The sequence below is a fragment of the Parafilimonas sp. genome, from assembly GCF_047606085.1.
Classification (GTDB): domain Bacteria; phylum Bacteroidota; class Bacteroidia; order Chitinophagales; family Chitinophagaceae; genus Parafilimonas.
Window position 1 is genome coordinate 1 of sequence record NZ_JASGEX010000039.1, and the last position, 57,671, is coordinate 57,671.

Annotated in this window: 54 protein-coding genes and 2 tRNA genes (1 of these 56 running past the window's edge); 35 read left to right on the forward strand and 21 right to left on the reverse strand. The window is 42.1% G+C overall.

What is annotated here, in order from left to right:
* The first annotated feature begins 219 nt into the window (after window positions 1–219).
* Window positions 220–1,461 (forward strand): exo-beta-N-acetylmuramidase NamZ domain-containing protein, encoded by a 1,242-nt coding sequence (locus QM629_RS03200; protein WP_415157121.1) that lies wholly within the window; start codon window positions 220–222, stop codon window positions 1,459–1,461.
* 196 nt (window positions 1,462–1,657) lie between these two features.
* On the opposite strand, the gene QM629_RS03205 is transcribed toward QM629_RS03200, so the two are convergent.
* Window positions 1,658–3,571, reverse strand: a complete 1,914-nt coding sequence (locus QM629_RS03205; protein ID WP_415157123.1) for a lectin-like domain-containing protein — start codon at window positions 3,569–3,571, stop codon at window positions 1,658–1,660.
* 270 nt (window positions 3,572–3,841) lie between these two features.
* Here QM629_RS03205 and cmoA point away from each other — a divergent pair, with 270 nt between their 5' ends.
* The 3 genes from cmoA to QM629_RS03220 are packed head-to-tail and all read left to right on the forward strand — an operon-like array spanning window position 3,842 to window position 6,567.
* Window positions 3,842–4,600 carry a carboxy-S-adenosyl-L-methionine synthase CmoA gene (cmoA, locus tag QM629_RS03210; RefSeq protein WP_415157125.1) on the forward strand — a complete coding sequence of 253 codons (759 nt, stop codon included), beginning with the start codon at window positions 3,842–3,844 and terminating at the stop codon, window positions 4,598–4,600.
* Between the two features lies 1 nt (window position 4,601).
* Window positions 4,602–5,327 carry a methyltransferase family protein gene (locus QM629_RS03215; RefSeq protein ID WP_415157127.1) on the forward strand — a complete coding sequence of 242 codons (726 nt, stop codon included), beginning with the start codon at window positions 4,602–4,604 and terminating at the stop codon, window positions 5,325–5,327.
* A gap of 40 nt (window positions 5,328–5,367) precedes the next feature.
* The gene (locus tag QM629_RS03220; protein WP_415157129.1) at window positions 5,368–6,567 is read left to right on the forward strand and encodes a pyridoxal phosphate-dependent aminotransferase; all 1,200 of its coding nucleotides are present in this window, start codon (window positions 5,368–5,370) and stop codon (window positions 6,565–6,567) included.
* Between the two features lie 3 nt (window positions 6,568–6,570).
* Here QM629_RS03220 and QM629_RS03225 read toward each other — a convergent pair whose 3' ends face one another.
* Window positions 6,571–9,189, reverse strand: a complete 2,619-nt coding sequence (locus QM629_RS03225; RefSeq protein WP_415157131.1) for a PKD domain-containing protein — start codon at window positions 9,187–9,189, stop codon at window positions 6,571–6,573.
* A 118-nt stretch (window positions 9,190–9,307) separates the two neighbouring features.
* On the opposite strand from QM629_RS03225, the gene QM629_RS03230 reads away from it, so the two are divergent.
* Window positions 9,308–9,381 (forward strand) — tRNA-Met (locus QM629_RS03230).
* Between the two features lie 107 nt (window positions 9,382–9,488).
* Here the strand turns inward: QM629_RS03230 and QM629_RS03235 are convergent.
* From QM629_RS03235 to QM629_RS03250, 4 genes are all read right to left on the reverse strand, one after another.
* Window positions 9,489–10,418 (reverse strand): class I SAM-dependent methyltransferase, encoded by a 930-nt coding sequence (locus QM629_RS03235; protein WP_415157133.1) that lies wholly within the window; start codon window positions 10,416–10,418, stop codon window positions 9,489–9,491.
* Window positions 10,419–10,428: 10 nt separating this feature from the next.
* Window positions 10,429–10,836 carry a hypothetical protein gene (locus QM629_RS03240; RefSeq protein ID WP_415157135.1) on the reverse strand — a complete coding sequence of 136 codons (408 nt, stop codon included), beginning with the start codon at window positions 10,834–10,836 and terminating at the stop codon, window positions 10,429–10,431.
* 111 nt (window positions 10,837–10,947) lie between these two features.
* A complete protein-coding gene (locus QM629_RS03245) occupies window positions 10,948–12,138 on the reverse strand; it encodes a pyridoxal phosphate-dependent aminotransferase (protein WP_415157137.1) in 1,191 nt (396 codons plus the stop codon).
* A gap of 161 nt (window positions 12,139–12,299) precedes the next feature.
* Entirely contained in the window at window positions 12,300–12,956 is a 657-nt protein-coding gene (locus tag QM629_RS03250) for an ABC transporter ATP-binding protein (protein ID WP_415157139.1), read from the reverse strand.
* Window positions 12,957–13,332: 376 nt separating this feature from the next.
* Between QM629_RS03250 and QM629_RS03255 the strand changes: the two genes are divergently transcribed.
* Both QM629_RS03255 and QM629_RS03260 read left to right on the forward strand, forming a co-directional pair.
* Entirely contained in the window at window positions 13,333–13,554 is a 222-nt protein-coding gene (locus QM629_RS03255; protein ID WP_090660403.1) for a DUF2795 domain-containing protein, read from the forward strand.
* A 355-nt stretch (window positions 13,555–13,909) separates the two neighbouring features.
* A complete protein-coding gene (locus tag QM629_RS03260) occupies window positions 13,910–14,284 on the forward strand; it encodes a hypothetical protein (protein WP_415157142.1) in 375 nt (124 codons plus the stop codon).
* Between the two features lie 161 nt (window positions 14,285–14,445).
* Here the strand turns inward: QM629_RS03260 and QM629_RS03265 are convergent, their stop codons facing one another.
* The 5 genes from QM629_RS03265 to hemA form a co-directional block, all read right to left on the reverse strand.
* Window positions 14,446–16,581 carry an elongation factor G gene (locus QM629_RS03265; protein ID WP_415157144.1) on the reverse strand — a complete coding sequence of 712 codons (2,136 nt, stop codon included), beginning with the start codon at window positions 16,579–16,581 and terminating at the stop codon, window positions 14,446–14,448.
* A 110-nt stretch (window positions 16,582–16,691) separates the two neighbouring features.
* Window positions 16,692–17,069 carry a hypothetical protein gene (locus tag QM629_RS03270; RefSeq protein ID WP_415157146.1) on the reverse strand — a complete coding sequence of 126 codons (378 nt, stop codon included), beginning with the start codon at window positions 17,067–17,069 and terminating at the stop codon, window positions 16,692–16,694.
* A 173-nt stretch (window positions 17,070–17,242) separates the two neighbouring features.
* Window positions 17,243–17,941 (reverse strand): uroporphyrinogen-III synthase, encoded by a 699-nt coding sequence (locus QM629_RS03275; RefSeq protein ID WP_415157148.1) that lies wholly within the window; start codon window positions 17,939–17,941, stop codon window positions 17,243–17,245.
* A complete protein-coding gene (locus QM629_RS03280) occupies window positions 17,928–18,956 on the reverse strand; it encodes a hydroxymethylbilane synthase (RefSeq protein ID WP_415157150.1) in 1,029 nt (342 codons plus the stop codon). The genes QM629_RS03275 and QM629_RS03280 overlap by 14 nt, the downstream gene beginning before the upstream one ends.
* Window positions 18,957–18,960: 4 nt before the next feature.
* Entirely contained in the window at window positions 18,961–20,169 is a 1,209-nt protein-coding gene (gene hemA / locus QM629_RS03285) for a glutamyl-tRNA reductase (RefSeq protein WP_415157152.1), read from the reverse strand.
* 215 nt (window positions 20,170–20,384) lie between these two features.
* Between hemA and hemH the strand changes: the two genes are divergently transcribed.
* The 11 genes from hemH (at window position 20,385) to QM629_RS03340 (ending at window position 30,460) form a co-directional block, all read left to right on the forward strand.
* A complete protein-coding gene (hemH, locus tag QM629_RS03290) occupies window positions 20,385–21,437 on the forward strand; it encodes a ferrochelatase (protein WP_415157154.1) in 1,053 nt (350 codons plus the stop codon).
* An 8-nt stretch (window positions 21,438–21,445) separates the two neighbouring features.
* Window positions 21,446–22,006 (forward strand): CopD family protein, encoded by a 561-nt coding sequence (locus tag QM629_RS03295; protein WP_415157156.1) that lies wholly within the window; start codon window positions 21,446–21,448, stop codon window positions 22,004–22,006.
* A gap of 191 nt (window positions 22,007–22,197) precedes the next feature.
* Window positions 22,198–23,313 carry a type IX secretion system outer membrane channel protein PorV gene (porV, locus tag QM629_RS03300; protein ID WP_415157158.1) on the forward strand — a complete coding sequence of 372 codons (1,116 nt, stop codon included), beginning with the start codon at window positions 22,198–22,200 and terminating at the stop codon, window positions 23,311–23,313.
* A 163-nt stretch (window positions 23,314–23,476) separates the two neighbouring features.
* Window positions 23,477–23,965 carry a 2-C-methyl-D-erythritol 2,4-cyclodiphosphate synthase gene (ispF, locus tag QM629_RS03305; RefSeq protein WP_415157160.1) on the forward strand — a complete coding sequence of 163 codons (489 nt, stop codon included), beginning with the start codon at window positions 23,477–23,479 and terminating at the stop codon, window positions 23,963–23,965.
* A gap of 127 nt (window positions 23,966–24,092) precedes the next feature.
* Complete coding sequence (gene dut, locus QM629_RS03310) at window positions 24,093–24,533, forward strand: dUTP diphosphatase (RefSeq protein WP_415157162.1); 441 nt, start codon at window positions 24,093–24,095, stop codon at window positions 24,531–24,533.
* A gap of 4 nt (window positions 24,534–24,537) precedes the next feature.
* Entirely contained in the window at window positions 24,538–25,350 is an 813-nt protein-coding gene (locus QM629_RS03315; protein WP_415157164.1) for a DUF4292 domain-containing protein, read from the forward strand.
* 50 nt (window positions 25,351–25,400) lie between these two features.
* Window positions 25,401–26,765: a murein hydrolase activator EnvC family protein gene (locus tag QM629_RS03320; RefSeq protein ID WP_415157166.1), complete on the forward strand. Its 1,365-nt coding sequence runs from the start codon at window positions 25,401–25,403 to the stop codon at window positions 26,763–26,765.
* Between the two features lie 68 nt (window positions 26,766–26,833).
* A complete protein-coding gene (locus QM629_RS03325) occupies window positions 26,834–27,391 on the forward strand; it encodes a cob(I)yrinic acid a,c-diamide adenosyltransferase (RefSeq protein WP_415157168.1) in 558 nt (185 codons plus the stop codon).
* Between the two features lie 66 nt (window positions 27,392–27,457).
* Window positions 27,458–28,867, forward strand: a complete 1,410-nt coding sequence (locus QM629_RS03330; RefSeq protein WP_415157170.1) for a hypothetical protein — start codon at window positions 27,458–27,460, stop codon at window positions 28,865–28,867.
* A gap of 202 nt (window positions 28,868–29,069) precedes the next feature.
* The gene (locus QM629_RS03335; protein WP_415157172.1) at window positions 29,070–29,765 is read left to right on the forward strand and encodes a CoA transferase subunit A; all 696 of its coding nucleotides are present in this window, start codon (window positions 29,070–29,072) and stop codon (window positions 29,763–29,765) included.
* A gap of 38 nt (window positions 29,766–29,803) precedes the next feature.
* Window positions 29,804–30,460 (forward strand): 3-oxoacid CoA-transferase subunit B, encoded by a 657-nt coding sequence (locus tag QM629_RS03340; protein ID WP_415157174.1) that lies wholly within the window; start codon window positions 29,804–29,806, stop codon window positions 30,458–30,460.
* A 120-nt stretch (window positions 30,461–30,580) separates the two neighbouring features.
* On the opposite strand, the gene QM629_RS03345 is transcribed toward QM629_RS03340, so the two are convergent.
* Window positions 30,581–32,557, reverse strand: a complete 1,977-nt coding sequence (locus tag QM629_RS03345) for a KUP/HAK/KT family potassium transporter (RefSeq protein ID WP_415157176.1) — start codon at window positions 32,555–32,557, stop codon at window positions 30,581–30,583.
* Between the two features lie 37 nt (window positions 32,558–32,594).
* Window positions 32,595–34,592, reverse strand: coding sequence for a KUP/HAK/KT family potassium transporter (locus QM629_RS03350; protein ID WP_415157178.1), 1,998 nt, complete (start codon window positions 34,590–34,592; stop codon window positions 32,595–32,597).
* Window positions 34,593–34,744: 152 nt separating this feature from the next.
* Here QM629_RS03350 and QM629_RS03355 point away from each other — a divergent pair, with 152 nt between their 5' ends.
* From QM629_RS03355 to QM629_RS03395, 9 genes are all read left to right on the forward strand, one after another.
* Window positions 34,745–36,283 (forward strand): hypothetical protein, encoded by a 1,539-nt coding sequence (locus tag QM629_RS03355; RefSeq protein WP_415157180.1) that lies wholly within the window; start codon window positions 34,745–34,747, stop codon window positions 36,281–36,283.
* Window positions 36,284–36,292: 9 nt separating this feature from the next.
* Window positions 36,293–37,264, forward strand: coding sequence for a hypothetical protein (locus tag QM629_RS03360; RefSeq protein WP_415157182.1), 972 nt, complete (start codon window positions 36,293–36,295; stop codon window positions 37,262–37,264).
* Window positions 37,265–37,341: 77 nt separating this feature from the next.
* Complete coding sequence (purQ, locus tag QM629_RS03365) at window positions 37,342–38,001, forward strand: phosphoribosylformylglycinamidine synthase I (RefSeq protein WP_415157184.1); 660 nt, start codon at window positions 37,342–37,344, stop codon at window positions 37,999–38,001.
* Window positions 38,002–38,008: 7 nt separating this feature from the next.
* Entirely contained in the window at window positions 38,009–38,464 is a 456-nt protein-coding gene (locus QM629_RS03370) for a protein-disulfide reductase DsbD domain-containing protein (protein WP_415157186.1), read from the forward strand.
* A complete protein-coding gene (locus QM629_RS03375) occupies window positions 38,464–40,434 on the forward strand; it encodes a protein-disulfide reductase DsbD family protein (RefSeq protein WP_415157188.1) in 1,971 nt (656 codons plus the stop codon). Before QM629_RS03370 ends, QM629_RS03375 begins: the two co-directional genes overlap by 1 nt.
* 94 nt (window positions 40,435–40,528) lie before the next feature.
* Complete coding sequence (locus tag QM629_RS03380; RefSeq protein ID WP_415157190.1) at window positions 40,529–40,891, forward strand: BlaI/MecI/CopY family transcriptional regulator; 363 nt, start codon at window positions 40,529–40,531, stop codon at window positions 40,889–40,891.
* Window positions 40,892–40,895: 4 nt separating this feature from the next.
* Window positions 40,896–41,099 carry a hypothetical protein gene (locus QM629_RS03385; RefSeq protein WP_415157192.1) on the forward strand — a complete coding sequence of 68 codons (204 nt, stop codon included), beginning with the start codon at window positions 40,896–40,898 and terminating at the stop codon, window positions 41,097–41,099.
* A gap of 32 nt (window positions 41,100–41,131) precedes the next feature.
* Window positions 41,132–42,166, forward strand: coding sequence for a M56 family metallopeptidase (locus tag QM629_RS03390; RefSeq protein ID WP_415157194.1), 1,035 nt, complete (start codon window positions 41,132–41,134; stop codon window positions 42,164–42,166).
* Window positions 42,167–42,391: 225 nt separating this feature from the next.
* Window positions 42,392–45,790, forward strand: a complete 3,399-nt coding sequence (locus QM629_RS03395; RefSeq protein ID WP_415157196.1) for a DUF2723 domain-containing protein — start codon at window positions 42,392–42,394, stop codon at window positions 45,788–45,790.
* 81 nt (window positions 45,791–45,871) lie between these two features.
* Here the strand turns inward: QM629_RS03395 and QM629_RS03400 are convergent, their stop codons facing one another.
* Window positions 45,872–46,174 (reverse strand): hypothetical protein, encoded by a 303-nt coding sequence (locus QM629_RS03400; protein WP_415157198.1) that lies wholly within the window; start codon window positions 46,172–46,174, stop codon window positions 45,872–45,874.
* Between the two features lie 265 nt (window positions 46,175–46,439).
* On the opposite strand from QM629_RS03400, the gene QM629_RS03405 reads away from it, so the two are divergent.
* On the forward strand, window positions 46,440–48,527 hold the full coding sequence (locus QM629_RS03405; protein ID WP_415157200.1) for a S9 family peptidase: 2,088 nt from the start codon (window positions 46,440–46,442) through the stop codon (window positions 48,525–48,527).
* 31 nt (window positions 48,528–48,558) lie between these two features.
* On the opposite strand, the gene QM629_RS03410 is transcribed toward QM629_RS03405, so the two are convergent.
* The 4 genes from QM629_RS03410 to QM629_RS03425 all read right to left on the reverse strand — a co-directional run bounded on the left by QM629_RS03410 (window position 48,559) and on the right by QM629_RS03425 (window position 49,876).
* Complete coding sequence (locus QM629_RS03410) at window positions 48,559–48,708, reverse strand: hypothetical protein (protein WP_415157202.1); 150 nt, start codon at window positions 48,706–48,708, stop codon at window positions 48,559–48,561.
* On the reverse strand, window positions 48,689–49,012 hold the full coding sequence (locus tag QM629_RS03415; RefSeq protein WP_415157204.1) for a hypothetical protein: 324 nt from the start codon (window positions 49,010–49,012) through the stop codon (window positions 48,689–48,691). Before QM629_RS03415 ends, QM629_RS03410 begins: the two co-directional genes overlap by 20 nt.
* 81 nt (window positions 49,013–49,093) lie before the next feature.
* The gene (locus tag QM629_RS03420; RefSeq protein WP_415157206.1) at window positions 49,094–49,516 is read right to left on the reverse strand and encodes a hypothetical protein; all 423 of its coding nucleotides are present in this window, start codon (window positions 49,514–49,516) and stop codon (window positions 49,094–49,096) included.
* 15 nt (window positions 49,517–49,531) lie between these two features.
* The gene (locus QM629_RS03425; protein ID WP_415157208.1) at window positions 49,532–49,876 is read right to left on the reverse strand and encodes a response regulator; all 345 of its coding nucleotides are present in this window, start codon (window positions 49,874–49,876) and stop codon (window positions 49,532–49,534) included.
* Window positions 49,877–50,125: 249 nt separating this feature from the next.
* Here QM629_RS03425 and QM629_RS03430 point away from each other — a divergent pair, with 249 nt between their 5' ends.
* From QM629_RS03430 to QM629_RS03440, 3 genes are all read left to right on the forward strand, one after another.
* Window positions 50,126–51,604 carry a sigma-54-dependent transcriptional regulator gene (locus QM629_RS03430; protein ID WP_415157210.1) on the forward strand — a complete coding sequence of 493 codons (1,479 nt, stop codon included), beginning with the start codon at window positions 50,126–50,128 and terminating at the stop codon, window positions 51,602–51,604.
* A 70-nt stretch (window positions 51,605–51,674) separates the two neighbouring features.
* Window positions 51,675–53,120 carry an ATP-binding protein gene (locus QM629_RS03435; RefSeq protein WP_415157212.1) on the forward strand — a complete coding sequence of 482 codons (1,446 nt, stop codon included), beginning with the start codon at window positions 51,675–51,677 and terminating at the stop codon, window positions 53,118–53,120.
* A 111-nt stretch (window positions 53,121–53,231) separates the two neighbouring features.
* Window positions 53,232–53,384, forward strand: coding sequence for a lmo0937 family membrane protein (locus QM629_RS03440; protein WP_415157214.1), 153 nt, complete (start codon window positions 53,232–53,234; stop codon window positions 53,382–53,384).
* 429 nt (window positions 53,385–53,813) lie between these two features.
* Here QM629_RS03440 and QM629_RS03445 read toward each other — a convergent pair whose 3' ends face one another.
* Window positions 53,814–54,641 carry an alpha/beta hydrolase gene (locus tag QM629_RS03445; RefSeq protein WP_415157216.1) on the reverse strand — a complete coding sequence of 276 codons (828 nt, stop codon included), beginning with the start codon at window positions 54,639–54,641 and terminating at the stop codon, window positions 53,814–53,816.
* Between the two features lie 203 nt (window positions 54,642–54,844).
* On the opposite strand from QM629_RS03445, the gene QM629_RS03450 reads away from it, so the two are divergent.
* The 4 genes from QM629_RS03450 to QM629_RS03465 all read left to right on the forward strand — a co-directional run bounded on the left by QM629_RS03450 (window position 54,845) and on the right by QM629_RS03465 (window position 56,320).
* Window positions 54,845–54,918: transfer RNA gene (locus QM629_RS03450), tRNA-Gln, on the forward strand.
* Between the two features lie 33 nt (window positions 54,919–54,951).
* Window positions 54,952–55,656: a tRNA (guanosine(46)-N7)-methyltransferase TrmB gene (gene trmB / locus QM629_RS03455; RefSeq protein WP_415157218.1), complete on the forward strand. Its 705-nt coding sequence runs from the start codon at window positions 54,952–54,954 to the stop codon at window positions 55,654–55,656.
* The gene (locus QM629_RS03460) at window positions 55,637–55,831 is read left to right on the forward strand and encodes a DUF5522 domain-containing protein (RefSeq protein WP_415157220.1); all 195 of its coding nucleotides are present in this window, start codon (window positions 55,637–55,639) and stop codon (window positions 55,829–55,831) included. The genes trmB and QM629_RS03460 overlap by 20 nt, the downstream gene beginning before the upstream one ends.
* Before the next feature lie 120 nt (window positions 55,832–55,951).
* Window positions 55,952–56,320 carry an MGMT family protein gene (locus QM629_RS03465; protein ID WP_415157222.1) on the forward strand — a complete coding sequence of 123 codons (369 nt, stop codon included), beginning with the start codon at window positions 55,952–55,954 and terminating at the stop codon, window positions 56,318–56,320.
* Here the strand turns inward: QM629_RS03465 and QM629_RS03470 are convergent, their stop codons facing one another.
* Complete coding sequence (locus tag QM629_RS03470) at window positions 56,321–56,746, reverse strand: type II 3-dehydroquinate dehydratase (RefSeq protein ID WP_415157224.1); 426 nt, start codon at window positions 56,744–56,746, stop codon at window positions 56,321–56,323.
* Between the two features lie 121 nt (window positions 56,747–56,867).
* Window positions 56,868–57,671, reverse strand: partial view of an aminofutalosine synthase MqnE gene (mqnE, locus tag QM629_RS03475; RefSeq protein WP_415157226.1) — the 3' portion only. 366 nt of this gene lie beyond the right edge of the window; only the last 804 of its 1,170 coding nucleotides appear in the window; the start codon falls outside the window, past its right edge; it ends in the stop codon at window positions 56,868–56,870.

A 57,671-nucleotide genomic window follows, 5' to 3' on the forward strand; every position in this document is an offset into this window, starting at 1 on the left:
AAATATTTTCTCCCGGGCTAAAGCCCTTTATGTGCCTGTTTTTTACTAACCCCAGGCTTAAGCCTGGGGTTATATATCTGAATCCCCTGCACAATGGGCTTTAGCCCAAGTAATCCGGACAACAATGATTGAAAAGCAATTTTGCTTTACGGTTTATTTTTGAAATGCGGCCATACTTATTTCACAAACAGTTTATTTTTCAAAACATAATTTTATTGCATGAAATTACTGCTTTGCTTTTTAGTGTTCATTTCATTTACAACAGCTTGTTTTTGCCAGGCTGATGCATCGCAACCCGCACTTGCGGGCGCTTACAGAACAAGCGTGTATTTACCTTTGCTAAAAGGTAAACGCGTTGGCGTGTTTGCCAATCAAACATCGGTTATCAATGAAACCAACCTGATTGATACATTAATTAAAAGCGGTATTAACGTAGTAAAGATATTTTCACCGGAACATGGTTTTCGCGGCAATGCCGATGCCGGCGAGCAGGTAGGCAACTCGGTTGACCCGGCCACCCATGTTCCCATTGTATCTTTATATGGCAGCAAAAGCAAGCCCGATGCCAATGATCTTAAAGACGTGGATGTGCTGGTATTTGATATACAGGATGTAGGTGCCAGGTTTTATACTTACATTAATTCCCTGCAATATTTTATGGAAGCTGCGGCTGAAAATGATAAGCCGTTACTGGTGCTCGACCGCCCGAACCCTAATGGTTTTTACGTGGACGGGCCTGTGCTTGATACCAGTTTCAGAAGCGGCATTGGCAAACAGCCCATACCTGTGGTATATGGAATGACAATGGGCGAATATGCCATGATGATCGCCGGTGAAGGCTGGTTATTTACAGACAGAGCCAATAAAAAATTTGCCTGGTATAAAAACCATGCGCAAAACTCGGCGGACACGCCTTTTCATTTTCTTGTAATTAAATGTGAGCGCTATGATCATAAAAGCCGCTATCGGTTGCCCGTAAAGCCTTCTCCCAATCTGCCGGATATGGGCGCTGTTTACTGGTATCCTTCCACCTGTTTTTTTGAAGGCACCAATCTCAGTGAAGGCAGGGGCACCGATAAGCCTTTTGAGATTTTTGGCGACCCATCCTTGCCAAAAAACCTGTATGCTTTTACACCGGTTTCAAAACCCGGCGCTACCGCCCCAAAGCATGTGAATGAAAAATGTTATGGCTGGAATGTGTGTGATAAAAAAGCGGATAACGGAAAGATAGACCTTAGCTACCTGCTGGAGGCCTATAAATTATTTCCTGATAAAGACAACTTCTTTCTCAGGCCCAAAACCGGCGATTATTTTTTTAATAAGCTGGCCGGCAATGCCATACTGATGCAGCAGATTAAAACCGGAAAAACGGAAGCTGAGATCCGCGCAAGCTGGCAGCCGGGCCTGGAAAAATTCAAACAAATAAGAAAGAAGTATTTATTGTATGAAGATTTTGAATAAGCTGCCCATCCTATAAAGAAATCTTCCAATCTTATAAAGGAAGCTGTCAATCTTATAAAGAAAGATAAACATCCTGTAAAGGAAGCTGCCAGTCTTATAAAAGAAGCTGCTCATCCTATAAAGGAAGCTGCCAATCTTATAAAGAAAGCTGTTAATCTTATAAGGAAAGATGAACATCCTATAAAGAAAGCTGCCATTAACGAATTAAAACAACAGTGCCCTGTTTTCTAAAGGCTGTGCCGGAAGCTGTTATGCCTGCCACCATCCATATATATGTGCCTGCAGCCTGCGGTATGCCATTTAAAGTGCCATCCCATGCAGCGGATGCGCTTTTTGAAGCATACATTACCTGCCCCCAGCGGTTCATCACTTTAAAATACAATATTTGTTTAATGCCCACCGGCGTCATTTTAAAAGCATCGTTCAGGCCATCGCCGTTGGGTGTAAAAGCTGAAGGAATATAGATTTCAGGGCCTTCAAAAACTTTCAGGTTAATGGCATCGCTTGTGGCGCATCCTTTAGCCGTTGTTACGGTTAAAGTGTACGTCATGTCTTCATACAAAGTGGCAATGGGGTTGGCAATATCGGGATCGCTTAACCCTGTGGAAGGAGACCATGAATAATACTCCCCGCCGCTGCCCTGCAATTGAAAAGGTTCGCCGAGCAAAATGGTGGTATCGTTGCCTGCATTGGCATTTGAGCTGTATATCTGCACCGTTTTCACAACTGTATCGGCATAACATCCATTTTCAGCCTGCGCCGCCAGCGAGGCTTCATATATCCCGCCGTTTTTATAGGTATGAAGCACAGCAGAATCGTTTGAAACAGTATTATCGCCAAAATCCCAGTACCAGTTCGCAATAACAATATCCGGCTGGAGGTTTGCTGCCGTAAATTGTATCGGGATATTATTGCAGGTATCTGTTTTGGTAAAATCTATCTCCGGGGAATAGCCCACGGTAAAAGATTTTTCGGCTGTATCTGATGGGCAGTTCTCTTCCGTATTCACAAAAAGTTTTACCGTATAATCGCCGGCATCGTAATGAACCGCCGGCGGTTGCTGCAGGTTTGAAGTGGCGCCATTGCCAAAATCCCAGTACCAGTAATTTACGGTACCGCCGCTTAAAACAGTAGCATCGGTAAAAACCACGGTATCTTTTGTGCAAACGGGGCTTACGCTCATGGTAAAATCGGCATCCGGATAAGCGCCGATGGTTATGGTTTGGGTAAATGTATCAGACAGGCACCCATCGCCGCCTTTAATGCTCAGCGTAATATTATATGTTCCGGGCTCGCTGTATGCATGCGATTGAGAAGTTTGCAGTTCTGAGGTGTCGCCATCGCCAAAATCCCAGTACCAGTTACTGATGGAGCCATACGATGTAGAGCTGTCAGTAAAAGTAAAAGATGTGCCCACACAGGTGTTATCGTATGGGGCTATAACAAATTTTGCAGCAAGCGGCGCACAAAATTTCTGAATGTTGAAATTGGTGCCGGTGCTGGCAGTAAAACCCCAATATACAATGGAGTTGTTGCTAAAAATATCCTGTATTATATCTTTCGTGAGCGAAAGCCGCAGATCGCCGTCTATGCTTACTTCTATTAAATTAGCATCGGGGTCCCAGCTTATCTCCAGCACATGCCAGTTGCAATCTTCAATATTGCCACTGTCGGCAAAAACCGGAACAGGTCCCACCAGGTTATAGTCAGAATGGTGAAAGGTATTGCCATCGGCCTGTATGGCAACATGATCGTAAGCAGGGTCATCCTGCACACCATTTTGATAGGTATCAATCGTAATGCCTATGGAAGGCGTTATTTCCTGGAACCCAAGCCCCGCCCCTACATTTCCAACGCCGGAATCGGAAGACTGTAAAACGAATGCAATACCATCCGCACCGCTGGTGTCTGCACAACCGAGGTACACCTGGAAGGAATAATCAAACGGCTGGGAAAGATCCAGTTGGTTTTTATTCCATACGGCGCCGGCTTCAAAGTAATTTTCATCAGTTAAAGTATAACAGTGGCAATCATCCTGTGTGGCAGAGCCAACAAGGATATACGGATTTTGTGCAAAAATGCCTCCATTCAACAGCAACAACAGAACCATGAATGCAGGCTTGTTTTTCAATTTTATCATACCAATCAAGACAGCGAAATTTTATTATAGGGTTGCAACGAGGCCAATGCAAATGTAATTTAAAGTTATTTATAATTAGCTTTTTAAAAAAACGTTCCGGCATGCATTCAGCCTGCCCGGTTTCAGGGCATTAAATAATTATACCGGCCGTTGAATAAACAATCGCCTGCCTGCACTAATCTTTAATGCCCATCGCTATGTATTCATGTGGTAAATACCCTTCAATTCAATACTTTTGCAATGCAGGCAAACAAGATGGCTGCCCCAATTATGAGCCAGGACCAGGTTTTTAAAGATGAAATAAAAAAAGCTTCCGATTTTAAGTTCGGGGCTATGGTTGCCAATGTTTTTGATGACATGGTGAACCGTTCAGTGCCATATTACGGTGAAATGCAGCGCATGACAGCCGAGCTGGCCGCCGATCATGCCAAAGAAGGTAGCTATGTATATGATCTTGGCTGTTCTACGGGCACTACCATGATCGGCATGAATACGCTGGTGCCGGACAGCATCGAATTTATAGGAGTGGACGATTCGGCGCAAATGCTTGAAAAATGCAATGCCAAGTTAAAAGAAGCCGGTTTTACAAGAAAATATCAGCTGGTAAATGCAGACCTGAACCAAAGCGTTGAGATAAAAAATGCGTCGGTAGTGGTGCTTTGCCTTACCCTGCAGTTTATACGGCCCATTTACAGGGAGCGGCTGGTGAAAACCATTTATGACGGGTTAAATAAAGATGGCGTTTTAATATTGATTGAAAAGATACTGGCCGAAGAAAGCAATTTTAACCGCGATTTTATAAAATATTATTACGATATGAAGCGCCGTCATAATTACAGCGAAATGGAAATTTCACAAAAACGTGAAGCGCTGGAAAATGTTTTAATTCCCTACAAATTAAGTGAAAACAACCTGCTTTTGCGGGAAAGCGGCTTTGCGCATGTGGAAGTGTTTTTTAAATGGTATAATTTTGCCGGCCTTATTGCAGTAAAAAAATGATATGGTACAAATAGGCAATTTCTTTTTTAAATATCGCAACTGGCTCTTTATAATTTTTTACGCTTTATTATTTGTTCCAAACGTTCCCCAGCTCTTTACTGAAAAAAAATTTGGAAAAAACTATTATTGGTATCCTATAGCTATTGGCCTTGTAATTACTGTTCTGGGCCAGGCAATACGCGGCGCCACCATTGGGCTTGCCTATATTATACGTGGCGGAAAGAATAAAAAAGTATATGCGGAAGACCTCGTTACAACCGGCATTTTCGCCCATTGCCGCAATCCGCTGTACGTGGGTAATATCTTAATGCTGGCAGGCGTGGGCATTCTTTCCAATTCATTATTATACGTTGTAATAATGATCCCTTTTTTCCTTTTCATTTACCAGGCTATTGTGCTGGCCGAAGAAAATTTTCTTCGTAATAAATTCGGCGGGCAATTCAATAATTATTGTGCCAGGGTAAACCGCTGGGTTCCCAGCATAAAAGGCATAGGCAAAACGTTTTCCGGCATGCGTTTTAACTGGAAGCGATATATTGCCAAAGAGCATACAACAACATTTATATGGCTTGTTGGCATTGTTTTGCTGTTGCTGTTTTATTATCCTCAGCTCACAAATTACGATAGCCGGCTGCGCAATACGCTGCTTGCCATCATACTGGCGGCGCTGCTGGTTGTTTACCTCTTTACCAGGGTATTAAAAAAATCAGGTAAGCTGAACGGATAAATTTTATTGCCTTGTCAGTTTTGATTTTTAGGTTTGTGGTATGTCTAAGCTCACCATTAGCAAACGTGGCTTTCAAATGCCGCCATCTCCTATACGCAAGCTTGTTCCTTTTGCAGAGGCATCGAAGAAAAAAGGCATCAAGGTGTATCATCTCAATATTGGCCAGCCTGATATTGAAACGCCCCGGTATGTGCTGGATGCAGTGCGGCATTCAGATTTTAAGATACTGGAATACAGCCACAGCGCAGGCAATGAAAGCTACCGCCGCAAACTGGTGGCTTATTATAAAAAGAATGGCATTACCATCAATCATAATGAAATAATAATCACCACCGGTGGCAGCGAAGCCATTTTGTTTGGTTTCATGGCCTGCCTTGACGCCGGCGATGAGGTAATTATTCCCGAGCCGTATTATGCTAACTATAATGGCTTTGCCGTTTCAGCGGGCATAAATGTGGTACCGATTACTTCCCATATAGAAAACGGGTTTGCCCTGCCGCCCATAGAAGATTTTGAAAAAGTTATTACAGGCCGGACAAAAGCAATTGTTGTTTGCAACCCCAATAATCCTACCGGCTATTTGTACAGCAAAGATGAATTGGAAGTGCTGAAGCAAATCGTTTTAAAGCACCACCTGTATTTATTTGCAGATGAAGCTTACCGTGAGTTTTGCTATGAAGATAAACACTTCAGCGCCATGCAGCTTACAGGCTGCGATGATAATATTGTGCTGATGGATACCATCAGCAAACGTTACAGTTGCTGCGGCGCCAGGATAGGCGCATTGATCACCCGCAACAAAGAACTATATAACACGGTTATGAAGTTTGCCCAGGCCAGGCTTAGCCCTCCGGGTTTTGGGCAAATAGCCGGCGAAGCCGCCATAGACCTGCCTGATAATTATTTTGATGTAACAAAAGCAGCATATAAGGCCAGAAGGGATTTGATTGTAAAAAGATTAAATGCCATGCCCGGCGTATATTGTCCCAATCCCGGCGGCGCTTTCTATGCAATGGCAAAGCTGCCTATTGATGATTCAGATAAATTCTGCCAGTGGCTACTGGAAGAATTCAGCTATTGTAATCAAACTGTAATGCTGGCGCCGGCCACCGGCTTTTATGGCTCTGCTGACTACGGAAAAGATGAAGTAAGGATTGCTTATGTTTTAAACCTTGATTCGTTAAATGCTGCTATGGATTGCCTGGAAAAAGCCCTTGCCGCATACCCGGGCGCAAAATAAGGTTCAGGGCAACAGGGTTACCGTGCCTTTTACATTAATAATGCTTCCATCCACACAGATCAGCTGCATCATATATACATACGTGCCAAAGGTTTGTTTAAGGCTCCTGGACTTTCCATTCCAGCCCAGTGTGGCAGTATTTGAAAGGAAATTGTTTTTTTCAAATACCTTCTCTCCCCACCTGTTAAATACAGTCATATATTTTACCGTTATAGGTATTTTGGCATTGGGATAAAAATAATCGTTCAAACCATCATTATTCGGCGTAAAAGCATTGGGTATATACACAAAATTATCTGTACACACAGGTATCATCTTAACCGAATCTGTGCTGCTGCAGCCAGCTGCATTATACACCGTTAAAAAATACGTTACAGGGCTGCCCATGGTGGCAACAGGAGCCGGGCAATTATAACAGGAAAGCCCGGTTTGGGGCGTCCATTGCCAATCCACCACATCGGCGCTTGAGGTTGATTGCAATGTTTGTGTTGAACCCACGGGAAGCGTTACTTCTGTATCGGCAATATCCACAGAAGGACGTGCATTAACCGTAATATTTATGGTGGCGGTATCGAAAAAACAATGATTACTGTCGCTGCCTGCCACTGAATACGAAGTGGTGGCAGCAGGCGAAGCAACAGGATTGGCAATGGCAGCGCTGCTTAACCCCGTGGAGGGAAACCATGAATAATTCTCCGTGCCGCTTGCATTTAACTGCAGCGAATCCTGTGCACAGATAGCCGTATCGCCCGGCTGAATGCTCACCTGTTCTTTTTGCTGAACGGCTATAAGCAGCGTGTCGGAAGCGGCGCATCCTTCTGATGTTGTTCCTGTAACATAATAATTTGCCGTGGTATCAGGGATCACTGTTGGTGAAACCGTGCAGGAGTCGCAAATGCTGGCCCCATCTGTTTTCCAGGTGTATGTGGAAGCGCCGCCTGCCGTTAAAACAACGCTTTGCCCAGCACATACCAACGTATCATTTCCACCAGTTATCGTTGGAGTAGTATAAACCTGTACCTGCTGCGTTTTGGAACTTGTACAGCCATTCTCATCTGTAACCGTAAGCTTTACATTGTAAAGAAGGGGAAAATCGAAATAATTAATAGCCGGGGCCTGAACCGATGAGGTTCTTCCATCGCCAAAACTCCAAAACCATTGCTGTATTGACGAACCGCCGGCAACAGACAGATCCAAGAAACTCATTGCAATTTCGGTGCAGGCAGTATCCGCCCATGAAAAACCGGCCGTGGGGCCCACAATTTGTATTGAATCCAGGGTAATCGTATCAATGCAATTATAGATATTCCTGAAAAAAGCCGTTGGCCTGAAATATCCTACCGTATCATAAGTATGGTTAACGGTATCATTCGTTGATTTGTACGCTGTGGAAACGCCGTCGCCATAATCCCACCGGAAATCTTTAGCCAGGTCAGTATTGTATTGCGAAACCGCGAATTGAACGGAAGTGCCATGGCAATAAGGCGGTGTGCTTACCACGTTGGCTACCGGTTTAACCGTGGAAACAAAAACGTAATCGCTCGTGGTATCATAACATATTCCATCATCTACCCTTAATTTCACATTATATGCGCCTTCCGCGGCATACACATGTGTTGAAGACCTGTCAGTAGCAGTTTCGCCATCTCCAAATGACCATTGGTAAGCAGTGCCAGGATAAGCTACGGCTGAAAAGCCAAATTTGAAAGGGTCAGAACAATCCGGATTGACAAATATTCTGCCGGCGGGTGCTTTAACGTGTATATAATTATTCTTTGTAAGCGTATCCCGGCACCCGTTATTGTTAACGATCAGCCTTACAGAAAACCAGCCGGAATCCTCATAGTGATGCAAAGGCGATTCTTCGGTGCTTGTAGAGCTATCTCCAAAAGACCACGACCATGACTTGACATTAGAAGAAGATTTATTGGTAAATTGTCTTAGTTCGGCTGCGCAGCCGTCAAGGGGTGTGGCCGTAAACGCGGCAGTGGGGCTCGTTCCCACATGAATTGATTCCTCCTGTTCAGCCTGGCTTGCGCAGCCATCCGTAGTTTCAATCGTAAGCGAAATATAGTACGTTTTTGTGCCTGTAAAAATGTGGGAAGGGTTTTGCTCGGACGATGTTGTTCCATCTCCAAAATCCCAGGTACGGCTTTTAACCGTTACGCCTGTAAGGCTCGTATTGTCTGTAAATGCCACATTCAGTGGCGAACAGCCGGTACTAACGTCACTTGAAAAAGTTGCCTGCGGCGTGCGGAATACCTTGATGTAAGCGGTTTTTTCTTCATAATCTTCTTCCTGGTCATTTCTTACAATAAGCCTTACCGTAAAGCTGCCGCTTGCTGTATAAGTAATTGTAGGGTTTCTTTCGGCCGAAGTTTGCCCGTCGCCGAAGTCCCAAAACCAGCTTGTGGGCGAACCGGTGCTTTCATCTTTAAAACTTACTGCCAAGTTAGAGCAACCACTGGTAACCGAAGCCGAAAATGCTGCAGTTAACTGTGCATTACCTTTAAAACCCAGTAAAACACCCCATAGTAAGCTAAACGCAAAATTCAGATAGTTGCTCCTGATAAAATTAGTTTTTAATGGTTTCCTGATCCCTGCAAAAATCCTGCAATTCAACCAACAACAAAATAAAAATCAAAAAAACTAATGTATAAAACGCAAAACGGTTTTTTTTAGTACTTGTGTTTTTATTTTAGCTGATAAGAATTACTTTTGCGCTCCTAAATAAAATAAAGGCGGGATAGCTCAGGTGGTTAGAGCGTCGGATTCATAACCCGGAGGTCTCGGGTTCAATTCCCGATCCCGCTACTAAAAAAGGAATCTTCAAGAAAAAATTGAGAATTCCTTTTTTATTTGATAGATGCCCTTCTTCGGAGCTTTCGCGTAAAGAGTTTTAAAAACTCCGCCAACAGGCTTTATGTACTAATCTTATAACAATACCTTTTCAGCTTGCCTTCAAAATCAAACGGTGTTGTAGCCTTTGTTATGTCTTTTACAGCGGAAGCTTTTATTTCAGGTTTATTCAATATAAACTTTGAGTAATTGGTGCTGAAATAAATAATACCATTTGATGATAAGGCGTGCAACGCATCATTAATAACAGGAACATGGTCGCGCTGCACATCAAAAAAATCTTTCATGCGCTTGCTGTTGCTGAACGTTGGAGGATCAACTACGATAATATCAAAACTGCCAGGTGGAAGCGTTTTTAAATACTGCAATGCATCAGCATGAATAAAATGATACCGGTTAAAATCTTTAAACCCGTTAATAATAAAATTATCTTTTGCCCATTCCAGATAGGTTTTGGAAAGATCAACGGATGTTACATTCAGCGCGTTACCGCCTGCCGCATACACAGAAAATGAACCTGTATAACAAAAAAGATTAAGCACTCTTTTACCACCCGCTTCCTTTCGCACCATTTCCCTTGTAATACGATGGTCAGGGAATAAGCCTGTATCAAGATAATCTGTAAGGTTTACCAAAAACTTTAAACCGTTTTCTTCCACTTTAAAAAATGCCCGGGCGCTGTTTTGCTTTTCGTATTGTTGCTTTTCGCGATGGCTCTGGCGTTTGCGCTCCCGGCTGTAAATGTTTTCAACCGGCAGTTGCAATACATCACTAATTATTTCAAACGATTGCTGCAGCCAGCCTTCATGTTCTTCTTCATTCATAGCATGCCTGCGGCGGTATTCGGCCACATAAATTTTGTCAGCATACAATTCTATGGCAAAAGGAAATTCAGGAAGGTCGTGATCGTAAACGCGGTAGCAGCTAATATTTAACCGCTTTGCCTGTTTGCTTTTGTGTTTATACACTTTAAGCAAACGGTTTTGGAACATTACAAATTTTTCATTTTGCAAGTGCATGGTTAAACTGCTGCATGAATAAAACGATGAACAAAGCTACGCCAACGGTAGTTATTAGCCAGCTAAGAAAATATTTGTTGGTATAGGTTGATGGAACGCCGTTATCTGTCATCCTTTTTCTTGTGAATAAATACACAATAATGCGCTGTGCGATTAGCGCAACAAAAAATGAAGCTGTAATAGTTGTTGCATTATCCGGAAACTTGCTGATGAGCAGGTAAAAGGCAACAATCAGTAAAATAGTAATAACCATGCTTACCTGCGAAAGCTGCATAATGTTTTTTGACAGCACTTTGCCTTTGTCTTCATCTGCCAGCGTTCTGAATGCATTTAACTGTATAAAGCGCGATGCGAAGACGGAAATGATGAGGATGAAGAAGGAGTAATCCATTGGGTAATTTTAATCCTGCAAAAAAAATCGCACAGAGCTAAGGAATTAACAGAGAAATTTTATATCAATACTCCAATCTCTGCTTACTCTGTTGTCTCTGTGCGAAAAAAACTATTTCAGTTTAGCCAGCGCATCTTTAATTCTTGCCCAGCCTTTTTCAATATTGCCCATGCTGTTGGCAAAGGAAAAACGAACACAGTTGGGGTCGCCGAATGCATCGCCCATTACGCTGGAAACATGCGCTGTATTCAGCAAATACATACAAAGATCGTTGGCATTGGTAATGGTTGTTTCACCATCGCTCTTGCCATAGTAAGCACTAACATCGGGAAAGATATAAAAGGCGCCCTGCGGCTCAAAACATTTAATGCCCGGAATTTCTTTAACCAGTTCCAATACTTTTTTGCGGCGGGCTGTAAATTGCTCCACCATCTCCAGGCTTGGCTTAAGATCGGCGGTAAGCGCAACGATGGCAGCGCGCTGTGTGACAGAATTGGCGCCGCTGGTAAACTGGCCCTGTATTTTTTCTATTGCCTTTGCAATATCAGGATGTGCAGCAATGAAGCCAAGTCGCCAGCCTGTCATAGCAAAACCTTTACTTAAGCCGTTAACAATAATTACCTGGTCTTTAATAGTATCGAACTGCGCAATGCTTTCATTTTTGCCAACGAAATTGATGTATTCATAAATTTCATCAGAGATAATGGCAATGTCCGGATGCTTTGCAAATACATCGGCCAAACCTTTCAACTCTTCTTTTGAATAAACAGCGCCTGATGGATTGCAGGGTGACGAAAATAAAAATGCTTTTGTTTTTGCCGTAATAGCAGCTTCCAACTGCGCAGGGGAGATTTTAAAATCTTCTTCAGGTCTGGTGCGGATTTCCACCACTTTGCCGCCGGCAATTTTTACCAGTTCAGAATAAGTAACCCAGTAAGGTGTTGGAATAATTACTTCTTCATCTTTATCAACCAATGCCAAAATAGTATTGGCAAGGCTTTGCTTGGCACCGGTGGAAACAACAATATTCTCCGGCTTATAACCGAGGTTGTTATCACGCCTGAATTTTGTACATACGGCTTCACGTACATCAAGATAACCGGCAACAGGCGTATAGTGGCTATAGTTATCTTCAATAGCCTTTATGGCAGCCTGCTTTATATGTTCAGGTGTATCAAAATCCGGTTCACCTAAGCTAAGGTCTATTACATCAATTCCTTTAGCCCTTAATTCGCGGCCGAGCTTAGCCATTTTCAACGTTTCCGGCTCATTGAACCGTTGCAGGAGAGAAGATAGTTGCATTGCTTTTTTATTTTGGGATGCAAATATAAATGTTCACTGGGTTACGGGTTCACTTGTTCACAAGTTGTTTAATGTTTAAAGTTTAATGTTGGATTGCTGCGAATGCAGTTAACCCGTGAACATTTGAACTTGTGAACGCTTGAACTTTAAACATTAAACATTCAGCTTTCAACAATAACCCCATCCTTCATGTGCAAGATACGGTCGCTCATCTGCGCCATCTCTTCATTGTGGGTTACGATGAGAAATGTTTGTTTAAACTGGTTGCGTAATTGAACAAATAATTCATGCAGTTCTTTGGCATGAACGGAATCGAGGTTGCCCGTAGGCTCATCGGCGAAAACAATATCGGGTTTATTAATGAGCGCCCTTGCTACAGCAACACGCTGCTGTTCGCCACCGCTGAGCTGGCTGGGCTTGTTATCAATCCTGTCTTTTAAGCCTAATGTTTCCAGCAACTGTATGGCTTGCTGTGCTGCTTGTTTTTTGCTGTTGCCGGCAACCCACGAAGGGATGCAAACATTTTCCAGAGCTGTAAATTCAGGCAGCAAATGGTGAAACTGGAATACAAAGCCGATATGATGATTACGGAAATCTGCCAGTCTTTTACCCTTTAAACTGTGCACAGGAACACTATTTATAAATATCCCGCCGGCATCGGGCACATCCAGCGTGCCAAGTATGTGCAGCAAAGTACTTTTGCCGGCGCCGGAAGAACCCACAATACTCACTATTTCCCCATTGTTTATGCTGATGTCAACGCCTTTTAAAACTTCTACCTGGCCGTAATTTTTTTTGATATTTTTTGCTGCAAGCATAAGCCCCTACCGCCTCCATCCCCGCCGCGGCGGGGTGTTTAATTAGCCGTTTTGAATTTACGAACGTAGGATTTTGGTGAATTCCGTATTTGATAAAGCAGCTTGCAAAGAGAGCTTATAGCTGCCATTTATTTCTCAGTACAAGGGAGTGATCCCGCATCAGGTGCGGGACAGGCCCCACCGTGATGAGTTAAGTTCCTCCTGCTCATTACCAAAATCAAATTCAAAACAATCCGTTTAATAATGCATCAAAGATGAGGCAAATACAGGCAACTGCACAAATTATTAAGGTTTGGAAAACTATAACAGCCTGGAAAAAAAACTGCATTTGGTAATTTCATTACAACACTTACATTTGCGCAAAATTTGAAAGGCAATGTTTTGGACTTTAGAATTAGCCAGTTACCTGGAAGATGCGCCCTGGCCTGCAACAAAAGATGAGTTGATTGACTATGCTATACGCTCCGGCGCGCCGATTGAAGTGGTTGAAAACCTGCAGGAACTGGAAGATGAAGGCGAAGTGTATGAAAGCATTGAGGATATATGGCCGGATTATCCAAGCCAGGAAGACTTTTTGTTTAATGAGGATGAATATTGATTTTGTTTGAAATATTTTAAAATAACAGCCCCTGCAATTTTGCAGGGGCTGTTATTTTAAAAGCGTTTACCTGTTATTATTTTATGAATTTTATGAGCTGTAACTGCTATCTGCCGGTTCATATCTTATAATAAATACCGGCAGCCGGTTCTGCGATGTTGATTTTTAACTGGTTTGCATTATTGCCTTTGTTCTACATAATGTTTTATCCTTACACCAAATTTTCCTTTGCTCTCCGGCTGGCAGCAAATTCCGGCAAAAAAACCTGTTTCACCGCTCTTAACTTTTATTTGCTGCCTGTGGATTTAAATTTGTTTACTGAAACAAGTCTTTATTTAAACTCAAATAATACATTATGAAGAAAAGTTTATTATTAGCATTCGTAATTAGTTTGGGAAGCATGAGCAGTTTTTCGCAACAGCCTGCCAACTCCCAGAAGGCACAAAAAATTGATAAAGCATCAAATAACAAAGATGAGCTTTATACTAAATTGAATCTTACTGCCGGTCAGAAAACCAAGGTTGAAGCTGAATATGCGTCGCTAAAAACGAAAAAGCAGGCGCTTGAAAATGACAAAAGCCTAACAAAAGCGCAAAAGGCCAGCAAATTGAAAACATACCAGGCTGAAGGGGAAAAAAATATAGCGGCAATACTCACCGCTGAACAGAAGAAAAAAGTGAGCAGTTTTTCAAAAACGCAAAAGCAAAAATTCTATGGGCATGATGAATAATCATGCCTTGTGTAATGGAATAAGCCGCTTCAGCATTATGGGCGGCTTATTCCATTTTTAATGATGCTGGTTTTTTAACTGTTGTTGCCCGCAAAAACAGAAAGATTGAAATCATTATTATCAATCAGCGCATCGCCTTTTATTAGATGCCTGTATTATTCTTACACTACTTCTTCCTTCGCGCTCCGGCTATATTCATCCATCAGTTTATGCTGCAGGTCGTAAGGCACCGGTGCATATTCAGCAAAGCTGCTCCTGAACTTTGCCCGGCCCTGTGTTAATGACCGAAGCGAAGACGAGTAGCCATCCATTTCTGCCAGCGGCACTTTGGCTGTTATTTTTTGAAAATTCCTTTCTGCATCTATGCCCTCCACAATGGCGCGGCGTGTTTGCAGGTCGCCCATAACAGCGCCGGTGAGATCATCAGGGCAAAGCACTTCTACTTTATAAACAGGTTCAAGTATCTGCGGGTCGGCATCTTTAAACGCCTGCCTGAAAGCCTGCAAACCTGCTATCTTAAAGGAAATATCATTACTGTCAACCGGGTGCATTTTCCCATCATATACGCATACACGAATGTCCCTTGCATACGAACCGGTAAGCGGGCCATTATGCATTTTTTCCATCACACCTTTTAATATAGATGGCAGGAAACGGGCATCTATCGCGCCGCCAACAATGCAGTTATAAAAAACAAGCTTGCCGCCCCAGTCAAGATCATACGTATCGCGGCCCCGCACATTTAAACCATGCGGTTCAGGTATGCCTTCATACCAGGGCTCAATGCGCATAAACACTTCACCAAACTGCCCGGCGCCGCCACTTTGTTTTTTATGGCGATAATTAGCATCTGCTTCTCTGCGTATAGTTTCACGATAGGGGATGCGCGGCTTTTCAAACCTTATTTCTATTTTAAAATTGTGCTCGATCTTCCATTTGGCTACGGCCAGGTGCATATCACCCTGTGCATGAATCAACATCTGTTTCACCTCAGGCGAAAACTCAACGATCAGGGTTGGATCTTCTTCCTTTAACTGATGCAATGCCTGCGATAATTTTTCTTCTTCGCCTTTTTTGGTTGATTCAACGGCAACTGTAATATTGGGTGGCGGAAATTCAATTGGTTTTAATTCATAACTTTTACCTTTTGCATGCAGGGTGTTGTTTACATGGGTATTCTTTAGCTTAAGTGTTGCACCAATATCACCGGCGCAAAGCTCATTCACGTTCATGCGCTTGCTGCCTTCTACCAAAAACAACTGGTTTATTTTTTCAATAGCGCCTGTACTTTCATTCTCCAGTTCCATCCCGCTTTTAATACAACCGGAATACACTTTAAAAAAGGATAGTTCGCCCACATGCGGCTCGCTTACGGTTTTATAAATAAACATGCATGCAGGGCCTTTTTCATCGCAGGGAACATCTTCGCCCTTAATGGTTTTCTGCGGCGGCATTTCATTGGCGCTGGGGCAAACGTTATCAATAAAACCCATCAGCCTGCCACTGCCCATATTACGTTCTGCACTTAAACAAAACAATGGAAATATATCATGATTAATCATTGCTTTTTTTAGACCAACTTTCATTTCATCTTCATCGAGCTCGCCTTTATCAAAATATTTTTCCATCAAAGTTTCATCGTTGCTGGCAACAGCTTCCACCAGTTCACGGTGCAGTGCATCAGCCTTTGCTTTTTCATCATCAGGGATAGGTAGTTTTTCAGGTTTGCCGCCGGCATCTTTAAACTTATACATCGTCATGCGCAGCACATCAATTATTTCATGAAAGCCTGCGCCCTGCTGCCGCGGATATTGTACTGCCTGCACCTTGCCGCCGAAATGATTTTTTGCTTCGGCAACCGTGCGGTCAAAATCTGCATCATCGTCGTCTAATTTGTTTACGGCAAAAATCATCGGGGTTTTAAACTGTTCGGTATATTCCCAAATAATGTCTGTTGAAACTTCAACGCCATTCACAGCATTTAACAACATAACGCCTGTATCAGCCACACGCAATGCAGCTATTACTTCACCAACAAAATCATCATAACCCGGCGTATCTGTAATATTTATTTTATAACCGCGCCATTTGGTGTGCAGGAGTTTACTAAAAATAGAATTGCCGCGTTCCTGTTCCAGTTCGTGGTAATCGCTTACCGTATTTTTTTCTGCAACAGTGCCGCGGCGGTTTATTAATCCGGCTTCATATAGCATGCACTCCGCTAAGGTAGTCTTGCCGGCGCCGGCATGGCCGAGCAAGACAATTGATTTAACGTGTGCAGTATCAAATTCTGGCATAGCATATATTTTATCATCAGTAGAAAACCATTTGAACGCTGCATGCTATCAGCAGGCAATAGCCCTGCCGCATTCAAATGGTAATTAAAAAGAAAGCGTTTTTACGAATGTTATTGAATCTGGTGTATAAAATTATCCACCTGTTCACGCAATTCGTTTATTGTATTTTCAAGCGACTGATAATCTTCATTGAGGTTTTCGTGATAGGCATACACGTTATCAGAAAACGCAGGGTTATCCGAGACATCGCTGTGCAGCTTTCGGTCGTGCAATTTTACTGCCTGTTTTAAATCGTGAATATTGATAAGCTGAATGTGCAACTGGTTTTGAAGATGCTCCAGTTCGGTTTGTTCTTCTTTGGATAAAGGATGATTGACTGCCTGTTGTAACGTGGTTTGCATCTGGTGCAATTCATCACGATGGGAACGCAAAGTTTCTTTCCAATCGTTGCATTCCCTGGTAAACTGGGAGATTTCTGTTTCGACCATGGGATTTAAATTTAAGTGAAGAAATACCCGCTGTTAATGAACAGTTGGGGCGAATCGTTGGAATAAATGTAGGACTAATTTTTATAAATTAAAGTCAAAAAAAATCAGGGCAAAACTTGTTTGCGATCAGTGTGTTATTGTAAAAAGGTTCCTATCTTACCAGATTATCCGGGTTAAAAAAATGCAAGCAGCTTTTCCACCAATTCCTTCTTTCCGGGCTGCTCGCTCATGATAATATTGGCGGAAGTATATTTTCTTATTTCAGCCGCAGTGGTATCGCCAATAGCAAATAAAGCGGTTGGCGCATGGATTGTATTCGCTGAGAAAAAGCCTTTCACTGCGCTTGGGCTGAAAAACAACACCGCATTATATGGTTTGGAAAGTTTGTATCGAAAAACAGTTGTGGTATAAACTTTAACTTCATGCACATGCATATTCTCCTGTAAAAGAAGCGCCGGCAATTCATCCCTTCTTTTATCTCCGCAAAAAAAATAAACTTCGGCTGCGTTATTATCGCCGATTATTTTTTGCGAGAGATGTATAGCATTATCAGCCACAGCGGCAAGGGTTATGCCAGCTAATAATTTCTCAGCCAATGATTTCGTTTTTTCGCCAACGCAATAAACCTTCCAATTAATTTTTTTGTTTAATAAAAGAGGTGAGACAGCTTCAACAGCATTGCCGCTTGTAAAAATAACTGTTGCATCAAGCGTTGCGATGCGCTCAATTTCCTGCTGGATAATTGCCGGTTGAATGCTTTCTGTTTTAATGAATGGGATCACATCAACATTAAATCCCTTAGAAGTAAGTTGCTGCAGTAAGCCTTCCGCAAGCTCGCCTGTGATTAGTATGGAAGTATTATTTGCCGGCATTGCGAATCTGCTCAATAATCTTATCGCCGCCTCTTGACAAAATATCTTCTCCTGCTATTTTCCCAACATCCCCGGCGTTTGATAATGGAAAGTTAACTGCAATATCTAATTTCTCTTTTCCATCGGGCGATAAAATGTTTCCATTAAAATGAACATATTTAGTTCCTGCAGCAGCCAAAGCGCCGATTGGTGTTGAACACCCGCCCATCAGCGTTTTTAGAAAATCCCGTTCAATCTTTACGCACAAAGCAGTTGTTTCATCATTGAAATGCCTGCAATATTCAAGCGCTTTTTTATCATCCTTCCTGCATACAACAGTAATGGCCCCCTGCGCAGGCGCAGGCAGCATCCAGTTTAATTCAATGGCATTCTTCGGCCTTAAGCCAATTCGTTCCAGGCCTGCAGCAGCGAAAATAGCTCCATGCCAGTTGCTCTCGCCTAATTTTCTTAAACGGGTATTTACATTACCCCTTAAATTTTCTATTTTATGATCCGGGAAACGGTTAAGCCATTGTGCAATGCGGCGAACAGAACTGGTAGCAACCACAATATCTTCTAACGCTTCAGGATTGTCAGAATGTTCTCTTAACGGAAAAGATATTCTTTCTGTTTTTTTCTTTTTTCCAGATTCTTCCAAATGACTTACATATACTTTATTAACCTTTGCTTTTCGGTCATACAAATTTGGATGCGGAACAAAAATATCTCTATACGAACCGCGTTTTAAAACCGCAGCCTGCACAATGCCTTCCGCCATTTGTACCGGCACATCTTTCATGGAATGAACGGCAATATCAATCCTGTTGTTCAGCAAAGCGGCATCTAATGTTTTTGTAAAAATACCCTGAACACCCAAAGCATATAAAGGTGTTATCAAATCCGTATCGCCTTCACTTTTTATATATACCAGTTCAGATTGCAGGTTCTGTGCAGCAAGCAGGTTTTGTACCTGTGCAGCCTGCCATACGGCAAGCGGGCTTTCCCTTGTGCCTATTCGTATAACTGTATTCGCCATGTTTTTATGCAGTGCAAATAAAATCATTTATCGCAGCAATGTAATGGCAGCCTTTGGTATTGGTTTCTTTTATCCTGCAGGCGGTTTCGTTCACCACGCGCTGGATTTTGATATTGACGGTGGATTCACAAAGCGGGCTGGCTGCATTGGAAATGAAGGTGTGGGAGTGAAGCTCCTTCAGTTTTAATTTAAGGTCTTTAAGCATAGGCACATGCCTGCGCATATAATACCATTCCACAAAATCCTGCATTGATTCGGCTATAATGGTTTTTGCCTTCGGCACTTCGGCTTCACGCTTTTTAAGCGTTTCATCTTTCAGCCTCGATAATTCGTCCACATTTACCAGGCGCATATTGGGCAAACGGCCAAGGCTTTCTTCCACGTTAAACGGAATGGAAAGATCTATGATTAGTTTGGGCTTGCTGGTTTTAATATGCGAAGACAGTATAACCGGTTGTGGCGCATTGGTGGCCACCACAATAATATCGGCGGCATTTACTTCAGCTTCCAGATCTTCCATAGCAGCTGTGGTTAAACCAAGTGCTGCCGCAAGCTCCGTTGCTTTTTCGGGCGAGCGGTTTATGAGTGTGATGTTTTTTGCGCCAAGATAATCCACCAGGTTCTTGCAGGCGCTGCTGCCTATCTTGCCTGTGCCCAGCAATAATATTTTTTTATTGCCGATATTTTTTACATGCTTTTTAATGTATTGTGTAGCTGCAAATGCCACAGAAACCGTGCCGCCGCTTAATGCCGTGGTGCTCTTGATAAGTTTGGATGATTGCAGCACACTGTTCACCAGGCGGTCTAAATGAGCGCCGAGAAAACCATGCTGCCTGGCAAACCGGGTGGCCGTTTTTATCTGGCCCACAATTTCGTAGTCGCCCAGTATTTGTGAATCAAGCCCGGCAGCTACATTAAATATATGCTCAATGGCTTCGTGGCCCTTTTTTATGTAAGCTGAACTGGTAAAGGTTTTAACGTTGCCCGGTGTATAAAGGCAAAGCAGGCTGATGAGGTCTTCCGCATTGTCCGTCAAGCCATATATTTCAGTACGGTTGCAGGTTGAAAGCACAAAAACTTCTTTCAGCCCAAATGAAGGGGCATTGTTAAGAATAGAAAAATATTGATCGTCGTTTACTGCAAATAAGCTGCGTAATACAGCGTCTGCTTTCTTATAATTTATTCCGGCTACGCAAAATTTATGTATATCCATCCTGTTATATCAAACGCTGCAAAAATAATTTGCATCTATCCTATAAATATGATTAATGTCAGGCAAAGTGTCATTTATGTGTCATGTTTTAATGGAAGATGGAAACGAAATGTTTTAATGAATCATGTAACGGCTTCATTTTTAAAGGGAATTTATGGTTTAATGACCACCGTTAGTTATTGTTTCACGTAAACAGATTTTATTTTTGTGGCTTTATGAACCAGCATTCCCGTGCGATAATATTAATGAACCTGGGCTCGCCCGGCTCAACAGAAGTAAAAGACGTAAAGAAATACCTCAACGAGTTTTTAATGGATGAGCGGGTTATTGATAAACCCTGGTTATTAAGAACCTTGCTTGTAAGAGGCATTATTGTTCCCTTCAGGGCAAAAAATTCTGCAGAAGCTTACCGTAAAATATGGACGGATGAAGGCTCGCCTTTAATTGTAATAAGCAGGCAGCTCCAACAAGCCGTGCAGCAAAATTTTGAAGAGCCGGTTGAGCTGGTGATGCGTTATCAAAATCCTTCTGCGGCATCTGTATTAAAGAAGCTGCATGCAGAAAACCCGCAGCTAAAAGAAATTTTATTGCTGCCGCTGTACCCGCATTACGCTATGAGCAGTTATGAAACCGCGGTAGAGGACATAAAGCACCAGCACAGGAAAAAGAAATACGCTTCCGTATTAAAAACGGTAAAGCCGTTTTATAACAATGAGCAGTTTATTTACGCATTAAGCGAAAGTATAAGGCCATACCTTGAAAAGGAATATGATAAAATATTGTTCAGTTATCATGGTTTGCCGCAACGGCATATTATAAAAGGCGACATGACCGGCCATCATTGCATGCAGGTGCATGATTGTTGCCACGTGGCTTCGCCGGCGCATAAGTTTTGTTACCGGCATCAAACGGTCGTTACCACGGAACTTGTGGCAAAAGCTTTAAATATTCCCGAAGAAAAGCTGGAGCAGACCTACCAGTCAAGGCTTGGCAACGACCCCTGGCTGTTGCCTTCCACGCAGGAGCGGCTGCCTAACCTGCCCGGGGAAGGTATAAAAAGATTATTGGTGGTATGCCCGGCATTTGTAAGCGATTGCCTTGAAACGCTGGAAGAAATTGCCATACAGGCAAAAAAGGATTTTTTAAATGCGGGCGGCGAGTCTTTTCAATTCATCCCCTGCATGAACACACAGCCTTTGTGGGTGCAAACTGTTGCCTGCTGGATAAGAGACTGTTTTAACGGCAGCGAAGAAATGTTGTTTCAATAAATACGATTATGTCATACCTGTACTTAAAAGCATTGCATATTATTTTTGTGGTAACGTGGTTTGCAGGCCTGTTTTATATGCCGAGGCTTTTTATTTATAACACGGAAGCCAACGAAAAAGAACCTGCCGTGCAACAGGCTTTGCACAACCAGTTTGCCGTAATGATGAAAGGGCTTTGGTTTGGCATTACCTGGCCTTCGGCCATTCTTACTTTAATATTTGGTTTGCTGGTGCTGCATTTTGGCGGATGGGAACCGGTGCTTTTTACCCGGCCAGGGCGCTGGCTGCTGGTAAAGCTTTGCTTTGTATTGTTATTATACGGGTATCATTTTTCGATGCACAAAATCTTTAACCAGCAAATGCATGGCATATTTAAATATAGTTCCCAGCAGTTGCGTATATGGAATGAAGTGGCTACTGTATTTTTGGTGGCAATTGTAATGCTGGCAACCGTAAAACAAAGCATAAGTTTTGTTTGGGGATTGATTGGCCTGGTATGTTTTGTAGTGGTATTAATGAGCGCTATAAAAGTTTATAAGATCATCCGTGAAAAAAATAAGAAGCCGTGATTTTTAAGCTGCCTTTAAATCCTTTTTACGGATTATTAAATAAAAATTTGAAAAATATTGCACATTTGCCACACTAACCAGCTATTTTTAATCGTCTAAATACTTTCCTATCGAAAAAATTATACCCATTAGTCAGTTGTTAGCCCTAAAAGCCAATGTGACGATAAAACCAAAATGATTAAAACATACAAATGATGCTAAAAAAATTACTGCTGCCGGCTTGTTGGTTGCTTGCAGGTTGCTGTTTTCTGTCTTCCGGTATTGCACAAACCAATATCATAACAACAGCCACGCCTTTTCTTAGAATTTCGCCCGATGCCCGTGCCGGCGGTATGGGCGATGCAGGTATAGCAATTTCTCCGGATGCCAATGCAGCTTACTGGAATATTGCCAAAACGCCTTTTGCCGCATCGCCAACAGCAATAAGTGTAACTTATACGCCCTGGCTGCCCGATATTGCCAAAGATGTGTACATGATTACACTGGCAGGTTATCATAAGCTGGATGAAGACCAGGCTTTTTCTGCGGGCATAAGATATTTTAATTTGGGCCAAATTGACTTTACGGATTATACGGGCACACCAACCGGTTCCGGCCGGCCGTTTGAATTTTCCCTTGACCTGGGATATTCAAGAAAAATATCCGGCACACTGGGTTTGGGCGTAGCATTGAGATATATCAATTCTGATTTAGCAAACGGCGCCCCGCCAAATAACGGTGTTGCCTATAAGGCCGGGAGCACCATTGCCGCCGATCTTTCATTATTCGGTGACGATACGGATGAAAACGGGCAGGGGGCCAGATACGGTGTTTCCCTCTCCAACCTTGGCGGCAAAATCGGTTATACTGATAATGCTGAAACCAAAGACTTCATTCCTGCTAATATGGGCATTGGCGGCGCTTATACCTGGGCCTTCCAGGAAATACATAAGCTTACACTTACCGCCGAAGTAAATAAATTGCTGGTACCTGCATTTCCCACTGACACCTCTGAAGATGCACGTAATGAATACCATGCACAAAGCGTTTTCAGCAGCTGGTTTAAATCGTTTAGTGATAATGCTTACTCAGGTTCTTTGGGCGCAGAATATACGTATGATAATATGTTTTCGCTACGCGCAGGCTATTATAAGGAAACAAAGCAAATGGGCAACCGCAGTTATTTTACGGCCGGCGTGGGTTTAAAATACCAGATATATGGTTTTAACTTCTCTTATCTGGCCCCGTCCGGCAATGGTGTTACAAGAAACCCCCTGTCAAATACCTTGCGCTTCAGCCTTTTATTTGATTTTGGTGAACAGGAATAACATTATTTCAATACAATTTAAATAAAGTTTAAGGCGAAGGCGGTTACCTTCGCTTTTTTCATAAAACTTAAAAGGCCGGTTTAAAAGGATATGTCACAAAGGCTCAGGTTTATCATTTAAACTTTTTTGTGTCCCGGCGCCTTAGCGGCAGCATATAACAATTATGAATATCAGGATAGGTTCGGGCATAGATTTTCACAGGCTGGAAGAAGGCCGGGATTTCTGGCTTGGCGGTATAAAAATACCGCATACAAAAGGCGCGGTTGGCCACAGTGATGCGGATGTTTTACTGCATGCTGTTTGCGATGCCATGCTGGGCGCTGCCTGTTTGGGCGATATTGGCGAACATTTTCCAGATACGTCTGATGAATTTAAAGGCATTGACAGCAAGATATTGCTGGCAAGAACGAGCCGGGTTATACAAAAAGAAAATTATAAGGTGGTGAATATAGACAGCACCCTGTGCCTGCAGGCGCCCAAGATAAAATCGTATGTTCCGCAAATGCAAAAAGCAATTGCGGATATTTTAGGGCTGAATGAAAAAGACGTTTCCATTAAAGCCACTACAACAGAAAGGCTGGGTTTTGTGGGAAGGGAAGAAGGCGTGGTGGCGTATGCATCGGTGCTGCTGGAAAAATTGGAAGAAGAATAATCAATGCTCAACAATCAATATTCAATGTTCATTTTTTCGAAGCGTTCATAATTGAACATTCCTGCCCGTCCGTCAGGCGGGGATTATTGCGTATTGAATATTGAGTGTTTTAAAAATTAAAATAACAATGCAGTCTGTTAGCATCAAAATCATCAACAATTCCGCAAACGCATTGCCGGCGTATGAAACGGAAGGTTCATCGGGCATGGATCTGAGGGCCAGCCTGGAATTTCCTGTTAATCTATTGCCCATGCAGCGGGCATTAATTCCAACTGGCCTGTTTATTGAATTGCCTTTGGGTTATGAGGCGCAGGTAAGGCCGCGCAGCGGGCTGGCCATTAAACACGGCATTACCTGCTTAAATACGCCCGGCACCATTGACAGTGATTACCGAGGCGAATTGAAAATAATTCTGATTAACCTTTCCGGCGAAGCGTTTACCATACAGCATGGCGAAAGAATTGCCCAACTGGTTATTCAGCCGGTTGTAAAGGCAGCCTGGGAAGCAGTGGAAATTTTAAATGAATCCAAACGTGGCGATGGCGGGTTTGGCCACACAGGAAAATAAAAGCATGAAGAGCATATTTTTTATCATTATGGTTTTTGGGTTGATAGCAGGCATTGGTTGCCGTACTGCAAAAAAAGCACAGCGAACGGTTAATGATTCAGCCATAAGCTCATCGCCGGCCGTTAAGTTAAAGCCGGTTGATTCAGCAGAGATTTTGAAAAATCAATTGATGGATGTGGCCAATGTGCCTTTAAATTTTACTACATTTTATGGCCGGGCCAAGGCAAGCTTCAGCTCTCCGAAGATGGCCGGCAGTGCCACCGTTTACATAAAAATGCTTAGAGACAGCATTATCTGGATTTCAATAACAGGGCCGCTTAATATTGAAGGTGCAAGGGTTTTGGTTACGCCCGACAGTGTTAAAATAATAAACAAGCTGGAGAATACCGTGCAGCTAAGCAGTATAAAAAATCTTCAGAAAGTAACGAAGCTGCCGCTTGGTTTCAGCGAGTTTCAGCATATCATTTTAGGCAAAGCCGTATTGAATGGCAGCAATAATTTCCAGGTTAAAAAAGATTCTATCACCGTTACAAAGGCAGATGAAATGCTGCGTTATATGTATTCGTTTACAAGAAATGGATTTTTGCTGGGGCAAAGTAATTTTCAAACCATTAATAACAGCGATGTAACCGGCGCTAACATTTTTTATAACGATTATCATACAGTTGATAGTATTAGCTTTTCTGCCGGCAGGGACATTGCAGTAACCGGCAAAACCCCATCAAGCCTTACACTGAATTTTAAAGACTATAATTTCAACCAGCCGCAGAGTTTTGTGTTTACAATTTCAAAAAATTACCGTGTTAAATACGATTAAGCCTTTGGTATCGTTAATTTAGCGGCAATCACCTCAAACAATACCTGTTCATGATAAAAAAACTGTTTGCAGCTTTTATATGCTTAAGCATAGCATTGGCGGCGGCTGCGCAGGATGAAAGCAAAGAAGATATACAAAAGAAACAGCAGCAACTGCAACGCGAGATTGCTGAACTAAACAGCACGTTAAACCAGATTAAATCAAGCAAAAAAAAGTCGCTGAGCCAGTTGGCGCTGGTGCAGAGAAAAATTGCTGCCCGCAATGCGCTTATCAATAATATCAATAAAGATTTAAAGCGGCTTGACAACACGATCTATACCAGCCAGCTTGATATAAACAGGATGAGGCGGGAGCTTGATTCACTTAAAATGAATTATGCCAAGAGCCTGGTATTTGCCTATAAAAACCGCAGTAACTACGATTACCTCAACTTTATATTTTCTGCTACAAGTTTTAATGATGCTGTTAAACGGGTTGCATACCTGAAAAGCTACCGGGAATACCGCGAAACGCAGGTAAGCACCATTAAAAAAACTCAGGCGGTAATTGAACAAAAGATCGGGCAGCTTACATCAAACAAAGAAGAAAAAAAATCTACATTGGTTGAGCAGGGCAAGCAGTTGGGTGTTTTACAGGAAGACCGGAAAGAACAGGATGATGTTTTGAAAGACCTGAAAGGCCGTGAAAGCGATGTTGCCCTGCAGATAAAACAAAACCAGCGCAACCAGCAGAAGTTAAAAGGCGCTTTGCAGGCTATCATCAACCGCGAAATTGCTGAGGCGAAACGTAAGGAAGCCGCTCGTTTAAAGGCTTTGGAAGAACAAAGAAAAAGAGAAGCTGCCGCCGCAGCTAAAGCCAATGCCCCTTCAAACAGCACGGCTGCCACGGATAATCCCAAAACGCCCACAGACGCTGCAACACCGGCGGCATCCGGCAATAATGCAGCGCCTAAAAGCAACCGTGTTTATAATGTGCTCGAGTCAACAGAAGAGGATAAAATAACTTCTATCAATTTTGAAACAAGAAGGGGCAGTTTGCCCTGGCCTGTAAGTTCGGGTGTGGTAAGCATTCCTTTTGGTTCCTATACGGTGCCGGGCACCAAAATAGTAGGAAATAATTCCGGTATAAATATCTCGGTGCCGCTCGGCACCTCCGTTAAATCTGTTGCAGACGGGGTGGTATCCGGCGTGTTCGATATGGGCAATGGCCAGGCTGTTGTAATAAGGCATGGTAAATATTTTACGGCATACAGCAACCTTAACAATATAAAAGTTAGCTCAGGCACAGAGGTGCATGCCGGTACGGTGCTTGGCGCTGCAGACCGCGGCCAGGATGGTGATGGGGAAGTAATTTTTATGGTTGAAAACAGCAGCGGCGGTTATCTTAACCCGGAAAGCTGGCTGCGTTCCAAATAGATTTCATGCTGCTGGCAGGCTATCCAAAACCCCGGCCTGCATTACAGGCAAGTGTTTACCTTTACCTTATGTCAGCAAAAATTTATACAAAAACCGGCGACAAGGGAAAGACGGCTCTTATTGGCGGAACAAAGGTTTTCAAAAACGATATCCGTATAGAAACCTATGGCACGGTTGATGAATTAAATTCACATATAGGCCTCGTAACGGATTATATGCCCGATGCGCATCAGCGCGATATTTTAAAACAGGTGCAGGATCGTTTATTTGTTATTGGTTCATCGCTTGCCTGCGATCCGGAAAAGGAAACAGGCATGCATATTCCCGATCTATGGGAAGATGACATTGTTCTGCTTGAAAAAGAAATAGACGGCATGAATGAAAGCCTGCCCGTTATGAAAAACTTTATTCTGCCGGGCGGCCACGCGGCTGTTTCATCCACGCATATTGCCCGTTGTGTTTGCCGGCGGGCGGAGCGCTTATGTGTAAATATGCAGCAGCAAGAATTATTTATTGAACCGCTTATTGTTAAATATCTTAACCGCTTAAGCGATTATCTTTTTGTGCTGGCCCGCTTTACCGCACGGCAACTGGGTATGGCTGAAGTAGTATGGAAACCACGCTGAATGCAGTTTGTGCTGTTAATTCAAACCTTAACGCTTCCTTTTAATGCTGAAAATTAGATTTGTAACATGAAGCGCTTTCTTTTTATTCTATTGCTAACGATTTTTCTGTGCCCGGCTTTTGCCCAAAATTTAACCGGTATCTGGCGCGGCAGTTTTTATGCAGGGAAGCCCCCTTTTCAGGAATATTACAAATATGAAGTGCAGATAGACCAGCAAAACAATAACTCCATAAGGGGTGTAACTTATTCCTATCGTACCACGGTTTTTTATGGTAAAGCCATTTTTGAAGGAATATGGTTCCCTAAAACCGGAAGCGCCCTTATAAAGGAACTGAAGCTGGTTGAACTGAAAATGGAGAGGGGCAGTGATGCCTGCGCCATGACCTGCGACCTGGAATATGCAAAGGAAAATGGAAAAGAAACGCTCAGCGGTACATTTACAAGCATAAATATAAACAGTAAAACAGATTGTGGCAGTGGCACCGTTTACCTGGAAAGAGTAGAAGAATCAGATTTTCAAAAAGAAGATTTTCTGCTCAAAAAAAAGCCTGGCGCTCCTTCGCCGGAAGACCGTATTGGCCCCAAACCCTCCAATAAAAATAATATAGCAGCTTCCAATACAAAGAAATTGCAATCGGCATTGGGCGTTCCGGCCGATGGCGTAGCCGGCCCCAAAACCATGGCTGCGCTTAAAAGAAAGCTGCCCGATGTAAGCGATGCGCCCGATTTTAATGATACCGATGCTATTAATAAACTGGTTGACCGCATTAAAAAAGCAAATACATCAGCGCCGCTACCTCCGGCCGCCACACCTGCGCCGGCAAATGATATTGCCAAAGCAAATACAAAAAGATTGCAAGCTGCCCTGGATGTTCCGGCCGATGGCGTAGCTGGCCCCAAAACAATTGCCGCCCTTAAAAAGAAACTGCCTGATTTTAACGGTGAACCGGATGTAGCCAATACCAGCCAGGTGAATGATTTGATAAGCCGTATTAAAAAAGCAAATGCAGCCTCAAAAAATGCAACCCCGGTAAACCCGCCTGTCGCAAAGCCGGATACGGTTGTGAAAACGCAGCCGCCCGCACAGGCGCCGGATGTTGTGCATAAGGAAGTTCCAGTGCCGGATGTAATTAAAACAAGAAGCAACCCGCTTATTAAAACCATTACCACCAATTCGCCCGATATAAAAATTGAGTTGTACGATAATGGCGATATTGATGGCGATACCATTACGGTGTATCACAATAACAAGGTGATTGCCTGGAAAAAAGGCCTTACGGATAAACCGGTTGTTATTAATGTAAAAGCTGATGCCGGCAATACCATGCACGAGTTTGTGATGGTGGCAGACAATCTCGGCTCCATTCCGCCAAATACCGCTTTAATGATTATAACAACAGGCGGCAAGCGGTACCAGTTATTTGTGTCGAGCGATACACAGAAAAATGCAAAAGTGGTGGTGGAATATCAGCCTTAATGCTTATTTTCTGCTTCATTCCCCTGGATTTTATTTGGGCTATTGAACCCTGCCTGCCGGCAGGCAGGGTTTGAGCCCTTCGGGCTTAAGTTGACGGCTATGATGTCTCCACCCGCCTGCGAAAATTTGAAATGCGCCCTATATAATTTCAGCGCTGCCTATTGATCATTTTCATTTTACCTTGCATTCCTAACCTGGATGTATGAAAAAAGTTTTTGATAACGCCGCCTCTGCCATATCTGATATCGAAGACGGCGCAGTAATTATGTTTGGCGGTTTTGGCCTTTGCGGTATTCCCGAAAATTTAATAGCTGCTTTAAAAGAAAAAAATGTAAAGCAATTAACCTGCATATCCAATAATGCAGGTGTTGATGATTTTGGCCTGGGCCTGTTGCTAAAAACAAAACAAATAATAAAAATGATAAGCAGCTACGTGGGCGAAAATGCAGAATTTGAAAGGCAATTGCTTTCCGGGGAACTGGAAGTTAACCTGGTGCCGCAAGGCACACTGGCCACACGCATACAAATGGCAGGCATGGGCATTCCTGCTTTTTTTACCCCGGCCGGTTATGGAACAGAAATAGCCGAAGGAAAAGAAGTGCAGGTTTTTAATAATAGACATTACCTGATGGAATATGCCCTGCATGCAGACTATGCTTTTGTAAAAGCATGGAAAGGCGATACAATGGGCAATCTTATCTTTAGAAAAACAACAAGGAATTTTTCTACTTCAATGGCCAAAGCCGGTGATATTACCATAGCGGAGGTGGAAGAACTGGTGGAGCCTGGCGGTCTTGATCCTGATAATATTGATGTAGCCGGTATTTATGTGCACCGCATATTCAAAGGCGGCAATTATGAAAAGCGCATTGAGCGCCGTACCGTGAAAATTCAGTAAGAAACCGTAATTCGTAAACTGAAATTGTAAATTCAAAAATGGCTTTAGATAAATATGGCATAGCAAAGCGCATAGCCCGCGAATTAAAAGACGGTATGTATGTAAACCTGGGCATTGGTATTCCTACTTTGGTTTCAAATTTTATTCCCGCAGGATTAACGGTGGTGCTGCAAAGCGAAAATGGCATACTGGGTATGGGCCCTTATCCTTTGGAGGAAGACATTGATGCTGACCTGATTAATGCCGGAAAAGAAACCGTAACCATAATTAAAGGCGGCGCTTTTTTTGACAGCGCAGAAAGTTTTGGCATGATACGCGCCGGTAAAATTGACCTCACTGTTTTAGGCGCTATGGAAGTGAGTGAAAAAGGCGATATAGCCAACTGGAAAATTCCGGGCAAAATGGTAAAAGGCATGGGCGGCGCTATGGACCTGGTGGCAAGCGCGAAAAATATAATTGTTGCCATGCAGCATACAAACCCAAAGGGTGAAAGCAAACTGCTGCCAAAATGCACCCTGCCTTTAACCGGGCTTGCGTGTGTAAAAAAAATAGTTACCGAACTTGCCGTTATAGATATTACGCCTGAAGGGTTTTTATTAAGAGAAGTGGCGCCTGGTGTAAGTATAGAGGAAGTAAAGGCTAAAACTGCAGGGAAACTGCTGATTGATGAGAATGTAACGGAAATGATTATTTAATGTACAACCTGGTTGATGCTGTAAATATTCAACAATCAATAATCAATGCCCAGCAATCAATATTCACTAATCATTTTTTGGGGGCTCACAATTGAACATTGATTTATTGCAATCAAATCATCAATCCTGCTCTGTATAGATCCTTTCCAGTTTTACAGGAGGTGTGGGCGAAACGATAAGCGGGAATTTTTCAATGGTCACAAAACTGGAGTCAAGGCCAAAACCCCTTTCTTCGCTCAGGCTAAGGTCTTTTAACCATAAATGAAATTTCATGATTATTTTTTCGAGGAATGGCAAATCATTATCGTTGCTCAGAAATTTTTCCATCACAATAAACTGAAAGTCGCCTGCTATATTATTTTTTCCAAGGCTTTCATAACGGCTTGTAATATTCACTTCATTATTATTCACCAGTTCTTCCAGCACTTTCCTGAACATAAGGCTAACCCTTTGCTGTACGCGGAAACCTAACCTGAATTCAACCCGTATAATATCGTTGGGAATAATATGCTCCACATAATAATCGCAGGTATAAGGGTCGTCGAGCGTATCAATATGTATAAGCCAGTAAATATCGGCACGTTTGGGCTTTTTATTAAGAATGGAATAAATGATCTTATGCTCAATTTCTTTATGGTTATTAGCGCTGGTTAAATAAACCAGGTGCGCAGCATATTTGGGGATGGATTTGTCGTTGCTTAGTTCCTGTATCAGGGGAATATAATGTTCAAGCTTTACAAATTCCACATACCTGTTTTTAATTTTGCGGCTTCTGTACCAGGTGTACATTACAAGAAACAATAAGCCGCCTGCCAATAATGTTACAAAACCGCCATGCGGAAACTTTTGAAGATTGGCTATTAAAAAAGAAACCTCAATGGCAAGGTAAACCAGCAGGTATAAAACAATCCAGAAATTACCACTCCTTTTTGTGGCCATATAATTGGCAAAAAGAATGGAGGTGCTTATCATACAAATGGTAATGGCAAGCCCATAAGCTGCTTCCATATTGCCCGATTTCTGAAAATATAGCACAATGCCGGTACAGCCAATAAACAATAGTGTATTGATGCCGGGTATAAATAACTGGCCCTTTTCATCCGTAGGATAAGATATTTTCATTTTAGGCCAAAGGTTTAACCGCTGTGCTTCTGCAATTAATGTAAATGAGCCGGAAATAAGCGCCTGGCTTGCAATAATGGCGGCAACGGTGGCTATAACAATACCAGTCATTCTAAACCAGTGCGGCATCATGCCAAAAAAAGCATTAAAAGATTCTGCCAGTGCCCCGCTTATCTGAACGCCCCTGTAATGAGCAAGCAGCCATGCGCCCTGACCCAGGTAATTTAAAATGAGGCAGGCTTTTACAAATATCCATGAAATACGAATGTTGCCGCGGCCGCAGTGGCCCATATCGGAATATAAAGCTTCGGCGCCTGTAGTACAAAGAAATACAGCGCCTAATATCCAGAAACCGTCAGGATAAATGGTAAGCAATTCAATAGCATAATACGGGCTTAAAGCTTTAAAAATGTAGAAATCGTCTGCAATATGCTGCATGCCTAAAAATGCAAGCATGGCAAACCAGACCAGCATTATCGGACCGAACAGCTTGCCTATTGAAACTGTGCCAAACTGCTGCACAAAAAATAAAGCTGCCAGTATTATCAGTACAATTATTACAATGGTTCCTCTCGTTATTTCGGTAAACAAAGGTATTTGCCTTAAACCTTCTATTGCCGAGGTTATTGAAATGGGAGGCGTAATTATGCCATCGGCCAATAATGCCGCACCGCCAATCATTGCCGGCAAAACAAGCCATTTTTTTTGCCGCCTTACCAGGGCATATAAACTAAAAATGCCGCCTTCCCCTTTATTATCGGCCTTTAAAGTAAGTATTACATATTTAACAGTTGTTTGCAGCGTAAGCGTCCATATTATGCAGGAGAGGGCGCCAAGAATAAGGCCTTCGGTTATAATTTTACCATTCACAATTGCATTGAGCACATAGAGCGGAGAGGTACCTATATCACCATAAATAATCCCTAATGCTATTAATAGGCCGGATGCTGTAACCCGGTTGATGTATTTGCTCACATTCAAAAATTAAATCCAACAATTACAGCAGGCAACGTTACAGGGCTTTTTCTTCTACTGGTTCATCAAAAACCCGGCGCAAAGATATCTGTGGAATTTGTGAAATCATCAAAGGAAATTTTTCAACCGTCACAAAACTGGGATCGAGCCCAAAGCCTCTTTCTTCGCTCAGGCTGGCTTCTTTCAGCCAGAAATGCAATTTCATAATCATTTTTTCCAGAAAAGGCAGTTCATTGTCTTGTGAAAGATATTTTTCCATTACGATAAACTGGAAATCGCCCACCACATTGTTTCGTTCAAGGCTTTCATAGCGGCTGGTAATATTTACTTCATTGTTATTAACCAAATCTTCCACCACTTTTCTGAACATGAGATTTATTTTTTGCTGTACCCTGAAACCGAGGCGAAATTCAACCCGTATAATATCATTTGGTATAATATGGTCAACACTATATTCGCAGGTATAAGGCTCGTCCACCGTGTCCACATGCACAAACCAGTAAATATCGGCGCGTTTGGGTTTTTTGTTGAGAATAGAATAGATGATTTTATGCTCAATTTCTTTAGGATTGCCGGCGCTTGTCATATAAACCAGATGCGTGGCATATTTGGGAACCGATTTATCATTGCTTAATTCCTGAATCATGGGAATATAATGTTCCAGCCGCACAAATTCCACGTACCTGTTCTTTATCTTGCGGCTCCTGTACCACACATACATGATAATAAAATTCACGGCAGCGATCAGCATGGTTATATAACCGCCTTCCAGGAACTTGTGCGACAGGGCTGCAAGAAAAGTTACTTCCACGCCAAGATAGAACAGGAGGAAAGCATATATCCAGAAAGCCTTTACCCGGTGCAATACCATAAAATTGGCAAATAAAATGGTAGTGGCTATCATGGTAACAATAATAGCAAGCCCGTAAGCGGCTTCCATTTTTGATGATTCCCTGAAATACAGCACAACGCCCGTACAACCCAGGAACATCAGCAGGTTCATGGTGGGTATAAACAGCTGCCCCTTTGCTTCTGACGGATATTTCACTTTCAGTTTTGGCCAGAGGTTCAGGCGCAGCGCTTCACCAATCAGCGTGAACGAACCGGCGATCATTGCCTGGCTTGCAATAATGGCGGCGCTGGTAGCTATTACCACTCCGATAATTACAAACCATTGCGGCATGAGATCGTAAAACGCATTCAGGTGCAATTGTTCTTTCAGGAAAGGGGTTATCGTCATGCCCGTTCTGTGCGCAAGCAGGTAAGAGCCCTGGCCAATATAATTAAGCACCAGGCAGGCTTTTACATAAAGCCACGACACGCGAATATTGCTGCGGCCGCAATGCCCCAGGTCGCTGTAAAGCGCCTCGGCGCCGGTGGTACAGAGAAATACGGCGCCTAATAAAATAAATGCACCTTTATAATATATAAGAAAACGAATGGCATAATAAGGGTTGATAGCCTTAAAAATGCTCAGGTCGTCCATTAAATGCACGCAGCCTAAAACAGCTATCATGGTAAACCATACAAACATAATGGGCCCGAACATTTTGCCTATTGACCCGGTGCCGAATTGCTGCATGAAGAAAAATATCACCAGTATGGTAAGCACTATATACATGATGGTGTTTACCGAAATGTAGTGAAAGGCTGGAATGTTTTTAAGCCCTTCAATGGCAGAAGTTATAGAAATGGGCGGCGTAATTATGCCGTCTGCCAGCAGGGAAGCGCCGCCAATTATGGCAGGTATAACCAGCCATTTGCGCCTTCGCCTTACCAGGGCATATAATGCAAAAGTGCCGCCTTCGCCTTTGTTGTCGGCGCGCAGTATAAGCAACACATATTTTATGGTGGTTTGAACGGTTATCGTCCAGATTATACAGGAGAGGCTGCCTATTACAAGGCCTTCGGTTACCTGCCTGCCAAAAATTATTGAATTGAAAACATAAAGAGGTGATGTGCCTATGTCCCCGTAAATTATGCCCAAAGCAATAAGTAAACCCGCTGCGGAAACTTTATTAATGCTCTTACTCACTTATTAGGTGCTTGTTCTGTTAATTCACTGCAAATGTATAATGAAATAATTTGAAGCCCGTTTTATATGCAGGCTTAAAATTTTTAGTTTTTAATTTAAACAGGTGATTTTTTTTAAGCCTTACATTTGTTAGCCTTAAAGATTAATAACAGATGGTTCAAAAATATGTGGCTTGCCTTGTTGCAGTTATCGTTTTTCCTTTTATTGTAAATGCCCAGAAAATAGTTTATTCTCCTCCGGACAGGGACGACGTGCGGTCTGTTGATTTTGACATAATTGGAAAAATAGGAGATAAGTACCTCGTGCATAAACAGGTACGCTCAAATTCCAGTATTTCTGTGTATGATGACGGCATGCAGCTTACAGATAAGGTGAAAATGGATTTTCTTCCCGATAAGATCATCAACTCAGATATCATTGCATACAGGGATTATTTCTATTTTATATACCAATACCAGAAAAGGAATATAGTGTATTGCACGGCTGCAAAAATGAACAGCGAAGGCAAAATAGTGGGAGAGCCGGTTATTTTAGACACAACGGCAATCAATTTTTTTGCCAGCAACAAAATATACAATGTAATATATAGTGAAGACAAACAAAAGATCTGCGTTTACAAGATAAACAGTAAAGATGAAACGAATTATTTGTTTACCCGCAGCCTCTTCGACGCTTCGTTAAGCCTGCTTAATAAAGATGAAGCGCGTATTGCCATACGGCCACGTGTTGATTTTCTTACAGAATTTGCGCTGGACAATGATGGCTGGATGGTTTTTGTAAAAGCTTCAGGCAGCGCTGCTACCAGCAATAATGGCTCAATACAGGGCATGACCCTGATGATGAAGCCGCCTAACTACGACAATATTTCAACCTACGTGGCAGATGTGCCAAAAGTTTATCTTGATGATATAAGGGTAAAAGTGGATAATATTAACAGGCATGTTTTAATTGCTTCGTTTTATGAGAAGCAAAAACGCGGCAATGTAGATGGCCTGTATTGTGCGCTATGGAACCGCAATACTAATGCATTCGTCAACTCGAATTTGCTGGAGTTTAACGACCAGTTAAAAAGCAATGCCAAAAGCGAGGGCTCTGCAAGGGCAGCTTTCAATGATTATTTTCTGCAGAGTATAATATTGAGGAAAGACGGGGGCTTTGCCGTATTGTCTGAATCTGCTTATTCTTCAAGCCGGGGCGTGTATAATAACCGCTGGAACTATCTGTATGGCAGCCCATACTGGGGCAGTTCAAATTTTTATATGTATGGCAGCCCTTTTGGTTATTATTCTTACCCGTGGATGAACCCTTATGGCTTTGGCGGCCCGCAAATAAACCGTTATTATGCAGATAATATCGCCGTGCTTTCTTTTGATTCCACCGCCGCCATGGAGTGGGCCAGCGTAGTGCCGAAATCGCAATACGATGATAACTCAGATAACTTTATTGGTTACGGCACATTCATCACTTCCGGCGAGATCAATTTTCTTTTCAACCAGTTTGAAAAAAGAACATTACTGTTGCAGGCGCAAAGCATAGACCCGCAGGGCAAAAGGGCAGAGGCGCCCACGCTTAAAAGCCTGGACAGAGGTTACCAGTTTATGCCCCGGTATTTAAAACAAATTGGCAGCCGTTCCGTTTTAATTCCTTGTCAATACAGAAATTATCTTTGCTTTGCCAAAATTGAATTTTAAGCAATACAAGTGATATCCTTATTTAAAGACAGGTCGGCGGTTTCTGTTTTCTGGCTCATCATCATCTGTTTCGGGCTGCATACAAATTCCCTGTTAAACCCGCCTGATGTAGTAATTTCCCCGGCAGACGGTTATTTTTATTATATACTGCGGCCTTTGCAGCAGGCGCAGCCATACCTGGCTTCGCTGCTGTTTATCCTGCTTATTTTTTTGCTGGCTTTGCAACTGAATTTTGTACTGAATGCATTACGCATGTATTCCAGGCAGGGAAATGCGGCCGCATTGGCATTTTTGCTGTTCTCTGCTTTATTGCCGCAGTTTAATGTTTTAAGCACGGCCCTATTTGCATGCAATCTCTTTATATGGATATTGTATAGCGCCTGCAGCCTGTATGCGGCGTCCAGGCCCAAAGCTGCTATTTATAATTTCGGCATGTTCTGCGGCCTTTCTATTCTCCTGTATTATCCATCGTTCCCGCTGGTAATTATTGCTTTCCTTACCCTGATGATAATACGCTCTTTTAAAATAAATGAATGGTTTGTATTGCTCTTTGGCCTGCTTACGCCTGCCTATTTTTTAATAAGCTACCTGTTTTTAACCGGCAACCTGAAATTTCTGCCGCAGCCCCGGCAAATATTTGATATGATTCAAATGCCGGTTCCACCCATCATGTTTATTATTACATTTTCGGTTTCAACGCTTATCATATTGTGGGGCATTTTTTCCGTGCAAAGCTCTGGTGTAAATACGCTGATACAGGTAAGAAAAAGCTGGTCGGTTTTTTTTGCGGCCATGTTGCTTATGCTGCCCGTGGTTTTTTTTATAAAAGGCGCTTATCCTTTGGTATTATTGCTGGTGGTATTGCCCGGTGCGGCTTATACCGGTTATGCATTTGCGCACAGCCGGAATATTCTGCCCGTTATCTTTTTCTGGGCGCTTGTAGGCCTTTCCATATATAACAACTGGTTTGCAAAGTATTAGCCTTATATTAGTACCAGGAAGATTATTTTTGTAACCTTGCGCTTAGCGCATTTATTTGCTGATAAATAAAAACATATATGAAATTTGGCATTGTGGTTTTTCCGGGGTCTAACTGCGACAGGGATATGCAGGATGCATTGCAAAACGATATGAATAAAGAGGTTATTATGCTGTGGCATAAAGACAAAGACCTCAGCATGTTCAGCACGGATGACTGCATTGTGCTGCCGGGCGGGTTTTCTTTTGGCGACTACCTGCGCTGCGGCGCCATTGCACATCTAAGCCCAATGATGCAAAGCGTAATTGAATTTGCCAATAAAGGGGGAAAAGTGCTGGGCGTGTGCAATGGTTTCCAGATATTATGCGAAAGCGGCCTGCTGCCCGGCGTATTATTGCCCAACGGCAACCAGCAGTTTGTTTGCAAAAACATATACCTTAAAAATGTAGCCGGCAATGTGTATAAGGTACCTGTGGCGCATGGCGATGGCCGGTATTTTGCAGATGAAAAAACGCTTGACGCGCTTGAAAGCAATAAGCAGGTGATTTATTATTATTGTGACGAAAAAGGGAACATTGACAAAGCATTTAACCCGAACCATGCCGTGAGAAATGTGGCAGGCATTAAAAATAAACAGAATAATGTGTTTGGCATGATGCCTCATCCCGAACGCGCCGCTTCGGTTGCATTGGGCAATACTGACGGCTTACAGATTTTTAAGGAATTAGGTTTAAATTAGCGATATAATGAAAAAGTTTACATTCACCTTAGCTGCCATATTCATCGCATTATCCACGCTGCATGCGCAGGTGCAGGACCCCGTGAAATGGAATTATGCTGCAACAAAAAAATCAGATAAGGAATATACCATCACGATTTCGGCCATGCTTGAGCCGACCTGGCATATTTATTCCATGAATACACCCAATGGCGGGCCGGTGCCAACAACCGTAACTTTTAAGAAGAACCCATTGGTTACCATTGATGGCAAAACCACAGAAAACGGCAAGCCTAAAACGGTGCATGATGAAATTTTTGGGATTGACGTGAAATATTATGGAGAAACGGTATCGTTTGTGCAAACGGTAAAATTAAAATCGCCGGTAAAAACAAACCTTTCCGGCACAGTTAAGTATATGGTTTGCAATGAAACCATGTGCATGCCTCCTAAAACAATCCCCTTCACTATTCAACTACAATAATGCAAAGCCGCTGCATTAGAAGTTTTTTTTTATTTCTTATACTGCTGCCTTGCTGTTTTCAGGTACATGCGCAAAGCAATCAGCCCCGTTTTTCTTTTTCCACGGAAAGGAAAAATGATTCACTCGTATATTTTAAAATAAAGGCAAAGCTCGGTTCAGGTTTTTTATTGTTTTCTGCAAAGCCGTTGAATACAGATGACACCTTTATATCGCAGCTTAATTTAGACAGCAATGCTGCAAAATATCTTACCGATACAAGCATCATCCAATCATCCAATCTTCAGTTAATTAACGATAAAAGCACAGCTACCACTTTCAGGGCTTTTGCCGATACGGCAACCATCGCCTATCCTTTAAAAATAAAAAAGGAAGACAGCGTGGTGGTTAAAGGCAGTTTTGCATGGCTGGGCAAAAGCGGCGATGAATTTCCCAGCGGCGAAGAAAAGTTTGATGTGGCGGTTGCGCCTGAAAAAGCTTCTATAACCGGTATAAACATCACAGGTAAAAAGCCAAAAAGCTGGGTGAATTTTTTCTGGATTGGCCTGCTTGCCGGGCTCATCGCTGTTTTCACGCCTTGCCTGTATCCATTATTTCCTGTAACAATAACGTATTTCATGCATCATTACGGCGGTAAAAAACAGGGCCGTAAAAATGCATTGTTCTATTCGCTTTGCATCATCCTTATTTATGGTATTCCCACTACGCTGCTTACATTGATTTTTGGCGATACAACCCTGTACAAGATTTCAATTCACCCGGTAACCAATTTATTGTTCTTTGCCATTTTTATCGTATTTGCCCTTTCATTCTTTGGCATGTTTGAAATTACCCTGCCTTCATCCTGGTCAACACAAACCGATAAACTCGCCGGCAAAAAAGGTTACATAGGCATTTTTTTTATGGCGCTTACGCTGGTAATTGTTTCCTTTAGTTGCACAGGCATTGTAGCCGGGCAGTTATTAAGCTATCTTTCTTCAGAAGGCATTTCAATTGGCCCTATAGCGGGCATGTTTGGTTTTGGTTTTGGGCTTGCTTTACCCTTTACTGTTTTGGCCATGTTTCCATCGCTGGTGCATTCAATGCCGAAGAGCGGTGGGTGGCTGAATACCGTTAAGGTAAGCTTTGCTTTTATTGAGCTGGCCATGGCCTTAAAGTTTTTAAGCAATGTTGACCTGATCTATAACTGGCGCCTTCTCGACCGGGAAATTTTTATTGCAATATGGATGGTGCTTTCCGTATTGCTCGGCCTTTATTTATTGGGCAAGCTTAAGTTTTATCACGACAGCGAGGTGAAGCATATAAATATTACACGCCTGTTTTTTGCAATAGCGGCCTTCACATTTGCTTTATACCTCTTGCCGGGAATGTGGGGCGCACCTTTAAAATTTTTAAGCGGATGGATACCACCGGAATATACGCTCGATTTTAATTTATCAAAAGCACACGGTAGTGCAAACGGGGATGATGCAGCAAAATCCGCTGCATTGCCGCCTAAAAAGTTTGCTGATAAAATTTCAGCGCCGCATGGCCTTACAGCTTATTTCGATTTGAATGAAGGCATTGCTGCGGCAAAGGCTTTGCATAAACCCATCATGCTCGATTTTACGGGTTATTCCTGTTCTAACTGCCGTAGAATGGAAGCGCAGGTATGGAGCGATCCTGAAGTGCTGAAACGCATCAGGGAAAATTTTGTGCTTGTGAGCCTGTATGTTGATGAGCCAACGGAATTAGCCGCTGATGAAAGATATAAGAATGCAAGGGGAGAAGAAGTTGAAAATGTTGGCGATAAAAACCTTGATTACGAAATAACCAAATTCGGTTCCAATGCCCAGCCTTTGTATATGTTTATTACGGCTGACCAGAAAATATTAAGTGATATTAAGTATGGTTATGACGCTGATATTGATAAATTCATAAAACACCTGGATGCTGCAACAGCTGCGTTTGACAGCAATGAACCGGCACAGTAACCTGCAAAACCGGTATTTTTCTTTCTCCAAATAAAAAAAAGCAAATTTTATTTATTAATTACGGGACTTTCGTATTTTTACGAAAAATTCGTAGATGGAAAAACTTTCGTTGCAGGAAGAAGAAGTAATGCAGGTAATATGGCAGTACGGTGAAGGCTCTGTAAAAACCTTTTTACAGGAATTTTCCGCTCCCAAACCCCCATATACCACTATTGCTTCCACTATTAAAAATCTTGAGAAGAAGGGCTTTGTTACAAGCAAATTGCTGGGCAATACCTATATCTATTCGCCCAATGTTTCCGAGGAAGAATACAAACAAACATTCATGCAGGGTTTTATTCAAAACTATTTCAACAACTCATATAAGGAAATGGTGAATTTTTTTGTAAAGCAAAAGAAGTTAAAACCCAAAGACCTGCAGGATATTATCAATATGATTGAAAACAATAAAAAATAACTGTATGCCAGCCTTACTTGAATACATGATGAAAATAACCGCAGCATATACAGTGATATATCTTTTCTACTGGCTTGTGCTGAGGCGGCTCACCAGCTATAACAGCAACCGCTTTTATTTGCTGGCTGCCGGTTTGTTTGCGTTCATTTTTCCATTGCGCGGCCGGATTATTTTGTTGCGCAGCAAACCATCAATACATCAGGGATAATCAGGAGCATTCCATCAATAAATGTACATGCTGTGGCAGATGCATATATACCCGCCGGAAGCAATAGCACCATTCCTGCAGTGCTGGTAACATTGTTTGCAAGCGGTGTTATCGTTTGCCTCCTGCATTGTATGATGCAATTAATTTCTTTAAGAAAGATAACGGCCAATGCTGTTTTAATACAGGCAGCCAGCGGAATAAAATTATATCATCTCAATATGGATATTATGCCTTTTTCTTATGGCAGGAATATTTATATCAACCAGTACAGGCATGCAAAAAACGAATTGAATGATATTATTCAGCATGAATCTGTTCATGCGCAGCAAAACCATACCATTGATGTTATGATTGCTGAATTTATATGCATGCTCAACTGGTATAACCCGTTTGCCTGGCTGATGAAACATGCCATTAAACAAAACCTTGAATTCCTGGCTGATGATACCGTATTAAAAAATGGGGCCGACAGGAAAAACTATCAATATCTTTTACTGAGCGTAACCGGTTATTCTCCGTTAAGCATTGCCAGCAGTTTTACATTATCATCGCTCAAACAACGTATTTATATGATGAATAAAACACGCACTTCGCAAAAGCACTTGCTGAAAATATTGCTGGTATTGCCATTAATTGCTGTAATGATGCTGGCTTTCAGGAATGATGGAAAGGTGCATGTTGCCGGTGCTGTCAGCAATACAGAAGATGAACCCTTTATGTTGAGCAAATTAACCTATAATATACAGGATGTAAACATAAGCCAGCTTATAAAAAACACCAGGAACGAAAGTTTATTACAAACCGGGAAACCCTTTACCGTCGCTACCATAAAAAATGAAAGAGACAGGTTAAGATCACTGCTTGAAAAGAATGGCTACAATAATATCAACAGCCATGCAATTACTTTTTTGATTGATTCAACATTCGAGAACAATCGTTGCGCTATTGAAATAAATATTGATCTTAAACGGAAAGCGTTATCATTAAATAATACAGATGAAAGTTTGAATGCTGATAAAAGTTATACCGCTTTAAATAATGAGATTCCCGGTCGTAGCCGGGAATGACGTGCGTAAATTTTAATACCCATATAAAATATAAGGAGCGTTTAGCCCCTATCTTCTGGAGAACCTGTCCCAACCATTCGGGAGGGGCTGGGGGTGAGGTCTATGCCAAATAACGAACCGGACATACAAGTGTGCGACGCAACAGGTGCTTCATGCCTGTACTATCGCCGGTTACATAATATATAACATGCCTTGATAAAACAGCACATATAAATCAGCAAACAAATGAACTATAACCGTATTAACCATATTACGGGCTGGATAATTTTTGCCCTTGCCTCAACAGTGTATATCCTCACCAGCGAAGCCGGCGGCAGCTTCTGGGATTGCGGTGAATTTGTAAGCAGTTGCTTTAAACTGCAGATACCGCATCCGCCCGGTGCGCCTATGTTTGTGATGCTTGGCAGAATTTTTATTGTGCTGTTTGGCAATGATCCGCATACGGCTGCCAAAGCCGTTAATATCATGAGCGCTTTGGCAAGTGGTTTTACCATTATGTTTTTATTCTGGACGATAACACATTTTGCAAAGAAGATCGTGCAGCCTGATGCATTAAAGCCATTAACCAACATGCAAGCAGGAAGTATTATGGCTGCGGGCCTTATTGGTGCATTGGCCGGCACATTTACTGATTCATTCTGGTACAGTGCCGTGGAAGGAGAGGTGTATGCCATGAGCTCTTTCTTTACAGCCATTGTATTCTGGGCAGCTTTAAAATGGGAGCGTGTTGCTGACGATCCGGGCGCTGATAAATGGCTCATTTTTATTTTTTTCATGATTGGTATTTCAATAGGCGTGCACCTGCTTTGTTTATTATGCATTCCTGCCATTGTGATGATCTATTATTTCAAAAGAAGAGCATCTTTCAACTATGCTGCCATAAGAAAGTATTTTATCCGTGCCATTTTATTGGGTGGCATTGCAGGCTTTATCCTGGCGCTGGTGGCTGCGCAATCTGCGGCTGATGCATCAAGAGGCATTCCTGCAGATAACACCATTGCAGGCCTTCTATTTTTAGCTTCCATCATTGCTGTTGGTATATTGTTTTTAACAGAACGCCTTGGCAAAGGCAAAAAAGAACTATACGGCGGCGTATATATTTTCATGGTGCTGGGTGTTATCATATTCGGCGTAATCCTTAAAGGCGTAATTCAATATTCCATTAAAGCCGCCGGTGCATTCGACATATTTTTTGTAAATGGCCTGCGCCTTCCTTTTTTCTCCGGTTTTGCATTTTTCTTTTTGCTTGTTGCTGCTGGTATCTGGCTGGGTTTGCGGTATGCTGAAAAAAAATCATGGCCGCATTTACGGCTTGCTTTATGGTGCATTGCATTTACATTGATTGGCTACAGCACTTACATTACGACCATGATACGCAGCAATGCAGATCCTTCCATTGATATGTTTAACGTAGATAACCCGCAGGCACTGGAAGGTTATCTCGGCCGTGATCAGTATGGCGATTTCCCTTTACTGTACGGGCAAAACTTTACAGCGCAGCCCGTTGATTATGCTGATAAAGGCATGAAGTATGAAAAAGGCGAACATACATACATTCCTGCCGGTAAAGATTTTGATTATGTTTTTATGCCGAAAGATAAAATGGTTTTTCCGCGTATGTGGGATATGGGCAACGATCAGAACCATGCAGATTATTATGCTTACTTCACCGGCATTAATAAAAACCAGGATGGCACATTCGAGCGCAACCCAACCTTTATAGAAAACCTGCGTTTCTTTCTCAGTTACCAAACCTATTACATGTACATCCGTTATTTCTTCTGGAATTTCAGCGGTAAACAGAACGATATACAAGGCGTATTTACAGGCAATGTAAGGGATGGCAACTGGATAAGCGGCATTCCTGTAATTGATAATATTTTGTATGGCGATCAAAGTATGATGCCCGGCAGCATTCAAAAAAGCAAGGGCCATAATGTAATGTTCATGCTGCCGTTTGTGCTTGGCGTTCTTGGCTTATTATACCAGGCGAAAAGGAAAGGCCGTGATGCATTGGTAAATGCGCTACTGTTTCTTTCCACAGGCTTTGCCATTGTTATTTACATTAACCAGCCGGGTTACCAGCCACGTGAACGCGATTATGCTTATGCAGGATCGTTTTATGTGTATGCAATATGGATCGGGCTTGCTGTTTTATATTTTATAGAGATGGCATCTGCATGGAATAAAAAATTATTGAAAGATGTGCTTATCAATGCAGCGTTTATCAGTTTTATACTGGCCATCTTTATTGCCATTGCAGGCTATGGCGCCGCGGCTTCCATTACAGTTGGTGTGGCAATTTTCCTGCTTATTGCATTAATCGCTTACGGCATTCCATCATTGCTAAAAATTATAAAGAACAAAAATGCAATAACAGCAGGCGCATTCATTGTAACCTTGCTTGTTCCTTTGGTAATGGGTGCGCAGGAATGGGATGACCATGACCGCCATAAGAAACAACTGGCGAGGGATGTTGCCCGCGATTACCTGGAAAGCCTTGCACCCAACGCCATTCTTTTCAGCATTGGCGATAACGACACCTATCCTTTATGGTATGCACAGGAAGTGGAAGGCATAAGGCCGGATGTGCGCATTATTATTACAACATTACTGGGCTCTGACTGGAAGATAAATGAGCTGAGGCATAGGGTAAACAGCAGCGGCTCTATTGATGTGATATGGCCGAGGGAACAGGTGCAGGGCAATAAGCGTGATTATGTTTTTTGCCAGCCTAACCCGCAATTTCCGGGCAACAGGTATTATAATCTATATGATATAATGAAGAACTGGGTGGGCAGTGATGATCCTTCCAGGATGGTGCAAAGCAGCAGTGGTGAATTGGTGAACACGTTTCCCGTGCGCAAACTGGCCGTGCCGGTTGATACGGCATTGGTACGCACCAACGGAACAGTTACGGCAAATGATAAGGTTGCTGATGCCATGCGTTTTGAGCTACCGATTAAAAATATTCTGCTTAAAAATGATCTTGCCATTCTCAATATTATCGCAGCCAATAAATGGGAGAGGCCTCTCTATTTCACTATGCCATATAACAAGCTTGGCTTTGATAAATACCTGCGCCGCGAAGGCATGACATACCGGCTTGTGCCTGTTGAGAACCCTTCCATCAACACTGTAAAAGGTTATGCGCTTGTAATGAACAATAAAAAATGGGGTTACGGAAATGCTAACCTGCGCAATGTGTATTATGATGAAGTAAACCGCACACAGTTACTGGGCATCCGGAGCGCTGATCTCGCCCTGGCGCTTGATCTTATTGATGAAAATAAACTGGCAGAAGCCCGCAATGTGCTGGAACATGATGATAAAATGATACTGGAAAAAAACCTGCCTTACGGCATGACTTCGGGCAATAATATGCATAACCGCATTTCACTCGGTATGATGGAAGCAGCTTACCGTGCAGGCGATACAAAACTTGCCGGCAGGATTGCAATTTCTGTTGAAAGAGATTTGTTGCAGCAACGCCGCTATTATCAAAGTTTGAATGCACAGCAACAGGCCGCGCTGGAATATGAAAATTCGATGAATGAAAATCTAATACAGGCATTGAACAAGGTTAGAGCAAATTATGAGAGCAGGAGGAAGTCGTTGGAATAGCAGAGGAGGAGGATGGAAGGTTTAAATGAAACGGGTAGTGAAAACTCTTTTTTTACAATCTTAAACTTAACATAATATTAATTATAGGAAAATTTCCTGCAATTCTTTTTTATAGTCAGCTAAAGTAACGGTTGGTTCATTTTCCCGTGCTTTTGCCACTTTCAGCATCAGCATATCATCAACATCTTCATTTACATGCGTAAGCACTTCAACAATTTTTTCAACTTCTTTATCCGTCCAGCTACCACGTTGTTTTTTCACAGAAAAATTAGCTTGACTTATGCCGATTTTTTTTGCCAGATAGTCATTCCTGTAACCGCTTGCTTCAATTAATTCGTTTATTGCATTTTTAATTGCATTGTACTCTGAAAAAACTGACAACATATTTTTGTTGATTTTAATTTTAAGTAATTAATTATAAACAACAAAATAAGAAATGTTTTCTAATAATCTTAAGTGAGGCAAAATGCGTTCATGCAGCTTACAGTATATATGCCTGAATAAAAATTTACACATTTCAACTGTTGTTGTGCCCTCTCCCCAATGTTTGAATGGACAGAATTCCGTACAACTGCGTTTTTTCTTTATCATAATTTGACAATTTCTTTTCACTTACTTAACTTTCACCGTAAACCAAAACTTGTTGTTTATGCATAAATTATCATTCCTTTTGCTGCTGGTATTATCCGTTAATGCACATGCACAATTAAGCATTGAGAACTTATTATCTGCACCTTTTCCTTCAGACCTGAATAGTTCGCCTGATGGTAACTATATTACCTGGGTTTTTAATGATAAAGGTGTGCGCAATGTTTGGGTTGCAGATGTACATTCCGATAAAGCAAAAGCGGTTACACATTTTACAGAAGATGACGGGCAGGAAATTACCAGCCTTGCCTTTACGCCGGATAATAAAAGAGTGATCTTTGTGCGCGGCAACAGTGAGAACGGGAAGGGCGAGGCGGCTAACCCTTCGCATTTGCAAACAAGCGCTGAGGAAACCGTATTTATTGCCAGTGTGCAGGCAGATAGTGTTCACAAAATTGGCAAAGGCACTTCGCCGGCTGTTTCGTTTGATGGCAAATTCATGGTGTATGCCGATGATGCACAAATATGGATCGTGGGCATGGACAGCCTGCTGCCTAAAAAACTTTTTCAGTCAAGAGGTTCGCAGTTACAGTTCAGGTGGTCGCCACAAAATAATAAGCTGGCATTTGTAAGCCGCAGGAGCAGCCATTCTTTCATTGGCATATATGATTTTGAAACACAAACATTCGCGTATCCTGATGCAGGCGCCGCAACAGACGCAGAGCCTGCATGGTCTGCCGACGGCAAATGGCTTGCTTATATCCGCGTTCCGTATTCGGGCAATGTATTGCCTTTTACACCCTTGCGTTCAGCAGAGCCCTGGAGCATACGCCTGCTTAATGTAAGCGCTGGTGCGGCACAGGAAATCTGGAAAGCAGATGAAGGCGCAGGCAGCGCTTTTCCTGATGACCTGCCCGTTGCCGAAAACCTTTTATGGTTTACAGCAGATGGCAGCCTTGTATTTCCCTGGGAGAAAGAAGGCTGGATGCATTTATATGCCTTAAACATTACAACCAGGCAAACCAAATTGCTTACGCCAGGCGAGGGTGAAGTGGAACATGTAACCTTATCAAACGATAAGAAAGAAATTATTTACAGCACCAATATTAACGACATAAGTCATCGCCATATTTATAAAACCGCGCCAGGTGCGCCTTCTGCGGTAATGCTGAGTGAAGGCGATGGCATAGAAGCTTACCCTGCAGCCACATCAAACGGCGTTGCCGTGCTGCATAGTTCGGCAAAGCACCCGCTATGGCCGGCCATCATTTCTTCAAATGGAAAATTCACTGATCTGGCAGAAGACCAATTCCCGAAAAACTTCCCTTCTTCTTCGCTTGTTGTGCCGCAGGTCATCAGCATTACAGCCACAGATGGCATGCAAATACCAGCGCAGATTTTTCTCCCGCCGAATTATAATTCAAGCCAAAAATATCCTGCACTTATCTTTTTTCATGGCGGCAGCAGAAGGCAAATGCTGCCCGCTTTTCACTACATGTTTTATTATTCCAATTCTTATGCGCTTAATCAATATTTCGCTTCACAAGGATATATAGTGCTAAGTGTGAATTACCGCAGTGGCATTGGCTATGGCTTAAATTTCCGCGAGGCCCTTAACTATGGCGCAGGCGGTGCATCTGAAGTAAATGACGTAATTGGCGCGGGCTTGTATTTAAAATCCCGGCCCGACATTGATGCCAAACACATTGCTTTATGGGGCGGCTCTTATGGTGGTTATCTCACTGCATTCGGCCTTGCAAAAGCATCTGACCTCTTTGCCTGTGGTGTTGACATTCATGGTGTGCACGATTGGAACAGCGAGATGAAAAACTGGATATCCACCTACGATCCCCGGCAGCAGCAGGATTTTGCGAAGCTGGCATACCAATCCTCACCCATTGCATACGCTGACAGTTGGCGTTCGCCCGTTTTATTTATTCATGGCGATGATGACCGTAATGTTCCTTTCGATCAAACTTTAATAATGGCCGAAAAATTAAAGGAAAGAAAAGTGTATTATGAAGAATTGATATTGCCTGACGAAATACATGATTTTCTATTGCACAGAAGCTGGCTGAAAGTATATAATGCGGCAATTGATTTTATTAACAGCCATTTATCAGGAAAACAAACAGGTCAGCATTATTAATCAAATTCGGGGGGCGCGTTTGACGGACGATTCACGATACCAGTGCGCTCAACAGTTTCATCAGCACTTTTTCATCTTTGGTTAAGCCTGGCTTATTTTGGGGTTGTTCCATTTCATCAAGCGCATCAAGGTATTTTTCAAGCTCGCTCTTTTCGTATAATTCAATTATGCCTGGGTGCACATAATATTTTACAAACGGTTCGCGTATTGCCAGGTTTTATGCTTACTTCGTTTAAAGCTGCAACAATATTTGATTTTCTTTTTGATTCATCCTCCGCCCTTTCCAGCGCTTTTAAGCTGCGCAGCATTTGCAGAGAACCGGCCCATGTTCTGAAATCTTTTGCTGTAAAATCTTTTCCTGTGGCTTCCTTTATGTAATTGTTCAGCATGCTTGAATCAATGCTTTTGCGACTGCCATTTTCATCATAATACTGAAACAGCTCCTCACCCGGAATATCCCTGCAATCTTTTATAGCTTTTGCCAATCGTTTATTATGAAGGGCTGATATTATGCGATATGCCGCGCTTGCCCGTAAATGCAAATGTTATGTTGCTGTCTTTAATGGTTACATGCCTATCCTTTCTTCTTCAGCTTTTAAACGCAGCCGCGGCAACACTTTGCCAAACTCATGCATGCGGTGAAATTTTGTTTCATTCCTCAGCGCATTCCATAAAGCATGATACCGGTATTGTTTCCTGCTTCTCGCATCATAGCCTGTAGCCTGAAGATGGCCGTTTTCTTTGTAACAGATCCATACATTTTTCCAGGCGGGAGGCAATACTAATTTCCTGATGCGCTCTAACTGCTGTTTGCTTTTTAATACATCATTCTTAAACAAATAAGAAAAACCTTTGCCTTTTTTAAGCCTTATTATGCCTTGTTCTTTGTCTGTAACATAAACCAGAACCAGGTGGGCTACGGCTGCAGCGTGGGAATAATCTTTGGTTATTTTAAGAAAGTCTTTGTGCGATATATTCAGTTCCGTCATAAAAAACCGTTCACGTCATGATATAAGGTCTTCAATGGCTTTAAGCGAGAGTGGCTTTTCAATAACTGTTATACGCGGGTTTTCAGGCACACTTTCACCTGCCGATTTATATGCGCTGATTAAATAAAGTGCTGTATTAGGCAATGCTTCGAGCAAATAACCGGCTTTTGTCCAGCCCTGCGAATCGGGCAGGTTATTGTCGAGAAAAATAATATCCGGATAAAAATCAAGCGCCTCCCTTAAACCGTCGGATAGCCGGTGCGAAATAACCACATCATAATGCTGCCTGGTAAGAAAGTTTTTAAGTAAAATGCACAAATCCACTTCGTCATCAATAATTAACACTTTTTTCCCGTTCATAGCCATTTATACAATAAAAAATATGCCTAATCGCTTTTTATAAAATTGCTTTAATACATGCAATATTAAGCTGGCTTGTTTTTAAATAGTTTTTTACTGCAAAAATGTTGAGATAATTCTACAGCCCTCTCCCAATTGTAACTAAATTTACTTATGAAAAGGCTCCTTGCAAGGCGCTCCTAATTTGGTCTTGTACTTGCATTGTTGGCAGCAACAAATAATATTTTAAACCATTACAAAGATTTATTCATGATTAAAGTGTTAGTAATAGATGATGACAGGGATATGTGCCTGCTGCTTAAAAAATTTTTAGAGAGAAATAATTTTGAGGTCACCGATTTTATAAGTGGAAAGAAAGCATTAAGCTGGTATGAGGAAAATATGCCCGATATTGTGTTATGCGACCTGAGGCTGGAAGACATGAGTGGTTTGGAAATACTGCAGAAAATGAAATCAACAAACCCTGCCCTCCCCTTTTTAATTATTACAGGGTACAGTGATGTGAGAAGCGCTGTTGAAATAATGCGGCATGGCGCTTATGATTATATCACCAAACCACTATTCCCCGATGAAATTTTAGTTACCATAAAACAGGCGCTTGCCAATGGCGAAGACGTAAAGCACCAGCCGGCTAAAACAACAACAGTTCGCGTAAAGGAAAATGCAGATACCGCTGCCGCTGATATTGAATTTATGCATGAAGATTATGTGGTGGGTCCAAGCCAGGCATTTCAGCAAATATTAAAACAGGTTAAGCTGGTAGCGCCCACCAATTACAGCGTAATTATCTATGGTGAAACAGGAAGCGGCAAGGAGGCCGTTGCTAACGAAATTCACAGGCACAGCAAGCGTTCCAAAGAGCCGTTTATTGCTATTGACTGCGGCGCGTTAAGCAAAGAACTGGCTGCAAGTGAATTATTCGGACATGAAAAAGGTTCCTTTACCGGGGCGTTAAATCAAAAAACAGGAAGCTTTGAATTAGCGAATGGCGGAACGATTTTTTTAGATGAAGTGGCCAACCTTTCTTATGATATTCAGGTTTCATTATTAAGGGTGGTGCAGGAAAGAAAAATGCGGCGGGTAGGCGGCACAAAAGATATTGAGCTTGACGTAAGAATTATTGTAGCAAGCAATGAAAAACTGTGGAATGCAACGCAGGAAGGCAAATTCAGGGAAGACCTGTATCATCGCTTTAATGAATTCAGCATAGAGATCCCGCCTTTGCGCGACAGGAAAGAAGATATCATGCATTTTGCCAGCTACTTCCTCCGCGTTACCAATAAAGAACTAGAAAAAAATGTAAGCGGTTTTTCTCCGGAAGCAGTCTATGCGCTTAATAATTATGTATGGCATGGCAACCTGAGAGAACTGAGAAATGTGGTAAAACGTGCCGTGCTGTTAAGTGATGGCAATACGATAGAACTAAAAAGCCTTCCTTTCGAGATAACGAATTATGAAAAGATCAATGAATTTATCCCGGCCCAGCCTGTAAGGAATAACAATGTTTTAGAGGGGGCTGCGCCCGAAGGGCAAACGGTAGCGAAGCATCCTGTAAAATCAGGTAACCTTAACCTGAAGTCGGCAAGCATAGATGCCGAATATGAAACCATTCTGGAAGCACTAAAACAGGTGAATTTCAATAAAAGCAAGGCGGCCAAGCTAATGAAGATTGACAGGAAAACTTTATATAATAAAATAAAAGAATACCAATTATTGAATAATAAATAACGAAGGAAACCAAATATGGAAAATGATTTTGTTATGTTATATAAATGGGATGAACAAAGGATGATACATCATGACAAATAATATAAATGTGCTTATTATAGATGATGACGAGGATGATTATTTTATTACAAGCGATTATCTTAAAAATATAACCGGGAAAAATTTTATTATAGAATGGTGCTATAATTATAATAATGCATTGGATGAAATAAAACGCGGAAAGTATGATATTTTTCTTGTGGATTACCGCCTTGGCGCCAAATCGGGTATTGACCTTATTAAAGAAGTGGTACAACTTGAAAGCGATGTTCCTTTTATATTGCTTACCGGTAAAGGAGATATCAATATTGATGAAGAAGCTATGAAGCTTGGCGCCTTTGACTACCTGGAGAAAGGCGAATTAAACAGCGAAAAACTGGAGCGCTCTATACGATATTCCATAGACCGTGCAAAAACATTAAACGAGCTAAAAGCCAAAGAAAAAAAATACCGTAACATTTTTGATAAATCCGGCGATGCCATTTTTGTAACAGACGCCACGCTTTGTTTCTCCGAAATAAACGCGGCATTCAGCCACATGCTTTGCTGCGAAGAAACCGCTTTATTTAAAGTTAAGCTTACAGAGTTATTAACAGATAAGCGTTTATCGGGAAAGTTAGCAGAAGACCTGAAGCAGAAGGGTTTTATTGAAAACTGGCAAACAGAAATACGTTATAAAAAAAACAAGCCGGTTGCCTGCATTATTTCTGCCACCAAAGAAAAAGATGCCGATGGCAAAGCGTATTACCAGGGCGTAATTAACGATATAAGCTTTATTAAACAGGCAGAGCGGGCAAACCTCCGTGCCGAAAAACTTGCTGCCACCGGCAGGCTTGTTCGCACGCTGGCACATGAAGTGCGCAATCCAATTAATAATATCAACCTTGCCTGCGAGCATTTGCGCAGTACAGATGCTTCTGAAGAGAATGCCTTGTATTTTGATATTATTTACAGAAACAGCAACCGCATTAATGAGCTGATAAAGGAATTGCTTAATAGTTCAAGGCCAGCAGAAATGCAACTGAAAGATGCTGTGCTGCAATCCGTAATTGATGAGATCATTCATTCGGCAAAAGACCGAATAAGCCTTAAAAACATCGCAGTGCAGGTAGAAAGCCCTTCTGAACTAATTAATATTTATGTTGATTTTGATAAGATCGTAATAGCATTGCTTAATATTTTAATTAATGCCGTTGAAGCGATTGAACATGATAAAGGCAGGATTTCAATAACGGTTAAAAACGACAGCACCAATGCTGTTATTGAAATTGCCGATAATGGCCTTGGCATAAGCGAAGATAAGCTCCCCAGGCTGTTTGAACCTTATTATACATCAAAGAGAAATGGCATTGGCCTGGGCCTTGCTTCCACTTTAAACATTATACAGGCGCATAATGGTTCCATTGAAGTAACGTCAGAGCCAGGCAAATCAACCACTTTCGTTATCACATTACCCATACATAACAGGCCTTTGTAGAATATTATGTACAATAAAAACTGAAAAGGATTTCTAATTTTCAGAAGCTACTGACTTCATTAGCCTGGCACATTTTTTACATTATCACTAATAAAATAAAAACATTTAAGGATGAGAAGTATTTTATATATCATAGCAGTAATACTTGTAATAGGATGGCTGCTCGGCGTTTTTGTATATAGTGTAAGCGGTTTAATACATATATTGCTGGTGCTGGCAATTATCTCATTATTAATAGGCATAATAGGCGGCAAAGGAGCCTGACACAGTTTCTCCAAAAAAATTAATTAAGAACCGGTTTTAAACCGGTTTTTTGTTTTAGTAAAACCTTAATAAACGTTTCACATTACATAATTGTCTGTTGAATGTTCTTATATTCTAACGTAAATTTGTGCCAAAGAACCGCTGAACAACCTCACACAGGAAGAGTCGAGGAATTTTTATGTAACCAATGCAGATACAACCACAAGCTTCAGCGCATTTAAAACATACAGCATCTCAGATTTTGTTGTTGTACTGGATAACGGCGATTCTTATAAAAACCTTCAGCCACCCGATCAGGCATATATTGATGCTGTGCCATAGGCGCCGGTTATAATATGGTTTCTTATAATAATTATGGTTTCAGCAACTTTAATAACATCAGTTTTCAGGGTGGATTATTCTTCCCGCTCAGGTAAACTTTTCTTTCTATCAGTTCATCATTTTGTTGTCGGTAAAATACCGGTGAAAAAACAGTAGCTGGTATTTTACTGCATTATTCCAGTAGGGCCAGTTGTGCTCGCCCGGCCTTTCAATATAATCGTGGTCAATTTTTCTATCCAGTAATTTCTTATGAAGATCCCGGTTTACCTGTATAAAAAAATCATTCACGCCACAATCAACTATCAGAGTAAGCTCCCCGTTTTGCAAAGAGTCGGCAAGGTTTACCACAACGTTTTTATCCCATAATTCTTTATTGGAATTATAAGCACCAAGATACTTTTTTATATCCCAGTTATCGGGAAAAGGCCTGAAGTCAACGCCGCCGCTCATGCTGCCTGCTGCACCAAAAATATCCCGGTGCTTTATAGCAAGGTATAAAGCGCCATGCCCGCCCATGCTTAAACCGGCAATGGCCCGGGCTTTACGGGAAGCGATGGTTCTGTAATGCGCATCAATATATGCCGGAATTTCAAGTGCAACATTGGTTTCATACTTCATGCTTGTATCAACCGGGCTGTTAAAATACCAACTGCCAAAAGCGCCATCAGGGCAAACCACGATAAACCCGTTTTCATCAACGCATTGCAGCAGGTCTGGCGCTTTTGAAACCCAGTCGCTGTAGTTGCCGCTGTAACCATGCAGCAAGTACACAACAGGCAAATGCGCCGTATCAGCATCATATTTTGATGGCGTAATAACAACGCATTTTACATTTTTATGCATGCATTTACTATAAACAGAAATAGTATCAACATCGGCTGCATTAACAAGTAAACAGCTTGATACAAACAAAAAAACAAACAATAAATTCCTCATGCTTAATATATTTTTCTTCTTTCAAAATTAAAGTCACTTCCGGTAATACAATCCCCTATCTTTTGTGCGGTATAAAATCAGGTTGATCTGTTATGGAAAGCCGGCAGGTTTATGAAGCTGAAATTTGGGGAGTTTTGCAGAGAATAAATCTGTCAAACATATTTCTGTACAATCATTAAAACCTCTACATTTGCGCTCCAAATTGCCCGGTAGTATAATGGTAGTATCTCAGATTCTGGCTCTGATGGTCTTGGTTCGAATCCAGGCCGGGTAACCAAATTCTTCACGCAATCCATCTTTCCTTTTTTTAATGGCGCAAAAAAAACTAATTCGTTTCGCAGAACTGGAAACGTTCCCTAACGTTTTGCAATACCCCCAAAACATGCGGGGCAACTGGCATGCTTTCTTTAAAAACAACAATCCCATTACGCTTGAGCTGGCCTGCGGCAAAGGCGAATATGCTGTGGGCCTGGGAAGATTATACGCTGAAAGAAATTTTGTTGGCATTGATGTGAAAGGCAACCGTATATGGAAAGGCGCTAAAACCGCTTTAACCGAAGGCCTGAAAAACACTGCTTTTTTGCGTACCCAGATTGATAAGCTGGAAGATTATTTTACTGCCGGCGAAGTAAGCGAAATATGGATAACTTTCCCTGACCCGCAACTGCGGTTTTCAAAAATGAAAAAGCGCCTGACCCATCCAAAATTTTTGCGCTTATATCAAAACATCCTGCAAAAAGATGGCATTGTTCATTTAAAAACAGACAGTCCTGATCTGTATATTTTTACCAAAGCGGTTATTGATTTATATGAATTAAAAATTATTGCAGACAAAGGCGATTTATATAAAGAAACCGGCTTAAGCGATGAGCTTACCATAAAAACCTATTATGAAAGCCTTGATATTGCCCAAAGCAATAAAGTACATTACCTTGCTTTTACTTTAAGTGCATTCCTGCCAAAAGAAAAAGACGAACAATTAAAAGCATTATTTCGTGAACAGGCGCTTAACTGAAGACGACGATTATTATTTTAACAGCGATGGGCTGGTTGTGTTTACCGCAGCCTATTTATTGCAGCGTGGTTATTGCTGCGGTAATGGTTGCAAAAACTGTCCTTACGATTATAAAAATGTAGAAGAACCAAGAAGAAGTTTGTTGCTGAAGAAAAGGAAGGGAAAGGTTGAATAGTTGACTGGCTGAAACCCGTAAAAGTTACGGGAGTGCACAAGTTCCAAAGGTTCATGGGTTAACTGCATGCGCACAACCCGACATTAAACATTAAACTTTAAACCTTAAACATTGAACTATATGGCTGACACGAAAGAACATTTAAAAGACCTGGCCAATAAACATTCCTTCTTTGAAGACGTTTGGGATGTGGCAAGGCAAATACCCAAAGGCAGGGTTACAAGTTATGGCGCTGTTGCCAGTTATCTCGGTACAAAAATGAGCGCAAGAATGGTGGGCTGGGCAATGACTGCCGCAGGTTATGCAAAGCCTAAAGTGCCGGCGCACCGTGTAGTAAACCGCGTGGGTTTATTAAGCGGCAAAATGCATTTTGGCTCACCCCATGAAATGCAAAAACGCCTGGAAAAAGAAAAAGTAAAAGTGGAAAATGATAAGGTTGTTGATTTCGAAAAACTGTTTTGGGATCCGGCGAAAGAGTTAATGTTGTAATTATTGAGCCTTATCCGCAAACCACTTTACTGCCAGCTCATACCCTTTTAAACCAAGCCCAAAAATACTGCCCACACTTTTTCCCGATATATGGGAAAGCTTCCTGAAATCTTCTCTGGCATGCACATTACTGATGTGCACTTCAATCACTTTTGTATGAATGCCTGCAATGGCATCGCCAAGCGCAACAGATGTATGCGTATAACCGCCCGGGTTTAAAACAATGCCATCGTAACTAAAACCTACACGCTGTATTTCATTGATAAGTTCACCTTCTACATTGCTTTGATAATAATAAAACTCAACAGCGGGAAAAGCCTGCTGTAATGTTTTAAAATAATCTTCAAATGACTGGCTGCCGTAAACATCCGGTTCACGTTTGCCGAGCAGGTTTAAATTAGGCCCGTTTATAATAGCGATTTTCATATCAGAATCTTCAAAGCTTTTAAATTAATACAATGTTACTTGTAGGTTGTCAATTGTGAGTGACATGTTCTGAGGCGCTTTACGCACCATTCACTACTGGCCAATCGCGATTAACTTAACGTCAATTGTAGTATGGATTTACTTCAAGCTCATGCACATCATCTTCAGTATAGTTCTTTATCTCGTTGTACAAGGTATCGCGTTCAACCGGCTCCCGTTTTACCTGTTTAATTAATGAAACAAGCTGCGCTGTTGACAAAGCAGGCGTTTGTTCTTCACTGCCGGCCATTGAATAAATTTTCGTGGTATCATCAATCGTACCGTCAAGGTCATTCACGCCAAAAGATAAGCTCAATTGTGCATTCTGCCTGCCAAGCATGGGCCAGTAAGCTTTAATGTGCGGAAAATTATCGAGGTATAGCCTGGCAATGGCATACACTTTCATGTCTTCAATCAAAGAGGTTTCAGGCACATTGCTCATGTCATTATCCTTGTTGCGGAATTTAAGCGGGATGAATGTATTAAAGCCATGCGTTTCATCCTGCAGCCGGCGCAGGCGCTCTATATGGTCAATGCGATGCCAGTATTTTTCAATATGGCCAAACAGCATGGTGGCATTGGTAAACATGCCCAGGTTATGGGCGGCTTTATGAATATGCAGCCAGCCATCTGCATCAACTTTATCGGCGCAGATCTGTTCGCGTATGTCAGGATGAAAGATTTCAGCGCCGCCGCCGGGCAATGAATCAAGGCCTGCTTCGTGCAGTAACTTCATTCCATCTTCCACACTCAGCTTTGCCTTCCGAAACATATATTCCAGTTCAACGGCCGTAAAGCCTTTTATGTGCAGGTCTGGCCTGTGGGCTTTTATAGATTTCAATAAGTCTTCAAAGAAATATAAATTCATTTTCGGGTGCACGCCGCC

Bases quoted from the DNA above. Each gene is read 5' to 3' on its own strand.
- QM629_RS03200 (WP_415157121.1), top strand. From the start codon at position 220: ATGAAATTACTGCTTTGCTTTTTAGTGTTCATTTCATTTACAACAGCT.
- QM629_RS03205 (WP_415157123.1), bottom strand. From the start codon at position 3,571: ATGGTTCTGTTGTTGCTGTTGAATGGAGGCATTTTTGCACAAAATCCG.
- cmoA (WP_415157125.1), top strand. From the start codon at position 3,842: ATGCAGGCAAACAAGATGGCTGCCCCAATTATGAGCCAGGACCAGGTT.
- QM629_RS03215 (WP_415157127.1), top strand. From the start codon at position 4,602: ATGGTACAAATAGGCAATTTCTTTTTTAAATATCGCAACTGGCTCTTT.
- QM629_RS03220 (WP_415157129.1), top strand. From the start codon at position 5,368: ATGTCTAAGCTCACCATTAGCAAACGTGGCTTTCAAATGCCGCCATCT.
- QM629_RS03235 (WP_415157133.1), bottom strand. From the start codon at position 10,418: ATGTTCCAAAACCGTTTGCTTAAAGTGTATAAACACAAAAGCAAACAG.
- QM629_RS03240 (WP_415157135.1), bottom strand. From the start codon at position 10,836: ATGGATTACTCCTTCTTCATCCTCATCATTTCCGTCTTCGCATCGCGC.
- QM629_RS03245 (WP_415157137.1), bottom strand. From the start codon at position 12,138: ATGCAACTATCTTCTCTCCTGCAACGGTTCAATGAGCCGGAAACGTTG.
- QM629_RS03250 (WP_415157139.1), bottom strand. From the start codon at position 12,956: ATGCTTGCAGCAAAAAATATCAAAAAAAATTACGGCCAGGTAGAAGTT.
- QM629_RS03255 (WP_090660403.1), top strand. From the start codon at position 13,333: ATGTTTTGGACTTTAGAATTAGCCAGTTACCTGGAAGATGCGCCCTGG.
- QM629_RS03260 (WP_415157142.1), top strand. From the start codon at position 13,910: ATGAAGAAAAGTTTATTATTAGCATTCGTAATTAGTTTGGGAAGCATG.
- QM629_RS03265 (WP_415157144.1), bottom strand. From the start codon at position 16,581: ATGCCAGAATTTGATACTGCACACGTTAAATCAATTGTCTTGCTCGGC.
- QM629_RS03270 (WP_415157146.1), bottom strand. From the start codon at position 17,069: ATGGTCGAAACAGAAATCTCCCAGTTTACCAGGGAATGCAACGATTGG.
- QM629_RS03275 (WP_415157148.1), bottom strand. From the start codon at position 17,941: ATGCCGGCAAATAATACTTCCATACTAATCACAGGCGAGCTTGCGGAA.
- QM629_RS03280 (WP_415157150.1), bottom strand. From the start codon at position 18,956: ATGGCGAATACAGTTATACGAATAGGCACAAGGGAAAGCCCGCTTGCC.
- hemA (WP_415157152.1), bottom strand. From the start codon at position 20,169: ATGGATATACATAAATTTTGCGTAGCCGGAATAAATTATAAGAAAGCA.
- hemH (WP_415157154.1), top strand. From the start codon at position 20,385: ATGAACCAGCATTCCCGTGCGATAATATTAATGAACCTGGGCTCGCCC.
- QM629_RS03295 (WP_415157156.1), top strand. From the start codon at position 21,446: ATGTCATACCTGTACTTAAAAGCATTGCATATTATTTTTGTGGTAACG.
- porV (WP_415157158.1), top strand. From the start codon at position 22,198: ATGATGCTAAAAAAATTACTGCTGCCGGCTTGTTGGTTGCTTGCAGGT.
- ispF (WP_415157160.1), top strand. From the start codon at position 23,477: ATGAATATCAGGATAGGTTCGGGCATAGATTTTCACAGGCTGGAAGAA.
- dut (WP_415157162.1), top strand. From the start codon at position 24,093: ATGCAGTCTGTTAGCATCAAAATCATCAACAATTCCGCAAACGCATTG.
- QM629_RS03315 (WP_415157164.1), top strand. From the start codon at position 24,538: ATGAAGAGCATATTTTTTATCATTATGGTTTTTGGGTTGATAGCAGGC.
- QM629_RS03320 (WP_415157166.1), top strand. From the start codon at position 25,401: ATGATAAAAAAACTGTTTGCAGCTTTTATATGCTTAAGCATAGCATTG.
- QM629_RS03325 (WP_415157168.1), top strand. From the start codon at position 26,834: ATGTCAGCAAAAATTTATACAAAAACCGGCGACAAGGGAAAGACGGCT.
- QM629_RS03330 (WP_415157170.1), top strand. From the start codon at position 27,458: ATGAAGCGCTTTCTTTTTATTCTATTGCTAACGATTTTTCTGTGCCCG.
- QM629_RS03335 (WP_415157172.1), top strand. From the start codon at position 29,070: ATGAAAAAAGTTTTTGATAACGCCGCCTCTGCCATATCTGATATCGAA.
- QM629_RS03340 (WP_415157174.1), top strand. From the start codon at position 29,804: ATGGCTTTAGATAAATATGGCATAGCAAAGCGCATAGCCCGCGAATTA.
- QM629_RS03355 (WP_415157180.1), top strand. From the start codon at position 34,745: ATGGTTCAAAAATATGTGGCTTGCCTTGTTGCAGTTATCGTTTTTCCT.
- purQ (WP_415157184.1), top strand. From the start codon at position 37,342: ATGAAATTTGGCATTGTGGTTTTTCCGGGGTCTAACTGCGACAGGGAT.
- QM629_RS03370 (WP_415157186.1), top strand. From the start codon at position 38,009: ATGAAAAAGTTTACATTCACCTTAGCTGCCATATTCATCGCATTATCC.
- QM629_RS03375 (WP_415157188.1), top strand. From the start codon at position 38,464: ATGCAAAGCCGCTGCATTAGAAGTTTTTTTTTATTTCTTATACTGCTG.
- QM629_RS03380 (WP_415157190.1), top strand. From the start codon at position 40,529: ATGGAAAAACTTTCGTTGCAGGAAGAAGAAGTAATGCAGGTAATATGG.
- QM629_RS03385 (WP_415157192.1), top strand. From the start codon at position 40,896: ATGCCAGCCTTACTTGAATACATGATGAAAATAACCGCAGCATATACA.
- QM629_RS03395 (WP_415157196.1), top strand. From the start codon at position 42,392: ATGAACTATAACCGTATTAACCATATTACGGGCTGGATAATTTTTGCC.
- QM629_RS03400 (WP_415157198.1), bottom strand. From the start codon at position 46,174: ATGTTGTCAGTTTTTTCAGAGTACAATGCAATTAAAAATGCAATAAAC.
- QM629_RS03405 (WP_415157200.1), top strand. From the start codon at position 46,440: ATGCATAAATTATCATTCCTTTTGCTGCTGGTATTATCCGTTAATGCA.
- QM629_RS03420 (WP_415157206.1), bottom strand. From the start codon at position 49,516: ATGACGGAACTGAATATATCGCACAAAGACTTTCTTAAAATAACCAAA.
- QM629_RS03425 (WP_415157208.1), bottom strand. From the start codon at position 49,876: ATGAACGGGAAAAAAGTGTTAATTATTGATGACGAAGTGGATTTGTGC.
- QM629_RS03430 (WP_415157210.1), top strand. From the start codon at position 50,126: ATGATTAAAGTGTTAGTAATAGATGATGACAGGGATATGTGCCTGCTG.
- QM629_RS03435 (WP_415157212.1), top strand. From the start codon at position 51,675: ATGACAAATAATATAAATGTGCTTATTATAGATGATGACGAGGATGAT.
- QM629_RS03440 (WP_415157214.1), top strand. From the start codon at position 53,232: ATGAGAAGTATTTTATATATCATAGCAGTAATACTTGTAATAGGATGG.
- QM629_RS03445 (WP_415157216.1), bottom strand. From the start codon at position 54,641: ATGAGGAATTTATTGTTTGTTTTTTTGTTTGTATCAAGCTGTTTACTT.
- trmB (WP_415157218.1), top strand. From the start codon at position 54,952: ATGGCGCAAAAAAAACTAATTCGTTTCGCAGAACTGGAAACGTTCCCT.
- QM629_RS03465 (WP_415157222.1), top strand. From the start codon at position 55,952: ATGGCTGACACGAAAGAACATTTAAAAGACCTGGCCAATAAACATTCC.
- QM629_RS03470 (WP_415157224.1), bottom strand. From the start codon at position 56,746: ATGAAAATCGCTATTATAAACGGGCCTAATTTAAACCTGCTCGGCAAA.